The organism is Staphylococcus sp. HMSC13A10 (assembly GCF_001808005.1).
Classification (GTDB): Bacteria; Bacillota; Bacilli; order Staphylococcales; family Staphylococcaceae; genus Staphylococcus; species Staphylococcus pasteuri.
Genome location: NZ_KV791839.1, coordinates 1 through 41205 on the forward strand (window position 1 = coordinate 1; position 41205 = coordinate 41205).

34 protein-coding genes are annotated in these 41205 nt (G+C 32.7%); 15 read left to right on the forward strand and 19 right to left on the reverse strand.

Translation table 11 applies throughout. From position 1 onward, the window contains the following. Window positions 1-63 precede the first annotated feature (63 nt). A complete protein-coding gene (locus tag HMPREF3125_RS02085) occupies window positions 64-1149 on the reverse strand; it encodes an ABC transporter permease (protein ID WP_070451610.1) in 1086 nt (361 codons plus the stop codon). Beyond that, window positions 1149-1874: an ABC transporter ATP-binding protein gene (locus HMPREF3125_RS02090; RefSeq protein ID WP_070451612.1), complete on the reverse strand. Its 726-nt coding sequence runs from the start codon at window positions 1872-1874 to the stop codon at window positions 1149-1151. The genes HMPREF3125_RS02085 and HMPREF3125_RS02090 overlap by 1 nt, the downstream gene beginning before the upstream one ends. A gap of 141 nt (window positions 1875-2015) precedes the next feature. Between HMPREF3125_RS02090 and HMPREF3125_RS02095 the strand changes: the two genes are divergently transcribed. The 13 genes from HMPREF3125_RS02095 to HMPREF3125_RS02155 all read left to right on the forward strand — a co-directional run bounded on the left by HMPREF3125_RS02095 (window position 2016) and on the right by HMPREF3125_RS02155 (window position 15085). After that, window positions 2016-2576, forward strand: coding sequence for a TetR/AcrR family transcriptional regulator (locus HMPREF3125_RS02095; RefSeq protein WP_083279963.1), 561 nt, complete (start codon window positions 2016-2018; stop codon window positions 2574-2576). 410 nt (window positions 2577-2986) lie between these two features. Further along, window positions 2987-3826: a histidine racemase CntK gene (gene cntK / locus HMPREF3125_RS02100; protein WP_070451617.1), complete on the forward strand. Its 840-nt coding sequence runs from the start codon at window positions 2987-2989 to the stop codon at window positions 3824-3826. After that, window positions 3826-4641 carry a staphylopine biosynthesis enzyme CntL gene (gene cntL / locus HMPREF3125_RS02105; RefSeq protein WP_070451655.1) on the forward strand — a complete coding sequence of 272 codons (816 nt, stop codon included), beginning with the start codon at window positions 3826-3828 and terminating at the stop codon, window positions 4639-4641. Before cntK ends, cntL begins: the two co-directional genes overlap by 1 nt. Beyond that, window positions 4634-5923 (forward strand): staphylopine biosynthesis dehydrogenase, encoded by a 1290-nt coding sequence (gene cntM, locus HMPREF3125_RS02110; RefSeq protein ID WP_070451619.1) that lies wholly within the window; start codon window positions 4634-4636, stop codon window positions 5921-5923. Before cntL ends, cntM begins: the two co-directional genes overlap by 8 nt. A gap of 69 nt (window positions 5924-5992) precedes the next feature. Further along, a complete protein-coding gene (gene nikA / locus HMPREF3125_RS02115; RefSeq protein ID WP_070451620.1) occupies window positions 5993-7591 on the forward strand; it encodes a staphylopine-dependent metal ABC transporter substrate-binding lipoprotein in 1599 nt (532 codons plus the stop codon). Between the two features lie 12 nt (window positions 7592-7603). Beyond that, complete coding sequence (gene opp1B, locus HMPREF3125_RS02120) at window positions 7604-8539, forward strand: nickel/cobalt ABC transporter permease (RefSeq protein ID WP_070451623.1); 936 nt, start codon at window positions 7604-7606, stop codon at window positions 8537-8539. Continuing rightward, the gene (gene opp1C, locus HMPREF3125_RS02125; protein WP_070451625.1) at window positions 8536-9405 is read left to right on the forward strand and encodes a staphylopine uptake ABC transporter permease subunit CntC; all 870 of its coding nucleotides are present in this window, start codon (window positions 8536-8538) and stop codon (window positions 9403-9405) included. Before opp1B ends, opp1C begins: the two co-directional genes overlap by 4 nt. Further along, on the forward strand, window positions 9402-10217 hold the full coding sequence (locus HMPREF3125_RS02130; protein WP_070451627.1) for a staphylopine uptake ABC transporter ATP-binding protein CntD: 816 nt from the start codon (window positions 9402-9404) through the stop codon (window positions 10215-10217). The genes opp1C and HMPREF3125_RS02130 overlap by 4 nt, the downstream gene beginning before the upstream one ends. Continuing rightward, the gene (locus tag HMPREF3125_RS02135) at window positions 10210-10959 is read left to right on the forward strand and encodes an ABC transporter ATP-binding protein (protein ID WP_029056710.1); all 750 of its coding nucleotides are present in this window, start codon (window positions 10210-10212) and stop codon (window positions 10957-10959) included. Before HMPREF3125_RS02130 ends, HMPREF3125_RS02135 begins: the two co-directional genes overlap by 8 nt. A gap of 11 nt (window positions 10960-10970) precedes the next feature. Then, on the forward strand, window positions 10971-12152 hold the full coding sequence (locus HMPREF3125_RS02140; protein ID WP_070451629.1) for a staphylopine family metallophore export MFS transporter CntE: 1182 nt from the start codon (window positions 10971-10973) through the stop codon (window positions 12150-12152). 207 nt (window positions 12153-12359) lie between these two features. After that, complete coding sequence (locus HMPREF3125_RS02145) at window positions 12360-12998, forward strand: HD domain-containing protein (protein WP_029056712.1); 639 nt, start codon at window positions 12360-12362, stop codon at window positions 12996-12998. 236 nt (window positions 12999-13234) lie between these two features. Beyond that, window positions 13235-14035, forward strand: coding sequence for a CPBP family intramembrane glutamic endopeptidase (locus tag HMPREF3125_RS02150; protein ID WP_017637770.1), 801 nt, complete (start codon window positions 13235-13237; stop codon window positions 14033-14035). Window positions 14036-14248: 213 nt separating this feature from the next. Beyond that, window positions 14249-15085, forward strand: a complete 837-nt coding sequence (locus HMPREF3125_RS02155) for a tandem-type lipoprotein (RefSeq protein WP_070451631.1) — start codon at window positions 14249-14251, stop codon at window positions 15083-15085. A gap of 258 nt (window positions 15086-15343) precedes the next feature. Here the strand turns inward: HMPREF3125_RS02155 and ggt are convergent, their stop codons facing one another. The 4 genes from ggt to HMPREF3125_RS02175 are packed head-to-tail and all read right to left on the reverse strand — an operon-like array spanning window position 15344 to window position 21696. Further along, complete coding sequence (ggt, locus tag HMPREF3125_RS02160; RefSeq protein ID WP_070451633.1) at window positions 15344-17356, reverse strand: gamma-glutamyltransferase; 2013 nt, start codon at window positions 17354-17356, stop codon at window positions 15344-15346. Window positions 17357-17398: 42 nt separating this feature from the next. Beyond that, window positions 17399-19177, reverse strand: coding sequence for an ABC transporter substrate-binding protein (locus HMPREF3125_RS02165; RefSeq protein WP_070451635.1), 1779 nt, complete (start codon window positions 19175-19177; stop codon window positions 17399-17401). A 16-nt stretch (window positions 19178-19193) separates the two neighbouring features. After that, window positions 19194-20360 (reverse strand): ABC transporter permease, encoded by a 1167-nt coding sequence (locus HMPREF3125_RS02170; protein ID WP_070451637.1) that lies wholly within the window; start codon window positions 20358-20360, stop codon window positions 19194-19196. 4 nt (window positions 20361-20364) lie between these two features. Then, the gene (locus HMPREF3125_RS02175; RefSeq protein WP_096807711.1) at window positions 20365-21696 is read right to left on the reverse strand and encodes an ABC transporter permease; all 1332 of its coding nucleotides are present in this window, start codon (window positions 21694-21696) and stop codon (window positions 20365-20367) included. Window positions 21697-21797: 101 nt separating this feature from the next. Here HMPREF3125_RS02175 and HMPREF3125_RS02180 point away from each other — a divergent pair, with 101 nt between their 5' ends. Further along, on the forward strand, window positions 21798-23393 hold the full coding sequence (locus HMPREF3125_RS02180; RefSeq protein ID WP_070451641.1) for an ABC transporter ATP-binding protein: 1596 nt from the start codon (window positions 21798-21800) through the stop codon (window positions 23391-23393). Window positions 23394-23541: 148 nt separating this feature from the next. On the opposite strand, the gene HMPREF3125_RS02185 is transcribed toward HMPREF3125_RS02180, so the two are convergent. The 5 genes from HMPREF3125_RS02185 to arcA form a co-directional block, all read right to left on the reverse strand. Beyond that, complete coding sequence (locus HMPREF3125_RS02185) at window positions 23542-24258, reverse strand: Crp/Fnr family transcriptional regulator (protein ID WP_046467242.1); 717 nt, start codon at window positions 24256-24258, stop codon at window positions 23542-23544. A 19-nt stretch (window positions 24259-24277) separates the two neighbouring features. Next, window positions 24278-25219, reverse strand: coding sequence for a carbamate kinase (gene arcC / locus HMPREF3125_RS02190; protein WP_017637762.1), 942 nt, complete (start codon window positions 25217-25219; stop codon window positions 24278-24280). Between the two features lie 17 nt (window positions 25220-25236). Further along, the gene (arcD, locus tag HMPREF3125_RS02195) at window positions 25237-26667 is read right to left on the reverse strand and encodes an arginine-ornithine antiporter (protein ID WP_070451643.1); all 1431 of its coding nucleotides are present in this window, start codon (window positions 26665-26667) and stop codon (window positions 25237-25239) included. Between the two features lie 108 nt (window positions 26668-26775). Continuing rightward, window positions 26776-27783: an ornithine carbamoyltransferase gene (gene argF / locus HMPREF3125_RS02200; protein WP_017637760.1), complete on the reverse strand. Its 1008-nt coding sequence runs from the start codon at window positions 27781-27783 to the stop codon at window positions 26776-26778. Window positions 27784-27835: 52 nt separating this feature from the next. After that, entirely contained in the window at window positions 27836-29071 is a 1236-nt protein-coding gene (gene arcA, locus HMPREF3125_RS02205; protein ID WP_029056721.1) for an arginine deiminase, read from the reverse strand. A 418-nt stretch (window positions 29072-29489) separates the two neighbouring features. On the opposite strand from arcA, the gene HMPREF3125_RS02210 reads away from it, so the two are divergent. Then, window positions 29490-29963: an arginine repressor gene (locus HMPREF3125_RS02210; RefSeq protein ID WP_029056722.1), complete on the forward strand. Its 474-nt coding sequence runs from the start codon at window positions 29490-29492 to the stop codon at window positions 29961-29963. Window positions 29964-30037: 74 nt separating this feature from the next. Here HMPREF3125_RS02210 and gtfB read toward each other — a convergent pair whose 3' ends face one another. The 8 genes from gtfB to HMPREF3125_RS12955 all read right to left on the reverse strand — a co-directional run. Next, the gene (gene gtfB / locus HMPREF3125_RS02215; RefSeq protein WP_070451645.1) at window positions 30038-31378 is read right to left on the reverse strand and encodes an accessory Sec system glycosylation chaperone GtfB; all 1341 of its coding nucleotides are present in this window, start codon (window positions 31376-31378) and stop codon (window positions 30038-30040) included. Further along, window positions 31371-32888, reverse strand: coding sequence for an accessory Sec system glycosyltransferase GtfA (gtfA, locus tag HMPREF3125_RS02220; RefSeq protein ID WP_070451648.1), 1518 nt, complete (start codon window positions 32886-32888; stop codon window positions 31371-31373). Before gtfA ends, gtfB begins: the two co-directional genes overlap by 8 nt. Window positions 32889-32903: 15 nt before the next feature. Beyond that, on the reverse strand, window positions 32904-35294 hold the full coding sequence (gene secA2 / locus HMPREF3125_RS02225) for an accessory Sec system translocase SecA2 (protein WP_070451649.1): 2391 nt from the start codon (window positions 35292-35294) through the stop codon (window positions 32904-32906). Window positions 35295-35329: 35 nt separating this feature from the next. Next, window positions 35330-35911 carry an accessory Sec system protein Asp3 gene (asp3, locus tag HMPREF3125_RS02230; RefSeq protein WP_017637754.1) on the reverse strand — a complete coding sequence of 194 codons (582 nt, stop codon included), beginning with the start codon at window positions 35909-35911 and terminating at the stop codon, window positions 35330-35332. Next, window positions 35901-37469 (reverse strand): accessory Sec system protein Asp2, encoded by a 1569-nt coding sequence (gene asp2 / locus HMPREF3125_RS02235; protein ID WP_037555839.1) that lies wholly within the window; start codon window positions 37467-37469, stop codon window positions 35901-35903. The genes asp3 and asp2 overlap by 11 nt, the downstream gene beginning before the upstream one ends. After that, window positions 37469-39019 (reverse strand): accessory Sec system protein Asp1, encoded by a 1551-nt coding sequence (asp1, locus tag HMPREF3125_RS02240; protein ID WP_070451651.1) that lies wholly within the window; start codon window positions 39017-39019, stop codon window positions 37469-37471. Before asp1 ends, asp2 begins: the two co-directional genes overlap by 1 nt. 10 nt (window positions 39020-39029) lie before the next feature. Then, window positions 39030-40238 (reverse strand): accessory Sec system protein translocase subunit SecY2, encoded by a 1209-nt coding sequence (secY2, locus tag HMPREF3125_RS02245; protein WP_070451657.1) that lies wholly within the window; start codon window positions 40236-40238, stop codon window positions 39030-39032. A gap of 118 nt (window positions 40239-40356) precedes the next feature. Then, on the reverse strand, window positions 40357-41205 hold an 849-nt coding region (locus tag HMPREF3125_RS12955), incomplete at its 5' end, for an LPXTG cell wall anchor domain-containing protein (protein ID WP_256278052.1).

Here is a 41205-nt window from a genome sequence, read left to right on the forward strand (position 1 = left end):
CAGAGTCCAACTTTTGGGGTTCAGTACAAAATCAAGTACTTCTTTATTATGAAGATTAAATGATTAAACTTTTCGATAGCGTTTGAGTCCAATGATATTGAGTAGAATGAAAATAATGATAAATAAACAAAGTATCATTACATCAAACCAAATATGATACCAACCTTGCCCTTTAATCATAATATTTGTTAAAGCGTCACCAGCATATCGAAGTGGGAACAAGTAGCCAATATTACTTAACCAAGGTGTCATGTTTTCTAGTGGAAAGATACCAGAAAAGAACACTTGTGGGATGGCAACGATAGGTATGAATTGAACCATTTGAAATTCTGAATTAGCAAATGTAGAGATAAATATTCCCATTACTAACGCTGTAATAGCTAGTAAAATATTAATGAGCAAGACATACCCCAGACTACCTGCTAAGTTGATACTTAATAAATAGATTGAAAACAGGACAATGATAAGCGTTTGTATAATAGCGAAAATACCGTAGCCGAATAGATAACCAAAGACAATTTCACTACGTCTGATAGGAGTTGATAACACACGTTCTAAAGTACCTGTCGTACGTTCACGCAGTAGTGCAATTCCTGAAATAAGAAAGACGAAGAAAAATACAAAGAATCCCATTAAAATTGGGAACATTTTATCAAAATAGTTACTATCTTTGTCTCCATATAAATAGCTATTGTCTATTTTAGTATCTTCTGATTGTTTTCCTTTTGCAGCTTGAGGCATAGAATTGATTATCTTTTTAACGTCAGACATTTTATTTTTCTGAATTGACTGATGTAATAATTGTTTAATTGAACCTGATTTACTTGGATCTTCGTTTGTATATGTGACATGCAAAGTATGTTTATCTTGATAAATATAGGCATCTAAATCGTTGTTTTCTATTTTAGATTTAATATTTTTGTCTGAATCAAAGTGTTTAAAAGAAATATCATCATTTTTAATATTATCAGTAACATGGCTTGATACAGAATCGGCAACACCAATTTTCAAATCGGTATCTTCATCAGAATTAAATACAAAATACATGAGTGTGAGAACTAATAAAGGTGCTAAGAACATAAGTGCCAATGTGCGCTTATCTCTTAGTAATTCTATAATGACACGTTGAATGATAGCCATCAGTTTCATTAGTGTTTAACCTCCTCTGCTTTTATAAAGACTTCTTCAATTGTTTTGACTTTGAATTTTTGTTTTAATTCATTAGGTGTTCCTATAGCAAATAGTCGTCCTTCAACTATGAGACCTATTTTGTCACAACGTTCAGCTTCGTCCATTACATGTGTAGTGACAATGACACTTTTACCTTCATGAGTTAAATTTTTTAATTGAGACCAGACCTGTTGTCGCAGCTTAGGATCAATACCGACAGTCGGTTCATCTAGTATGATAAGGCTTGAATTAGCTAATAGTGTAATTGCCAGTGATAATCGACGTTTCATACCACCGGAGAATGTATTAACAGTCTTAGTTAGTGAATTTTCTAAATTGACTAATTGTAAATTTTTACCAATACTCTGTTTTAATTGTTCACCTTTTAATTCTGCTAAATGACCAAAAAAGGTTAAATTCTCTTTAGCTGATAATGATTCATATAGTGCATCAGTTTGTCCCATATAACCAATATGACTCAATACACGTCGATGGGGCATTTTTTTATTAAAAACTTGTGTTGAACCAGAATTTAATTTTTCCATACCTAATAAGCATTTAATTGTTGTTGTCTTACCTGAACCACTTGGACCAATTAGTCCTAATAGTTCTCCTTCATGAATTTCAAGGCTAATATGATCTAATACTTTATGTTTATCGTATATTTTTACTGCATCAGTTAATGCTGCGATTGGCTTTGTCATATTCATTTACCTCCTTATTTGACACTGTATCTAATTACTGTATATTCAATATAAATCAGATTTACATATAAAAGTATATTAATTGAAAAGTATTAGACAAATCATAAATAGATGTTCAATAAAGTTAGTGAGATGAAGAAAATGGATGAACAAGTGGTTGATAAACGTGTATATAAAACGTTAATGAGAATAGAAAAAGGCATAATTAAGTTATTAGAAAATAAATCATATAATGAAATTACTGTAAAAGACATTTGTCTTAAAAGTGGTATTAGTAGAGGGACTTTCTATCAACATTATAAAGATAAAGATGATTTTTTATTTAAATATCAGCAAGCAATGATGAAGAAAGGAAAGAAACGCTTAGCGAACATTCACTTTACACATCGTCTTCAATTTTTTGAATATGCTTTGAACTTTTGGCTTAATGAAGGGGAATTATTCCTATTATTGTTAAAAGATAATGGTGCTTATACTATTCATCAAGTAATGAAGCAGAATTTACAGCAAAATATTGAAGTACAGTTAATACCTATCTTCAATACTCAAACATTAACGACTAAAGAAAAATATTTTTTAATTATTTTTATGAGCAATGCAGTCTTTGGTGTTTTACAAGATTGGGTAAAGCGTGGCAGACAAGAATCACCTAAAGAATTAACCTTAATTATTGATAAAATTTTTAACACAGTATTTGCCTAATAAGAATTTAAAATACATCAGTATCAAGGAAATTATTTTTAGAATGGCACTATTTTTATTATGTTACACATATCTATAATAATAAAATAAATTATTAAAACGCGCATAAGATCACCTTACTAAGACACATAGTAAGGTGATTTTTTGTATATAGAATAGACATTTTTGATGGGTTTAATATATCAGTATCAATCCCATATTTAAAGGCACAAATTTAATAAATGTATGTAATTTTAATGAAAATTATTATCAGTTATATTGACAATAATATCTTAGTCATATATTATCTTCTTTAAATCGTAATAATTACGATTTGTTTCGTGCAACTGTTTTGCATTTTTGGATATATAGGTCAGAACTGGCTTATATCAATAAATGTAAAAAGAATTTACAACATAAAGGAGTATTATATGCAACGACAAGTTGTTGAATTTTCTAAGTATAATCCGTCTGGAAATATGACTATTCTTGTACATTCACAACATTGTCCAAGTGACTATGCAAGGATTGCCAATCAACTAATGGCATCTACACATGTATGTTGTGAACAAGTAGGTTTTATAGAATCTATGAAGCAAGACAGCGGTGAGACATTTCGTTTGGTCATGAGTGGAAATGAATTTTGTGGCAATGCAACAATGTCTTACATTCAATATTTAAAGGAACACAAACTACTGACATCAAAACAATGTTATGTCGATGTATCTGGATGTGAAAAGTTAGTACCTTGCACGATACATGATTATCAATTATATGAAGTTGGCATGCCCCAAGCACAGCAAGTATCACAGGAATATTTACATATTGGGCAACAGGTATGGCAAGCGATAAAGGTGACATATGACTCATATGTACATTATGTCATTCCAATAGAAGAGATTTCGCCGTCCATTAAACACCAAATAGAGCAATATGTTAAAAATCAGCAGTGGGACAATCAATACAAAACCATTGGCATCATGTTGTTTCATGTTCAAAACCAATTTCTCCATCCTTTAATTTATATACCAGAAGTGGAAAGTTTAATTTGGGAGAATAGCTGTGGCTCTGGGGCGGCTACTATAGGTGTATTTAATAATTATCAAAGTGAAAATCCGTGTGCTGATTACATTGTATATCAACCAGGTGGCAGTATTTCAGTAACATCTAAGTACTGCCCGACTCATGGATATCGTACTTCAATTAAAGGTAGCGTATCTACTGTTGCATCAGGAAAAGCTTATATAGAACAGGAGACGATAGTAAATTGATGAATTCAAAGATAGAGATAGATCATCTTTTACAACAATACTTAAATCAATTTGAAAAGGTGTATCAAGATGTGATTCAGAATCCAAATGACATTAATAAGTTAGAAACATTGGTTGATAGCTATAGTCAATTCATATTGGATTCAACACAGCAAGAACAATTTGTAGCTTGGCAAGATGAAGAGAGAAAACATCAACTCACGCAACAACTACAAGACATTACAGCACAGTGTGTAAAACAAGTTGAAATGATAAGAGCAAGACGATTGTTAGACGGTAAGACGTCTACCTCAGGATACTTTGACAACATTGAACATTGCATTGATGAAGAGTTTGGACAATGGCGTATATGTAAGGATGATAAATTGTTACTTGTTGGATCAGGCGCGTATCCAATGACATTAATACAAGTTGCTAAAGAAACTGGTGCTTCTGTTATTGGTATCGATGTTGATAGTGAAGCTATGTACTTAGGTCAACGTGTCGTTAATGTATTAGCACCTAACGAAAATATTGAAATATCAAACAAAACTGTAGATCAAATACCAGATATCAATGAAGTGACACATATTATTTTTAGTTCAACCATACCTGTTAAATATGACATCTTAGACCAACTATTTGAATTAACGAACGATAACGTGGTTGTAGCTATGCGTTATGGCGATGATCTGAAATCGATATTTAATTATCCCTCACAACCAACATTAACGCATCATTGGCAATGTGTTTATCGATTAGTACAAGAGAATCAAATTTTTGATATCGCATTATATCAAAAGCCTTTGTTGAAAGAGGATAAACCGTATGTCTAACGTATTAATTATTGGTAGTGGTCCTGTTGGCGTACAACTAGCACAAATTTGTCATCAATTATCAATTAAAGATATAGATATGGTTGGTCGTGCTACTACATCCGAGAAATCGTTAGCAGTCTATAACGGTTATCAACACGACGGTATGTTCAAAGTTACAACGCAAAATGAAGCTCATAGTCAATTTGCAGGGGAATTCCGAATTCGTCGTTTTTATAAAGACATTCAACATGTGAATCAAATATACGACACAATTATTTTGGCATGTACTGCTGATGCGTATTGTTCTATGCTGCGTCAATTAGATTCCAATACATTGCAAAAGATCAAAGATATTATATTAGTGTCGCCGACGTTCGGTTCGCATATGATGATAGAACAATTAATGAAAGACAAGAATGAGGATGTTGAGATCATTTCATTTTCAACATACCTAGGAGATACAAGAATCATAGACTCGTCCCAACCTCATCGTGTACTTACAACAGGAGTGAAATCGAAGTTATTTGTAGGTTCGAATAAACAATCATCAAAATTAATGAATCAATTACAGCTATTATTTAAGAGATTAAACATAAAGCTTTCAGTGATGAATACACCGTTACATGCGGAAATACGTAATAGTTCATTATATGTACATCCGCCATTGTTTATGAATGATTTTTCATTAAAAGCTATTTTCGAAGGTACAGATGTACCTGTTTATGTATATAAATTATTTCCAGAAGGACCAATTACAATGACGCTAATTAGTGAAATGCGTCAGATGTGGCAAGAGATGATGGCAATTTTACAGAAATTAAGTGTGCCCTCAGTCAATCTTTTGAAATTTATGGTTAAAGAAAATTATCCAGTGAGACCAGAAACGTTAAACGAGGCAGATATCAGTCAATTTGAATCTTTACCTAGCGTAAAACAAGAATATCTACTCTATGTGAGATATTCAGCTATATTAATTGATCCATTTTCACAACCAGATCAAGAGGGTCGCTATTTCGACTTTTCAGCGGTTCCGTTCAAACAGTTATATCAAAACGAAAAGGGTGTCGTACATATACCAAGAATGCCTAGTGAAGATTATTATCGTACAACGGTTATTCAGTCTATTGGTAAAGCTTTAGAAGTGCCTACACCTATGATAGATGAATTGTTGGAGAGATATAAAACGTATTGTCGACATTACCAAAGCCAACATCCACATCAATCACTATCTTCTCAATTTGAGCTTAACCATTTCCAACAGGATATTTCACTCATTACAACTTATTTAGCAATGCAATAGGGATTTTTTAAAGATTTGAGGTTTTAAGAAGAGACAACACACTTTTCAATATAGAAAGAGGAAAAATTAATGAAAACAAAAACTAAAATAAGCGCAATTTTATTAGCATCAGGAATTGTATTAGCAGGATGCGGTGGTGATAAGGCATTACAAGATAAAAAGGATCAAAAGACACTATCCTATACAACTGTAAAGGACATTGGTGATATGAATCCTCATGTTTATGGAGGATCAATGTCGGCGGAAAGTATGATATATGAACCATTAGTACGTAACACTAAAGATGGTATCAAGCCATTATTAGCTAAGAAATGGGACATCTCGAAAGACGGGAAGACATATACGTTTCATCTAAGAAAGGACGTCAAATTCCATGATGGTTCAAAATTTAATGCAGACGCTGTGAAGAAAAATATTGATGCCATACAACAAAACAAAAAGTTACATTCATGGTTAAAGATTTCGACATTAATTGATGATGTCAAAGTGAAAGATACATACACGGTACAAATTCATTTGAAAGAAGCATATCAACCTGCATTAGCAGAATTAGCAATGCCTCGTCCATATGTGTTTGTATCACCTAAAGACTTTAAACATGGAACGACTAAAGATGGCGTGAAATCGTTTGATGGTACAGGTCCGTTCAAAATGGGCGAACATAAGAAAGATGAATCTGCTACCTTTAATAAAAACCAACACTATTGGGGAGAATCTTCTAAATTAAATAAGGTAGAAGCAAAGGTTAAACCAGCAGGAGAAACAGCATTCTTATCTATGAAAAAAGGTGAGACTAACTTTGTATTTACTGATGATCGAGGTACAGATAGTTTAGATAATGATAGTTTAAAACAACTCAAAGAAACTGGAAATTACCAAGTCAAACGTAGCCAACCGATGAATACCAAAATGATTGTTGCTAACGCTGGTAAGAAAGATAGTGCGGTAAGTAACAAATCGGTTAGACAAGCCATTGGACACATGGTTGACCGCGATAAAATCGCAAAAGATATTCTTGATGGAGAAGAAAAACCAGCTACACAACTTTTTGCAAAGAACGTGACAGATATTAATTTTAATATGCCTACGCGTCAATTTGATAAGAAAAAGGCTGAAGCATTATTAGATAAAGCAGGCTGGAAGTTAAATAAAGATAAACACGTACGTCAAAAAGACGGTAAAGACTTAGCTATGTCAATGTACTATGACAAAGACTCAACAAGTCAGAAAGAACAGGCAGAATTTTTAGAAGCAGAATTTAAAAAGTTAGGCGTCAAATTAAATATAAATGGTGAAACATCAGATAAAATTGCTGAACGTCGTACATCTGGTGACTATGATTTAATGTTCAATCAGACATGGGGATTACTTTATGATCCACAAAGTACTATTGCTGCATTCAAATCAAAAACAGGTTATGAAACTGCTACATCAGGTATTAAAGACAAACAACAGTTATATAACAATATCGACAATGCATTCAAAATTAAAAATGCGAAAGAACGTTCAAAAGCTTATCAACACATTTTAAAACAAGTCGATGATGAGGGTGTCTTTATTCCAATTTCTCATGGCAGTATGACCGTAGTAGCACCTAAAGACTTAAAAAATGTATCCTTCACGCAATCACAATATGAATTACCATTTAATGAAATGCAATATAAATAAAGGAGCATCTAAATGTTCAAATTAATAATAAAACGTATTGCACTCATGTTTCCGTTATTGATTGTAGTGAGTTTTATGACATTTATGATGACGTACCTATCCAATGAAGATCCTGCTGTAACGATTCTACATGCACAAGGAACACCGAATGTTACAGAGCAATTAATTACTGAGACGAAAAAGAAGTATGGTCTTGATGCACCTATTCTTATTCAATATAAAGAATGGTTACAACAAGCAATACAATTTAAATTTGGGACAAGCTATATTACAGGAGACCCGGTTTCAGAACGTATAGGTCCTGCATTTATGAATACATTAAAATTAACATTAATTTCTAGTCTATCAGTTATGGTGACATCTATCTTTTTAGGTGTGGTGAGTGCACTAACTAGAGGTCGTAGTACAGATCGAGTAATACGATTGATAGCATTCTTTTTAACAGCTTTACCATCATATTGGGTAGCATCAATGCTCATTATTTTTGTATCAGTTAAGTTAAATTTATTACCAACATCAGGATTAACTGGACCAGAAAGTTATATTTTACCTGTTGTAGTTATTACAATGACGTATACTGGTATTTACTTTAGAAATGTACGACGAGCGATGATTGAACAACTTAATGAAGAGTATGTGATGTATTTAAAAGCGAGTGGTGTATATACTATAACCTTATTAAAACACGTATTACGCAATGCATTACAAGTCGCTGTATCTATTTTTTGTATGTCGATACCTATGATTATGGGTGGCTTAGTCGTTGTTGAAAATGTTTTTGCATGGCCAGGATTAGGACAATTGAGTATTAAAGCAATTGTCGAACATGATTTTCCAGTTATACAAGCTTACGTGTTAATTGTTGCAGTTTTATTTATTGTCTTTAACACACTGGCAGATATTATTAATGCCTTGTTGAATCCTAGGCTGAGGGAGGCGACAAGATGATGATTTTAAAACGATTATTACAAGATAAAGGTGCAGTAATTGCATTAATTGTTATAGCGACTTATATCATACTCGGGTTAACAGCACCGTTCATTACAGTCCATGAACCCAATCATATCGATACAGCGAATAAATTTGCTGGTATTAGCACATCACATTGGTTAGGCACAGACCATTTAGGAAGAGATATATTGACGAGGGTTATTTATGCTATTCGACCAAGCTTATTATATGTATTGATTGCATTATTTGTATCGGTCGCAATTGGAGCCATACTCGGATTTATATCTGGATATTTCCGGGGTTATATTGATGCATTGATTATGCGATGTTGTGATGTCATGTTGGCATTCCCAAGTTACGTTGTCACTTTAGCGTTAATTACATTATTCGGAATGGGTGTGGAAAATATTATTCTGGCATTTATACTTACACGTTGGGCATGGTTCTGCCGTGTAATACGTACTAGTGTCATGCAATATACCGCAGCCGATCATGTAAAATTTGCTAAAACGATTGGTATGAGTCATTTATTGATTATTCGTAAACATATTCTTCCATTAACATTAGGCGATATTGCCGTTATTTCTAGTAGTGCCATGTGTTCTATGATATTACAAATGTCAGGATTTTCATTTTTAGGTTTAGGAGTAAAAGCACCAACAGCGGAGTGGGGCATGATGTTAAATGAAGCACGTAAAGTGATGTTTACTCATCCTGAATTAATGGTGACTACTGGTATTGTTATTGTCATTATTGTTATGGCATTCAATTTTCTATCAGATGCGTTGCAAGTGGCAATAGATCCACGCATTTCTTCAAAAGAAAAATTACGTGCAGTTAAGAAAGGCGTGATGCATGAATGACGTTGTTAAAAGTAAATAATTTAACAATTATAGATTCTTGGACAGGTAATGTACTTGTTGATGATATTAACTTTCAAGTTGAACATGGTGAAACACTAGGTTTAATAGGTGAAAGTGGTAGTGGTAAATCCATTACTTGTAAATCATTAATTGGACTTAATCCTAATCGTCTTAAAGTTACTGGAGACATTTGTTTTGAAGGTCAACAACTATTGAATTTGTCAGAGCAACAATTACGACAATATAGAGGTAAAGATATTGCGATGGTCATGCAGCAAGGTGCAAGAGCTTTTGATCCGTCATCAAGAGTCGGCAAACAAATGATGGAAACAATGCAAGCACATACATCATTATCAACACAAGAAATTGAAGAAACGCTTATTAAATATATGACGTATATGAATTTAAAAGATCCTAAAACCATTTTGGCATCTTATCCATATATGTTGTCAGGTGGCATGCTGCAACGGTTAATGATTGCCTTAGCCTTAGCATTAAAACCAAAACTCATTATTGCAGACGAACCAACAACTGCATTGGATACGATTAATCAATTTGACGTGTTGGAAGCATTTGAAGATATTAAACAACATTTTGATTGTGCCATGATATTTATTTCGCATGATTTAACAGTTATTCATAAAGTTGCAGATCATGTACTCGTTATGAAAGAGGGACAATTGGTTGAAGAAGGAACTAAAGAAGCGGTCTTGCATGATCCTCAACATGAGTACACGAAATATTTATTATCCACAAAGCAAAAGGTGAATGATTATTTTCAACGTGTAATGAGAGGAGATTGTCATGCTTAAAATATCAAATGTTGAAAAGCATTATGACAAACGAACGCGATTTAGCTCTAAAACAGAACCTATCGTTAAAGATGTAAGCTTCGATTGTCCTGTAGGTCAATCTATCGCTATTATCGGTGAGAGTGGCAGTGGTAAGTCTACACTAAGTCGTATGATATTAGGCATTGAAAGACCAGACAAAGGTAACGTGACATTAAATGAGCAACCGATGTATATAAAAAAGGTAAGACGTCATCAAATTAGTGCAGTATTTCAAGACTATACATCGTCATTACATCCTTTTCAAACTGTAAGAGATATTTTATTCGAAGTCATGTGCCAGTGCGATAAACAAAGCTTGAAAGAAATGGAAACAACGGCAACTCAATTATTAGATGAGGTAGGATTATCCAGTAATTTTCTAGAAAAATATCCCAATATGCTATCGGGCGGAGAGGCACAACGTGTTGCTATTGCAAGAGCAATATGTATTAACCCAACATATATTTTATTTGATGAAGCCATAAGCGCGCTAGACATGTCGATACAAACTCAAATTCTAGATTTATTGAAACGGTTAAAAGAAGAACGGAACTTAAGCTATATATTTATTACGCATGATATTCAAGCGGCAACGTATTTATGTGATCAATTAGTTATTTTTAAAAATGGTCAAATTGTGGAAAGCCTTCCCACATGCCATTTAAATACAACACGTAATGCTTATACAAGAGCGTTAATAGAGAAACAATTATCATTCTAAGGAGTGAGTTAATGAAAGGTGCAATGGCTTGGCCATTTCTAAGATTATATATACTAACTCTCATGTTCTTTAGTGCGAATGCCATTTTGAATGTGTTCATTCCATTACGAGGTCATGATTTAGGTGCAACCAATACAATGATAGGTATCGTTATGGGTGCCTACATGTTGACTGCAATGGTCTTTCGTCCATGGGCAGGACAAATTATTGCACGTGTTGGTCCAATTAAAGTACTACATATTATTTTGATTATTAATGCTTGTGCACTGATATTATATGGATTTACTGGATTAGAGGGATATTTTTTAGCAAGAGTGATGCAGGGTGTATGTACGGCATTCTTTTCGATGTCGCTACAACTAGGTATTATAGATGCTTTACCTGAAGAACATCGCTCAGAAGGTGTCTCTTTATACTCTCTATTTTCAACGATACCTAATTTAGTAGGACCACTCATTGCTATAGGTATTTGGCATCTGGATCGAATGTCAGTATTTGCCGTAGTCATGATTGCTATAGCGTTAACGACAACATTCTTTGGTTATCGTGTCTCATTTGCAGGTAAGGAACCTGATACTAGTCACAAAGTTGAACCCTTACCCTTTAATGGTGTGACTGTGTTTGCCCAATTCTTTAAAAATAAGGAACTCTTAACGAGTGGGTTGATTATGATTATCGTGTCGATAGTCTTTGGCGCAGTGAGTACATTTGTTCCATTATATACTGTGAAATTCGGATTTGCAGACGCCGGTATATTCTTAACGATTCAAGCGATAGCGGTGGTATTAGCTAGAATTTATTTACGTAAATACATTCCATCTGATGGGTTATGGCACCCGTTGTATATGGTGAGTGTGCTGATGTTGCTTGCCGTTGCAGCGATGTTAGTTGCTATTGGACCTAACATACACGCACTCATATTTTATAGTAGTGCCATATTGATTGGTACGACACAAGCACTTGTTTATCCAACGCTAACATCATATCTAAGTTTTGTGTTACCGAAAGTTGGTCGTAATATGCTATTGGGTTTATTTATTGCATGTGCAGATTTAGGTGTGTCATTAGGTGGAAGTCTGATGGGCCCCTTGTCAGATTTAGTAGGATTTAGCTGGATGTACACCATTTGCGGATTGCTTGTTGTGTGTATGATTGTGATGAGTATGTTTAAAGGAGCACGATATGTTAAATAGAAAGATGTTATTAGTCATAGTCATTTAGTTGAAATATTAAGCGGTTGTCTTTGTAAACTAATTGCTTGTCTACTTTTTGATGTGAAAATATGTTCTGAAGTAGTACTTAGGTATCTCTATATTTGTGATTTTATATTATGTATAAAGATTACCAAGCCTTTATGAGTGGAATAGATGTAATATCACAATAAGAAGGGTCGTATAACCATGATTAGAGATATTAATGAAGTCACTGTTCCAGATAGTAAGATTGTTCAAGATGCACAAGGTATTGTTCACGAACATGGTAATGAATTAATTTGGAATCATTCAAATAGAGTATATTTATTTGGAGAAGTTAAAGGTATTCAAGATAAACTCAAATACGATAAAGAGTTACTATATATTACTGCTTTATTCCATGATTTAGGTCTAACTAATCAATATAGTAGCGATGATTTGCGTTTTGAAGTAGACGGCGCTAATGCGGTGAGACAATTTTTAGAAACGTATAACTATGATGAAAGAGATTTACAATTAGCATGGGATTCTATTGCATTGCATACGACACTTGGAGTAGCAGAGCATAAAGAGAATAACGTAGCATTGCTATATCATGGTGTTGGTATGGATGTTATGGGAGATAATTGGAATCAATATTCTGATGAAATTCGAAAAGCAGTTGTAGATAAATTTCCACGTGGCAATTTTAAACATGATGTGATTCGAGCATTTTATGATGGTTTCAAACATAAACCAGAAACAACATTTGGTAATATCAAATCTGACGTTATTAAATATTTTGAACCAGAATATCCTCAAAATAACTTCTGTTCATGCATTTTACGTTCAAATTGGGATCATTAGATTTGGAACTTAAGTTCGACGGAATATGAAAATTAAATAGGAATTTAAATTAAGGAGTTCTCGTACATAGTGTGCGAGGACTTTTTATTTTGTTTTGAAAAATCATTCTAATCAATTTTTAATGTTAATTATAAAAATAAAGAATACTAATAAACTATTTTTTATTTTGGAGTAATGTTATATTAATTATATAATTAATTAGTTTTAAATATTAAGATATATAAGGTGGTTTTGATATGGAAGAAAATAGATTTGATAACGATAATGTAGATGTAAATAGAAATCAATTTAATCAAGAACAAAGTAATGATATCAAACCTAAAGGAAATCTTGCGCTAAATATTTTAATATTTATAGGTTGGATGATATTAGCACAATTACCAGTTATTGCAATAATAACTCTTGTAAGTCTTTCTGTTAAAGCTGAGGTTTTAAGTATAACAATAGGTACTATTATATATCTTTTTGTTATTGCTATAGTGATTTGGTTAATAAGACGATACTACTTAAATCATACATATGAAAAAACAAAAGGTTTTAGTCTTAAAGACTTAGGTATAGCCATAGGTTGGGCAATTATATTAAGACTAGTTGTATATGGATTCACATACTTACTAAAATTAACCACTGGTTCAATGCAAACAGATAATGATAAATTGCTTTTTGGTGACGTCAATGCTCAAGCACAAGACGCTAGTCAACTTGGACAAGTATTTCCCGTAATTATATTTGTGATTACACTTACTTTTTTAGTTCCATATCTAGAGGAATTGATTTATAGAGGCATTTTTAAAGAAACACTATTTAGAAAATCAGTATTCTGGTTGCCTTTCATACTTTCATCGATTGTCTTCGCCTCACAACATGGCATTAATAATATTATTGCATTTTTAATGTATATGATAATGGGTATGATTTTTTATCTTGCTTACTCAAGAAGAGGTAACATTAAAGACAGTATGACAGTACATATGATTCATAATGGCCTTATTGGTGTTATGATACTCATCAATTATTTTTATATATTGTTTAAATAATAAAGTGATAGTTGAGATAAATGGAGGTTACAGTAGATAACATATTCCTTTCGAAAAAGCAGTCGACGAGAAAAAATATTATAAGAAAATATTAATGTTTCGCTAAAACAGGTCTAGTACTTACATGAAAAGATTTTATTAAAAATTGAAAATGTAAATCACAAAGAACAAGGTGGATTGACTCATTAAAATACAGAAAGAAGTGACTTATAGTTGATTTCTAAAAAATTGTTGAGTGTTATATTACTACCAATCATTGCAATAATCATCATTATAAGTGGTTATTATGGATTTAAAATTACTAAAGAAAACGCAATTAAAGGTAGTCTTTCACATATATTTAAGCCACTTCCTATGAAAAATCTTGATGTTTTATTTGATAAACAAGGGATAAGAGCTGAAGAAAAAGGTGGCAGGGGATTAGAAGCCGACGACAAAGGTGTATGGGAACTCAAATCCTTTACAACGAAACGTAAAGGTGAAGAAGGGGACACTGTAACTGAAGGTGTTGAGATGAAATTTAATAGACAGACTCATGATGCTAGTGGTTATTACTTTGTAGATAAAGATAATTATAACAGTGAGACTTATGAACATGATAAAGAGGAAAAACATTATCCCGTTGAATATAAAAACAAAAAGCTTAAATTAACTAAAGAAGCAAAAGAAAAGGGGATTAGTAAATCATTAGAACAGAAGATAAATAATTTTAAATTTTTAGTAGAATTTGCTGATTATAGTGATATTAAAGATTATAAAAATGGAACCATAACTTATAGTTATGGTGATAGACCGTCTTATACCGCAGAATATCAACTTGATAATAAAGATAAAAATGTAAAAGAGATTAAAAACCGTTTTGATATTAATACGAATAAAGCGCCAAAAGTTTTATTTGATGAATCAGGAAACATAGGTGCTCGTAAAATAGGTGACCAACATATAGAATATAATTTTGTAGATAATGACAAAGAAACCATAACTTATACAGATATCATCGAATTTACACCATCAGAAGACGAAGAGGATAATGAAGTGAGTATTGAATAAAATAATATGGTGAAATTAATAAAAGTAACTATTTTTTATAGTATGTCGGGTATAAACTAATTGAATATGTAGACAAAAGAAATATTTATTAGATGCAGAACAAAATATGTTTGCTTATGATGTTTATGGTTACGATGGAAACACAATTGTCTTATAATCAATATGAGGCAATAGTTATTACATAATATCTCAAAATGATATATAAATAAAAAAACAAAAATCAAGCTGAGCGCCCAATTCGGTTGCTCAGCTTGTTTGTTATCTTGTGATACTGTCTCTATCGTATCGATAGTATTTGGCTTGTGTTTCGGTAATGCGTTGTTGTGTATCTTTATAAATAGAAATACCATTTTCAGTTTTATGAAATTGATAATTTAATTGATGAGCAAGTTGTTCAATATTGATAAAACGACTATCCTGACCTTGTTTTTCAATAAAATACTCGACTTCATAGTCTTTTCCATTAATATCAAATAGCAATTCGACAACATCATTTCTTAACCAAAAATCACCATGTTCCTTAATAATCTGGTTCTTAAATAAAGGTAGTCTCACGTGATTGTATTCAATATGATACTGCGTAAAATCATCGATATTTAAATCATTCTCTTTCTCTCTGACATCATAGATAGGGCCACCTGCAACTGTCCCTTCTCTTGTATTATCAGCGCCACCGATAACACCATTTTCCAAAAATTGTAAACCATGTACATCACCAATATAAGGGTCTGGTCGATGTTCAAAAGCGTGTCCCTTGGCAATAAGTTTCAAAATAAGTGTTTGATCAAATTGTGGTTCCCATTCTATACGAGAAGGGTTACTTGTGTATATTCTTGGCTCATCAATTGCTTCCTGGATAGACATCCCGAAGTCTAAAACGTTAATAATGGTTTGTACAACACTAGCGATGATACTAATTGCACCTGGTGCGCCAACTTCCATGATAGGTTTCCCATTTTCAGTAATGATTGTTGGGGCCATATTACTCAACGGACGTTTATGTGGTTCGATTTCATTAATACCACCTGAGATGACATCAAAGCCGTCCATTGTGGTATTAAGTAAAACACCGTAACCTGGAACTGTAATACCAGAACCATAAATCATTCCTATAGATGTAGTGAAAGAGGCTACGTTACCAAATCGGTCTGTTACAGAAAAATGTGTCGTTTCGGTATGGTTTTCATCTATATGAGTATGACTTTCTACACGAGAACTATTACTTAACTCACCATGTTCAATATTAAAATTAGCAATATGTTGATTAATGATTTCGCTACGTTGCTTTAAATAACCCTCATCAATAAGCTCGCTGACTGGTACATCATAAAAGTCCTCATCAGCAATATATTTGGCACGGTCACTGTAGGCAATCTGCATTGCTTGAACAAGATGATGTAAGTAATCGGTGGATCGTGCTCCCATACTTTTTAAATCAAATGATTCTAGTATTTTCAAAATTTGTATCAAAGTAATACCGCCTGAACTAGAAGGTCCCATAGAATGTATTTGATAACCTCGATATTGGGCAGTTATAGGTTGTTTGATACGAATATTATAATGCTTTAAATCTTCTTCATTAATTGTCCCACCATATTTGTTTACAACATTTACCAATTGTTTCGCGATATTGCCAGTATAAAATGCGCCAAACCCTTTATCTCTTAGTAAGCGTAATGTACGAGCTATTTCTGGAGATTTAATCCAATCCCCGTCATGGATATAATCATCATCTTCTTTAGTAAATGCACGACGTGTTTCAGCGTACTTGTTAATTCTTTTAAGTTGTTGTTGTGAATATTTTTCAATCGCCCAATTAGCACGATGACCGTGTTCGGCTAATTCAATCGCCGGGTTAATCAAGTCAGCTAAATTCAATTTGCAATAATGTTTGTGTAAATATTCAAAGAGCTTTGCAATTCCTGGAACCCCCACGATAGAGCCATGTGTCGTTAATTCTAAAAAACTTTTATAGTGTCCTTTTTCATCTAAATAAAAGTGCTTGTCTACATTGCTAGGGGCAGTTTCACGTGCATCGAATATAGTTAAATCGCCTGACGTATTGTCATAATATAATAAGTAACCACCGCCACCTAATCCAGAGGTAAAAGGTTCCACAACATTAAGTACTAGTTGAATGGCGATTACTGCATCTATGGCAGTTCCACCTTTATCAAGTATATCTTTTCCCACTTTAGCTGCGAGTGGATGTGACACTGAAACCAAGCCTTCTTGTGAAGTTAATTGATATTTGAAATGCGTGTCCGACATCGAATAGTGCCTTCTTTCTAAAATAGAAATCTTTGATATGAGTTATTTTCTTTGATTAATCTCAGATTCAACTTTATCTAAATCTTGTTTTTGCTCATTACCTGTATCAAGTAATGGTGTAACAGGTGAACTTATTTTGAATTTATCTCCACGGTAAAACTTAATGAATTGATCTTGGTCTATAGCATTAACCACAGCTCGTCTTAAATGTGGATTGTCTTTAAATACACCACTCTTACTATTTAAAATTAAGAATACCGATTTACGTCCATGTTTACTAATCATACTTAAATCTTTATCAGATTTTATTAATTCAAAATGTTTTTGATCTATGTCAGCAAGTATATCGATTGCATGGTTTCTTAATTCGGACAGTGCACTTGCTGGGTCACCATTGAATTTCAAAATAATATTCTTAATTTTAGCTAGACCGTAGCTGTTTTTTTCATCGATATTAAAACCTGGATTACGTTGGAAAGTAGCTTGATAATTGTCTTTTTTAGTCATAATGTACGCACCACTAGTAACGAGTTCATTTTGACCGTCATCAGATTTAGGTACAGTATTAGGTGCTCCAAAATCTTTGCCTTCTTCTTTCAGCTTTTCAACGTAATGTTTTGATAAAATACCAGCTGATGAGTGTGTTAAATAGTTAACTTCTTTAGGCATTGGTTGATCAGTTGTAATTTTAATAATTTGATATTTACCTTCAGCATTATTAACTTCACTATCTTGATTTGTTATATCTTTAACTTTATAACCTTTAGTTAATGTATCCCATACCGATTTGCCAGATGCTGTTTTAGTCTTCTTAAGTTCTTTCTTATCATCATTTGTTAACTCAGTAATATCTTTAATATGTTTATGCATATTATAAGTCACATGGTTAGGAACAGCATTTTTATCTCTAGCACGGTTGAGACTGAATAGGACATCGTCTGCTAATACTTTTTCATGTGTATTTTCTGCTTTGCCATTTTTTACTTTTACAAAATAGTTATCGTCTCTTAATAAGAAATAAAATGCATTGTTATCTTTGTTAGATGTATAGCTACGACTAAGTGATCCATCAGTTGTGATTTTGTCATTATCATTAAGTGTTAATAAACGTGTATACATGTTCATATTGATATTGTAGACATTAGGCGCAATAGAACGAATAGGGTCTAGAGATTGGAATTCACCATCAGGTTGTGTCATCACTAAAGGTCGTGTATTACGTAATTTTTTATCATTATAATCAAATTGTTGCCAAATAAGCGCGCGAGAATTAGGTAAACCAACACTATTTTTATTTAAAATTTTATTGTCATAAACGAGATTTTTCTTCGAACCATATAAAGGTGCCATGAATCCTTCGTCGAATATCACTTTATCTTCTAACTTTTTATATGTATTTTTAGCTTCAGAAGTATTTTCTTTAGATGCTTTATTGATTAATGCATCGATTTTAGGGTCTTTAATCAAACTATTTGAGCCTGTAGAGCTAAATATTGCATTCATTGCATAGTTAGGATCGCCAAATACTGTTGTCCAGTCATCGATTTGAATATCATAATTACCAGCTTGACGTTGTGTACGATAACTACCGTAATCAGGTTGAACATTCATCTTTACGTTAAAACCAGCTCGCTCTAATTGTTGTTTAACAATGTTCATATCATTTTGATAACTCGCTTGACCTAAAAAGCGAATCGTCGGTTTAGTACCTTTAACGTTGACTTGTTTGTTTTTATCTTTCGTATCATCCTTGCCAGGTACACCACAACCACTTAGTATCAAAGTTAAACTTACTGTTAATGTTAATAAAATTCTTTTCATATAAAATCATCCTATCTTATTGAATCTTCGGATCTAGTGCATCACGGACAGCATCCCCGATAAAATTAAATGCGAGGACAAGTAATATAATGCATAACCCAGGAAATATGGCTAAATTGCTGTGCGTTTCTAAAAAGTTGCTTCCAGTTCTGAGTATGTTTCCCCATTCAGGAACATTTGGTGCTACACCTAATCCCAAGAAACTCAAGCCACTTGTAGTTAGTACAACGACACCTATATTTAATGAAAATCTGACAATCATAGGTGCGAGAGTATTAGGTAAGATGTAACTCCATAAAATACGACGATGACTTTCTCCGGTAATTTGAGCTGCTTGTATATATTCCTGTCGTTTGATTTCGAGTACATTTGCTCTCATAGTTCGAGCAAAGGAAGGTATATTACCAATACTTAAAGCAATGATTAATGTTAATGTACTAGCGCCAAACGATGCGATAATCGCAACTGCTAATAATAATGTTGGTATCGCAAAAATAATATCAAGTATGCGCATCACCGTATTGTCCACTTTAGTAAAGTAGCCTGCAATCATACCAAAAAGGACACCGAACAGAACTGAAATTACTACTGATGTGATTGAAATAAAATAAGTTAATTTAGTACCCACCACGAGTCTAGTAAATAAATCACGACCAAAATCATCAGTTCCAAAAGGGTGAGCTAAGCTTGGACCTTTTAATAATTCATTGAATTGGTTTTGGGTTGCTAAAGAAGTATTAAATGTGTAAATACCAGTAATTGACAATGTTAGAAGATAAGTTAATAAAGCAAAACTCACTAAAGCGACTTTATGTTGTTTAATCTTGCTTATAAACGCTTCCCAACTATTGTATATATTGTATTTTGATGTATGTTCGTAACGGAATAGACTCACGAACATTAACAATGTGAATAGATTACCGGTAATTGTCGTTAATATGAGAACGACATAGGTAAGCCAACGATATACTTTATGAGATTGTATTTTACTTTCTGAAAATCCAATAGTAGCCACTACGAGTGTCAAAATAATTAATATCAACTGTGCAATGTAAAATGTATTTGAAACATTACCTTTGAATAAATTGAGCAAAGTAGTGACAAAAGTTAATACAAATACAGATACTGCAGAAATGGTAAACAGTTGTAGTGAACTGAGTTTTGTTATTGAAATTTGTGGCATATAATTACACCCTTTCCTTAATTTCTTCACGAAGTTGAGGGTCAATCATGACATAGAAAATATCTATAACTAAGTTGATGAGTGAAATGACAATTGAAATGTAAATAACACCACCCATAACTGCTGGTATATCAGGTACAAATTGCTTTTGAACAATGTATCGGCCTATTCCATTAATATTGAATACTTGTTCAGTTACTGCTGATCCGCCTAACAATTCTACAAATAATATTCCAATAAGTGTCACAATAGGGATGAGTGCATTTTTTAAAATATGCTTTATGACAACTTGAGATTTAGAAATACCTTTAGCATATGCAGTCATCACATAATCATTGCGCATCACTTCTAATACAGATGAACGTGTCATTCTCGTAATAGATGCAGCAATTGCAGTACCAATGACTAGTACAGGTAATATTAGTGATAAAGGATCATTAGGAATATACGATGGTGGTAAAATATCTAACTTAAGTGAAAAGGCTAAAATAAACAGTAACCCTTGCCAAAAGTTAGGAATAGATAATCCAATTAAAGCGATAATCATCAATGTAATATCAATCCAACTATTGCGTTTAAATGCACTAATAATCCCAATAGGTATAGCAATGACTAGCGCTACAATTAATGCCAACACAGATATTGTTAATGTAATAGGTATTCTAGATCCTACAGCATCAGAAACAACTTCATTACCTTTAAAGGTAGTACCTAAATCAAATGTAAATACACCTTCCATCGTTTCCCATAACTGAATAAGATATGGATCGTTTAAATGGTGTAGTTGATTAAATTTTGCAAATTGTTCTTTTGTCGCATTAGGTCCTAAAATACTATATGCCGCATCTAAAGGTGATAAATATAGTATTGTAAAAACAACAATGACTACACCAATAATGACAACTAGCGTCATAATTATGCGTTCGAAAATATAACGTACGATTGGATTGAGATAAAAAGACAACACAACAAACAATGGTAAAGCTAAAATTATTTTTATAATGGGAAATTTTCCGAATAAGATGTTTGTATATAAAGTGGGAAAATCAGTTGTAGTATATTGATTATCACGGCGATGATGACTGTGATAAATATTTCTAGCTTCTTTCTGGAGTTGCGATCGAGATTTACGCCGATTTAGAAATTGATATTTTTTCTTTAGTGCTTGTTCTAATTTATATTCGTCTTGGATTTGCACTAATGTTGTTTTTTGATGGTGTTTTAACAAATAAACTAAACTAGCATACAAAAATATCGGAAGACTAAGAATTGAAAAAATCATTTTATAAAGTCCTTTATTATAAAGAACTAAAAAGACTTTTCGATAATTTGACATGGGTATCACTCCTTGAAAAATAATCTTGATTAAATTACTATGATATATAATAAAAGTATTATAGAATAAAAATTGTAATTTGTGAATAGGGAGGAATGATTATGTCATCTTTTTTAGAAGTTAAACACCTTGGAGTATCATTCGAATATGAACAACATTCCGTTAAAGCAGTTCAAGACGTAAGTTTTAAATTAGATAAAAAGAAAGTGTTAGCTATTGTGGGTGAATCAGGCTCTGGAAAGAGTATTACAGCTAAATCGATTATGGGATTATTACCTGATTATCCTCAGCACACTTTAACCGGGGAAATTAAATTTAATGGGAAAAATTTATTAAATCTTTCTAATAAAGCATTTCAAGGTATACGAGGAAAAGATATTGCCATGATATTTCAAGATCCTTTATCCTCACTCAATCCCAGAATGACAATAGGTAGTCAAATTATGGAAGTGATTTTAAAGCATCGTAATATTGATAGAAAACGCGCGAAAGCAATGACAATTGATATTTTAGAAAGTGTAGGCATTAGAAATGCTCAAGATAAATTACATGCTTATCCATATGAATTTTCTGGTGGGATGCGCCAACGTGTCATGATTGCAATGGCATTAGTATTAGAGCCACAAATCTTAATTGCAGATGAACCAACAACAGCACTTGATGTTAGCACACAAAATCAACTTTTAGAATTAATGAAGCGATTATATAAACATATCGAAACGTCTATTTTATTTATTACGCATGATTTAGGTATTGTATATCAATTTTGCGATGAAATGATTGTTATGAAAGAGGGCAGAGTTGTTGAGAGTGGTGATGTCAAAACTATTTTCAAAAATCCAAAATCTGACTATACGCGACGTCTTATTAATGCCATTCCGGATTTGCACGCACCTAAACAACCTAGAACTATAAGTGATCAAACATTATTGAAAATCGAAAATGTAAGTATCGATTATACTAAGAGTAATGGCAATGAATTTAGAGCAGTAAAAAATATTAATCTTGAAATTAAAGAAGGGGAATCATTAGGAATTGTAGGTGAGTCTGGCTCAGGGAAGTCTAGTTTAGCTAAAGCATTAGTTGGTTTAAACAACGTTTCTGAAGGAATGATTTGGTTTCAAGATTTACCGTTAAATTTATTTTCTGCTAAAGAAATGAAGTCTTTGCGTAAGGATATACAAATGATTTTTCAAGATCCTTATTCCTCTATTAACCCTAAATTTAAAGTTATAGATATTATCGGTCGTCCTTTAAAATTATATCGATTTGTCACAACACATGAAGCATTAGTTAAAGAAGTGAAACGTTTATTAACACGTGTAGGGTTAGATGAAAGTTTCTTATATCGATATCCACATGAATTATCGGGTGGTCAACGTCAGCGTGTTAGTATTGCACGTGCCATTGCCATTAAACCTAAATTATTAATCTGCGATGAAGCGGTGTCTGCATTAGATGTTTCAATACAAAAGGATATCATTCAATTACTGAAACAACTTCAAGATGATTTAGGAATGACATATATATTTATTACACATGATATGGGTGTAATTAAAGACATGTGTGATCGTGTTGCAGTTATGCAATATGGAACAATTGTAGAAGTAAATGATGTTGAAAGTATTATTGAAAGACCACAAGAGACATATACTAGAAATTTAATATCACACGTTCCAGTGATACCTCATCGATAAGTTAACATAAAAATTAAAGGCACGACTCGGTTCAGCTAATTCTGACCGGGTCGTGCTTTACTTATAACAATCATTTAATTGAACAGGAGGTCATATTGAATCATTGTTACGTATAAATGGGATAAAGTATAAATTCATGGGAATAAAATTACAACTCTGAAATTTGTTTGCTTATAATCCAATTTTTATGATGCTTAAGTAAAATATTGTGTTCTTTTAATTCTTGAATAATATGTCCAGTTGTTTCACGTGAAATGCTAGCAAGATCACTAATCATTTGAATTGTTAAAAATGATTTGATTTCGTAAAATTCATCGTTATCATAACCAATCATGTGACATAAGTAGATTAATAGCTTAGTCACGCGTGCTTTTGCACTTTTAGAACTTAAAGCCATATGATATTCAATTTGTTGTCTTTGGTTGTCACATAACAATTGATAGATTCTAATAAACACTTTATCGTTATTTCTACAAAGGTATTCGATTAATTCAATAGGAATGGCAATCATAATACAGTCTGTGATAGCAGTACACATTTCATTAGTTGTTTTGTCTTGAAATAAATTGTGCATGGGGAACAATTGATCATCTTTATTTAAGAGTCTGTATACATCACCATTCATATTAAAATGTTCTCTTAGTATATAACCGTCGATGAGATAATATACATGAGTTAATTCGTCAGAAGAATAGTAAATAACTTGTCCTTTATTGTATTGCCTAACAATGCATTCATTTTTATACGGTTGTAGAGCTACGGCAGGGATGTTTATAAATGCGGCTAAACGCTCAAGACACTGCTCACTACGATTTGTGATTAATGAATTGTCGATTGTTGTGTTTCTAGATTGGTTGATTGTCATAAACGCACCACCTTAGTGATTAATGCTTGATTTGTGTGCCAACTTGTCCTTTGAAAGCGTCATAAGCATGTTCTAAATTAGTAATAATCGCACGTCGACCTTCACCGCTTTCAACAAAATCAATTGCTGCTTCAATTTTAGGGAGCATAGAGCCTTCAGCAAATTTACCTGCTTTAGCATAGTCTTTTAAAGTTTCTACATTAACTTGTGTTAATGCCTCTTGGTTAGGTTGATTATAGTTGATATAAACATTTTCTACGTTCGTTAATATCATTAGCGTATTAGCATCGATGAGTTGTGCTAAGCGTTCGCTGGCAAAATCTTTATCTATTACAGCTTCCACACCTTCATATGTGTCATTTCGCTTAATAACTGGAATGCCGCCGCCACCACATGCAATGATGATGTTTTGATTTTCTACTAATGTACTAATGAGTTGATGCTCTAAAATAGACACTGGCAAAGGTGAAGGTACCACTTTACGGTAGCCACGTCCAGCATCTTCTTTATATGTTGATTCTGGATTGTCTTTTTGTAGTTGGTCAGCTTCTTCTTTAGTGTAAAATGGTCCTATTGGTTTAGTAGGATTAGACATACGAGGATCATGTTCATCAATTTCTACACGCGTAATGACAGTACCTGCGCGTCTAGGACTATTAATCTCTGAAAGCACTCTGTTTACTTCAGTTTCTATCCAAAAACCAATCATACCTTGTGTCATAGATCCACAAACATCAAGTGGCATGGCAGGTGTTTGCGGACTATCAGCTTTAGCCTGTTGAATTAACATACTACCAATTTGTGGTCCATTACCATGTGATATAACAATATCAGCGTCTGTATTGAATAAAGGTTTGAGCGCTTGCATTGTTGAACGTATTGCTTTTCTTTGTGCGTCAGCGGAACCATCGTCAGTTTGAATGGCATTTCCGCCTAAAGCAATGACAATTTTGTTGTCCATAAAGTTTCACTCCTTACTTAGAATACATCTACGGCACCAGTTATTAATCTGATAATACCGATGATTGCTAGAATTGTGATTAATACAAAGAATATATAATCTAATTTTGTTAAAGGTTTTTTATTATTTTTTTGAACGGTTTGGTAAACGAACAGTCCAGGAATATAGAGCAACATGGTTAATAATAAGTAGTCTATTCCCGCAGCATAAATCAACCAAATCGCATAAATAGAAGATATAATACCGATTACCCATTGTTTTGTTGTAGCACGATCCTTAGTTAAGTATGTGTATTTAACTTGATAGAAAGCACTAAACATATATGGTATAAGAATGGCACTAGATGCCAATGAAAAGGCAAATTGATATGCACTTTCTGTAAACAACATACTGATTAAGAAAATTTGTACTAGTATATTTGTGATTAATAAAGAGTTAACAGGTGCTTTATTTTTGTTTTCCTTAGCAAACCATTTAGGAAATAGTCCATCTTTGGCAACTACAAATGATAACTCTCCAGCTAATAACGTCCATCCTAGCCATGCACCTAGAACTGAAATAATTAATCCTATATTGACTAACACAGATCCCCAATGTCCGACAATATGTTCTAATACTGCTGCCATTGATGGGTTAGATAACTCAGAAATGTGGTTTTGTTGTATAACACCTTGTGCTAGTACTGTCATTAAGAAATAGATGACTAATACTGAAATTAAGCCAATAACGGTAGCAGTACCAACGTCTTTTTTACTTTTAGCACGACTTGAAAAGACAACCGCACCTTCTATACCTGTGAAGACCCATACAGTTACAAGCATGGTACTTTTCACTTGACCTAAAGTATCACCCCAACTGAACATACCAGTATCTCCAGATGTCATACCGAATAAACCTGCTTTAAATGTGTCAAAGTTGAAGACTGCTATCATACATACAATGACAAGTAAGATAGGGATTAATTTAGCTACAGTAACAATACTATTGATAAAGGCAGCTGTTTCTACTCCTTTTAAAATAAGGTAATGAACACCCCATAATAAGACAGAAGCTACGATAATACTTGGGAGTGTATTTCCACCTTTGAAAATAGGGAAGAAGTTACCGACTGCTGACATTAATAATGTGGCATAAGCAACGTTACCTAGAAATGCTGCAAACCAATAGCCCCAAGCACTTGAAAATCCAATAAAATCACCGAACCCAGCTTGTGCATAACTATAAATACCGCCATCTAAATCTTGTCTTTCATTTGTTAGATTTTGAAAGACAAAGGCTAGTGAAATCATACCAATTGCAGTAATGATCCAGCCGATAATAATAGCTAAACCACCTGCTTGGTTACCCATGTCAGAGATAATGTTAAATGCACCGCCACCAATCATTGAACCAATGACGAGGCCAATCAAGGAGGTTTTACTTAGTTTATTTGTATCTGATTCGCTCATGTGTCATTTCTCCTTTGAATAATTAAGCAGGTTCAGTTAGTGATACGTATTTGGATGTATAGTGATATGAGGATATCTTAACTAAACCTGCATGTACTTTTTTGCTAACTATCCAAGCGTAGCAGCCATTACAGCTTTAATGGTATGCATACGGTTTTCAGCTTGATCAAATACTTTAGAATGTTTACTTCTAAAGATTTCATCAGTGACTTCCATTTCAGATAAACCATAGTCATCTTTAATTTGTTGACCGTAAGTTGTATTTGTATCATGGAAAGCTGGTAAACAATGTAAGAATATAGTACTGTCTTTACCAGTTTTATCGAACATTGCTTTATTGACTTGATAATCTTTTAATAAGTTAATACGTGATTCAAATTCACTTTCTTCACCCATAGATACCCATACATCTGTATAGATAACGTCTGCATCTTTAACGCCTTCATCAATATTATCTGTAATTGTTACAGAACCTCCGTCTTGTTTAGCACGTCTCTCAGCAATATCAACGTAGTCTTGAGAAGGGAAGAGTTCTTTTGGTGAGCAAATAGTTACATCTACACCTAGCATTGGACCTGCTACTAATAGTGAGTTTGCTACATTATTACGTCCGTCACCGACATATGTTAATTTAATTCCATCTAAATGACCGAAGTTTTCTTTAACTGTCATATAGTCTGCTAACATTTGAGTTGGATGCCATGCGTCAGTTAAACCATTCCAAACAGGGACGCCAGAATATTTTGCTAAATCTTCTACCATATCTTGTGAGAAACCACGGAATTCAATACCGTCGAACATTCTACCTAATACTTTGGCAGTATCTTCAACTGATTCTTTTTTACCTAATTGAATATCATTTTTTCCTAAAAATTCTGGATGTGCACCTAGGTCGATTGATGCTACAGTGAATGCTGCACGAGTACGTGTAGAATTTTTTTCAAATAGAAGTGCAATATTTTTGCCGTCTAAATATCGATGTTGAATACCTTGTTTCTTATAATCTTTTAAAGTAATTGCAAAGTCGATTAAATCGCTAAATTCTTTCTTAGTAAAATCGTCTTCTTTTAATAAATGTCTACCTTTTAAGTTAAGTGGTTGTTGAATTTCTGACATGATTCATTCCTCATTTCTTTAAAAGTTTAGTAAGTCGTTTATATTGGTTTGGTTAAATGTCTTCTCTATAAAGTGGTTGGCTCATACATCTTGGGCCTCCACGTCCTCGAACTAGTTCACTACCAGTAATTTCGATTACTTTAATACCTTTGTCTCGTAATAATTGATTAGATACATAGTTTCTGTCATATGTGACAACTACACCTGGGCGAATAGTTAACGTATTAGAACCATCGTTCCATTGCTCACGTGCGCCATCAATAACATCTCCATTACCAGTTGGAATAAATTCAATATTATCGATGTTTAATGCATTTTCTAATGTTTCTTTTAATTTGCTAGAATGTGAGATTTTAATATCTTTGCCTTGTTCATCTTTTTCAATTGTAAAGATGTTCATATTATCTTCTTCTTTGAAAATAGCGGCATGCATTGTAAATTTGTCATAATCAATCATTGTAAATACAGTGTCTAAGTGCATGAATGTACGACTATTTGGAATTTCGATAGCAAGTACTTTTGTAAATGTAGATTTGTCATCAAACAAAATTTGTCTAGATAATCGTTCAATAGCTTGTGCAGAAGTACGTTCTGAAATACCTATTGCAAGGACATCTTTAGACAAGATTAATTCATCGCCACCTTCAATGTTGAAAGGAGAGTTTCTATCTAACCAGACAGGTACATCATCGTTTTTGAATCGAGGATGATATTTCAAGATGTATGTCATAAAGATAGATTCACGACGACGTGCTCGCCAGTACATACGGTTAATTGTCATTCCTCTACCAACAGAAGCTTGAGGGTCTCTTGTGAAGTAAAGGTTTGGCATTGGATCTAGATAGAAAGGATAACGATCATCCATGTATTCTACTAGGTGGTTTGTTTCAAGTTGAATTTCTTCTTTACGTACACCAGCCATTACCTTTTCTACGAGTTCTTTATCATTCAAGCTAGCGAATAATTCTTTGATTTCATTCTCATGGCCAAGTACCGTCTTTTGAGATTCTTTTAAAATATCGTCAATGAATTGTTCACGTACAGATTTATCTGCGATTGCTTCAGCAGCTAAATCTTCTAAATAGACAACTTCAACACCTTCGTCTTTTAATACTTGTGCAAAACGGTCGTGTTCTTCTTGAGCAACTTTCAAATAAGGAATATCGTCAAATAACAATCCACTTAGATGATCAGGTACTAAATTCTCAAGTTCTTTACCTGGTCGTTTAAGTAATACCGTTTTTAATTTGCCGATTTCACTGTTTACGTGGATAGGTCCTGTTTCCATTGTTATTTCCTCCTTTGATTTAATACACCTAGAGTATAAAGCGCTTTCAAGTAATAGTTTGAGAAAAAATTCACAAATTTAATGTCTAAAACTTCATATAAAATATTTATTCAATGCAATATGATGATAAATTATGCATTATTTACGCATAAAACCTATATGTACATGTATATTCGATTAATATTATATAGAGTAATTAATATAATATTATTTTTTATTCGTTTGAATGTATTTATAGTCATGAGAGAGTAATTAATTATGCATTTTAATAAACATTTTCAATATTGTTATAAAAAAGTTTATAATAAATGTTAATTATGAGAAAAACTTCACATATCATTGAAGGGAAATTTGTTATGGTAATTGTGACGTATTTTGTCTGTATTTTATAAAATATGCAGATAAAGGAGTATAAAATATGAAAAAAAGTAAACGATTAGATTTAATATCAACAATCGTTAAAGACAATGACATTCATTCGAAAGCTGAAATTGTAGATTATATCGATAAACATTTTGGTATTAAATATAGTGTGGCAACGATTGGAAGAGATTTAAATGAGTTGAAAATCTATAAAATGCCTTCTGCCAATAATGAGCGTTATTATCGTAAATTTAATGATAATGCTCAAAATGAAGCAAAAACAAAACTTATTAACTTATATAAAGAAGAAATTGAGAAGGTAACGATTAAAGATAATTATCTTATCATTAAAACGTCTCCCGGATTTGCACAAAGTGTGAATTTTTATATTGATCAAATGAAATTAAATGAAGTGTTAGGAACAGTGGGAGGCAATGATACAATACTCATCTTAGTTGAATCAACAGAACTTGCAGCGTTTGTTCATTATCAATTATTTGGAGAGACGTATAATAATGATATTATTTAAAATGAATAAGTATACAAAAAGCCATTTCTATTTTTAATTCAAATAGAAGTGGCTTTTCGCATATTTATTAGAATTTATTCATGTAATGCAAGATGCATTGTGTTGGTAAAATCTTTTACTGTTGATTGGTTTGCATGTCTCGCTTGATATGCAAGATGCTGATCAAAGTGTTGTTTATTCGAAGTGATATCAGTTAATACATGGTTTAATGTTTCCACATCAGTCAAAGTGAATATATTTTCTGGTGCAATAAATGTATGTTGATGTATCACTTCGTCCCAAGCAAAGATGACATGTTGATGATGGAAAGCACGAGTAACAGCATTTTCAATTTCATTTCCTTGATTAATATCAAGATAAATATCACATCGTTGATATAGTGCTTCAAAAATATCTTTTGTAGCTGCCGGATATAGATGTACGTGATGATATCGGTCGAATCCCATTAATTTGGAAGACATCTCAGTTACAGCAGCAATGTGAAATTGTATATTTGGATGTGTAATAATTAAAGTCTCAAGTTGTGGAATATCATCAGAATTTGTCAGAATTAACGCATGATTTGAATATTGATTAGTTTTATTAAAATCATACAAATAACCAGATTGAAATACGCTTAAAGCTTGTTCTTGATTAAGTTGCGAAACGATAGTGTCATATTCTTTATAGTCAGGAATTATGACTGAGAATGCACGTTGCAATGTATTATCAAGTAAGGACAACATATTTCCTGGGACATGGCCTTGACTATTTTCTTGCCAGAACAAAATACCTCTACCAGCTGTATTCATATGATGTAATACTAAGAAAGGTGTAGATAGTGAATTAATAATAATATCTGATAAATCGACTTGAATTTGTTGTAGATAGTATGTGATAAATTCGACTTTTGAAGCGAAGAAATGAGATTGACCTTGCCAATCTAAAACATAATCTCCAGTAACAAAGTTCTCATAAATCACTTCTTTACCTTCTCTTGTTAAATATTTCTTTAAGATTGCTTTTCCTGCTAAGTCATAGATTGTCTCAGCAAATTTAAAGCCATTCTTTGTATAATGATCTTCTGAACGTAGACGCCCTTTATCATCTAGCCATCTTACCCGACTAACAATCCTTGTCTTAAAGTGTGGACGATAAACGATTTCACCTCTAATATGACTCATATCTTTAATTTGAGCTGATTGACCATCACCGTTAATTTCCCAAAATGGGGGGACACTCACTTCGTTAAAGAATTTAGGACGATCATTATCATGAAGTTGATTAGCCGCAAAGAATTGATATGGGGATGTGACTTCATCAGGTAAGAATCCATCATCTTCGATACAAATAGTAAAATGTTGATTACCCGATAATTCTAATGTTTGGTGTAATAATTGTGTTGGTTGATTATAGTATTCAAATAAATTAATCATATAGCACCTCGTCGACTAAATGTTGCCATCTTTTAATCATTTCATTGGTCTCAAATGGCGTAGCAATATCATATGATTTCTGATGAGGGTCTTTGGGACCATTTTTAAAGTATTGAACTATTTTAGCAGCCATACGATCAGTAATCTCCTCAATGGACTCGTCTTTAGACGGTTTGTCTAGTAAGTAACCATTTTGACCATCTGCAATGAAAGTTGGATTTCCATAATTAACATTAAATCCAATCATACCTAATCCAGAACCAACAGCTTCCATAAGTGTTAATCCAAATCCTTCACTTTGTGAAGCAGATACAAATAATTCATATTGTGAATAAATGTCATCAAGATTAACGTGACCTCGTAAGTGAATAAAATCTTGAGCATGATAATCATGTATGATTTGTTGAATTTTATTATTTTCAGGACCATGTCCATATATATCAAATTCCAATTGTGGTAAAGATTGTTTCGCTTTAATAACTGCGAGTGCGATCCAATCCACATGCTTTTCAGATGCTAATCGGGAAGCGGTTAGTATTGAGTATGGTTTACGATGTTCGTTCGGTAAACTTAATTGATTGAGACTTCCGACAGGTATTGTTCTGATACGAGGGCGGTCTGCAGTATAGTGACGAAACTGTTCAGACAATATTTGATTTTGTAGGTCTGTAGCAACGACATAGAAATCAATGTACTTTGCATTGGTAAATTGATATTCATAATAGTTATTCCATAATATATTAGTATCATCTGTGATATTATCACTGAAATGTTCAGCGTGTATGACGACACCTACATGACTTTCTCCTTTATTTTGTAGAACAGCTTGTCCAATGTCAGTGGCTCGGTCTAATATTACTATATCTTGATTAGTTAAATTTAATTGTTGAATAAAATAAGCAACAAAAGATTCTTTACTATAAAAACGTGCATCTTTAAATATATAAGAACGCGCATCGCCATCTATGATTTCTTGATAAGCAATAGTGCCATTTTCATTATAGAATTGTCGCATATATAGTTTCGCATAGTTGTCATAAGGTGCGTAGTATTCAGAAAAGACACGCACATAGCTATAGAAATCTTTGCGAATAAGCATACCATTAACTACAAATTCAGCACGATCAACATAAGGTTTATTTGCATTTTTCATATAACAAGTCACAAAAGTTTGTGATTGATGATCTAAATAAAGACGTTGGATTTTACCTTGAGCATCTACTTCAATTCGTGTAATGGTATTTCCAATATCATGTTTGAGCTGTTCTAAAGTATACGTCGTAGGGGCGATTGGAATATCTGTAAAATATTGATACATCCAAATAACTTCGCTATCTTTAAATCCTAAATTTTGTGTTAACGTTTGTATGTTTTCTGATGAAATAAAGTCTAAAAATATGAATTTTGCATCATCTTTTAAGTGGCGAAGCATTTTGGCACGATAACTTTGGGCATATTCAACACCACTACTCGCCCAACCTATACCAAAGTTGATATTATATATTGTCATCAATAGACCTCCTTTCTATGGGAAATGAATTGTTAAGTCATTATTTTTTTGTTGATCAATAATACTTAAACATAAATTTCTAATGATTCTATGTTTAATGATATCTTCCATTTGTTTGAATGAATCTAGGGATACTTTGTGATATTCGAAAATGGAATTTCGCTGACCTTTTTGACGTTGATTTACGTTTGATTTTAATTGTTGTAAGTAGTCTACTTGCTCTATCCACGCAGAATCTATCGCTTTGAGTACTGATTTTCTAAGAAATTGTTGGAATAACTCCTCATCATTTATCTTATTTTTATTTAGCATTAGTTGGTTGTTAAATTGAGAAATTAGTAAGGTGATAATGGCTTCATAATCATGGTTATGAATTTCAAAATCATCTTTATTAAAGCTAAAACTTAAGTTTTTATAAATATATTTGGTGATGTCGTTTTCAGTTATATTTTTATAATTTTTAAAGTGATGATTGAATACGTCTCGTGCAATACTATCATAGTCTAATGTATCTAAATGTTCACTTTCTAATATGCGATTACGTTCGCTATAAATTAACTGACGTTGTGTACTAATACTTTTTTCAAATTCATTTGCAGCTTCACGTGCTTTCATTCCTTCTTCTTCAGAAATGCGTTGAGCCTTTTTAACGATGCGCTTGATTTTGTTATTAAAAGTAGGGCTATCGGATAGATAATCAGTATCTTGTTTCATTAATGTTGGATTGTCTTTTAATTTTGAATCACTCCAACGTTGTACTAGGTAATCATCTAAAGAGATAAAAATTTGTGATTGTCCTGGGTCACCTTGTCGTCCAGCACGTCCTCTTAATTGTCTATCTACACGACTATTTTCCATATGTTCATTAATTAATACGGTTAGACCACCAAGAGCATGTACGTCTTTTGAAAGTTTGATATCAGTCCCTCTACCAGCCATACTTGTTGCAACGGTTACCGCACTTAATTGACCTGCTTCAGCAATCATTTGTGCTTCACGAGCAACGTTTTGTGCAATTAATAGGTTATTTGGAATATGACGACTAAATAATTCAGTTGAAAAGTATTCTGCTGCCTCTGCAGTTCGTGTAATCAGAAGGACAGGTCGTTGTTCTTTATGATAATTAATCACTTCTTCTAATATGGCATCATTTTTAATGTCTTCATTAACAAATACTCTATCAGCCAAGTCTTCTCTTATAACTGGTCTGGAAGTTGGAATTTGGATAACAATTTTTGAATATAAATCGAAAAATTCTTTTTCAGCTAGTTTCCCAGTTGCTGTCATCCCTGAAAATCGTTGAAACTGCATAAACAGATTTTGGAAGGTGATAGTTGCCATGACACTCATATCATCTGAAATATCTAAGTTTTCTTTTGCTTCTAATGCTTGATTGAGTCCGGCTTGCATTTTTGTACCTGGTAGCATACGACCTGTTATACGGTCGATCAGCATAATTTCGCCATCCATAACAATATAATCTAGATTAATATCAAACAGGTATTTAGCACGTAAGGAAAGGTTAATATTCCTTACTAAATCTAAATATGGACCTCCATATATATTTGGTACATTAAAGTAAGTATTTGCTTTTTCAATGCCTTCTTCAGTTAACCAAATTTCACGTTTGGTCTTTTTCATTTTAAAGTCTTTATCTTCTTCAAGTGTTGCGACGAATGCTTTAACTATTTCGAATAGGTTAGATTGAACTCTTGGTGCACCAGAGATGACTAGTGGTGTTTGAGCTGCATCTAATATGATTGAATCTACTTCATCAATGATGCCAAAGTATAATTCAGGTAAAAATTTACTTTCTTTAGTATCTGCTAAGTTATCGATTAAATAATCAAACCCTAAATTTCCGTTGGTAGTATAAATAATATCATGGTTATATAACGCTTGTTTCTCTTGGTTAGATATAGGACCTTGAGGATTCTCTATAAATCCCAATGATGCAGTGAGACCTAACCATTCATACAACGGTTTCATTTCTAAATAGTCACGTTTTGCTAAGTAATCATTAGTTGTAATAAGAAAAACAGAATTGCCTGATAAGGCGTTTAAGTATAAAGGCATGGTAGCCGTTAATGTTTTACCTTCACCAGTTTGCATTTCAGAAATATTGCCCTGGTGCATCACAATGGCACCTAATACTTGGACGTCTTTATGATACATACCTAATACACGTTGTGAAGCTTCACGTATAACGGCATAGGCTTCTGGTAATAAATCATCGAGTGTATTCTGTTTACTATTTAAACGCTGTTTAAAATCTAGTGTTTTTTGTTGTAATTGGCTGTCAGTGAGTTGCTTCATTTCTTCACTATAGTTATTGATTTGATTCAACAATTTGTATAGTTTTTTTAGTCTAATATGGTTAATGGCGGTATTTACATTGAGATTCATAGTTATCCTCCTTTCATTTAGTGATATTGCGAAGATTAATTATAATCACTATTCATACGAGTATGTCGCATAATTTGATTGACCAATGTCACGTTTTGATGTGATTGTGAAGTCTGATTGTCATTGTTATTATCATTAATATTTTCTTGAGGTTCCTTTGGAGAATCACTCATCTCGGTTGCATGGTCTAATTCGGTTAATATAATATTTTTAAATTTAAGATGATGACATGCTGCGTTCATAAGTCGAATGTCATAACTATATGCTTCATTAGGATATTTAAATTCACTTTCATCTTCTTTGATAATGACTTGTTCAAGTTGAGTGCCATTCTTTAAATAAAAAGTCACAATAACATACACACTATGCTCAGGAACTGCTGCGATATTTAACGAAATATGATAATGATAGCCCCTTTTTAACATGGGAAGTTTAGGCGGATGTCCATCTTTATCAAATAACGTTGAAGGTTCCCATAAATTGATTTGCAATCCTGAGGGCATCAATTGGTTCTCATAATATGTGTAATTATCATGGAATTGTATTATAGCGCCGTGTTGATAAGTATGACGTGTTACTTTTCGCCATCTTACTTCTAATCTTTGATTATTCTGCATGACTGTCTCTCCCAAAATGATCTTTAAGTAATATATGGTAAAAGTTCATAAACCAATTAACTACGGTAGGTGTGTCATCATTATGTCGTCCTGGCACAGCTTTATTCATTAAATGAACATTCTGTTGACTGAATATAGGTAACAAGTCTTCAAACGCAGATTGATCATAGTCATCGTTTTCCATATAGGTGATTGCAATAGTTGTATCACTAATATGACTATTGGAAAAAACGTTCCAAAATTTATTATCTAATTGTTTTATATGATTTATTTCATTTGAGTCAGACAATTGATAGTTAGATGATAGGGCGATATCTAAAGAAGTTTCGAAATCATTAGGTCGCAATAACTTCATATTTTCCGCAATTGTACCAACATTGACTAATGGTTTTCCGACATTAATACCTTTAGGATTTAACTGTGCACCATAATATAAAGCGCCAAAAGAACCCATGGATAATCCTGATAAGATTAAATCACTTTTATTGAAACCGAGTTGATTTAATGTATCGTTAATGACTTGTTTTATACCATTTTCATAAGTTTCAGATCCTAAATAGAATGCGCCACCTTGAATACGTGGATCACTGACTAATAAGAAGGGTGCACCTAGTTGTTGCATTAGGTAGAAAGCTTCAAACCCCTCTGCTTCACGATAACCACTAAAATAAACATTAAGCGGTGGCTTAAAATCACCAGGATTAAAGTAATAAAAGAATTCTTCTCGCTTTTCATCAACAAAACGTTCGCTACCTAGAAGGAGATGACCAAATTCAATATGTGACAGACGTTTATGAACTGCACCAATATGAATAGTGCCATTGCCTTTCGCTTTGACGGACGTTGAAATATATGCAGAGTACGGTCGACGTCTTAAATAAAGTGGTTCCTTAAGTTCCTCTTCACTCAGCACAAATGTTTCAAGTATACCTTCTTCTGGATTAAATGATACTAGTCTGAAAGTATACTCTAATGTTACGTCGCCTTCAGTATGAAATTCTGGCCATACTTCTATGACTTTATCTTTATCATAAATAAGATTTTGTTGCCAATTAAGAATAGGTATGAAATGGTCACCAAAATCACCTTGGAATTGTATTTCTTTATTTCCAAAGTAAGTCACATTTATATGTTTGGGCGAAAACACATGGGTAAGAGCAGGACTAACCTTATCCCCATATTGTCCAGGAAATGAAATCGACAATAGTTTATCGTGTAATTCATCAGTTGTATTGTAATGAATAGGGCGGATAAGATATTTTTGTACTAAATCTAATTCTTCATATCCACTTGGCCAATAAATTTCATCTACAAGCGTATTATAAGGACGACTAACAATGTTAATTAAGTTAGCTAAATGATCAGTTAAATTGGTTTGGATAAAGACTAGATCGAATTGTCCATTCTCTTCAACAATTTCCTCAATACTTTCAATATAGTTACTTTCAAATTCGAACAACTTCGGATCAAAGTAATCCCAAGATACTTCTGGACTATGGTTAAATAAATGTTCTAAATCAGAACCACCAATTTGTAATGCTTTAAATTTTCGTGGCATTATTTCTCACCTTCTAAAAATCGATCAAGTTGTTGGATAATATGACCAGATCCTAAGTCATTAATCATATTAGTGTTATAAGTGTAAGCGTGATTCCAATGCTTTAATGTACTTAAAAAGTAATCTAATGCAAATGGAACATCATCATATTGATGAATGATATAGCCATTTTCAAGATGTATGACATAACTACCTTGATGAATATTGATTTGAGGAATTCTAACACTGATACTTGAAATTTGTAAGTATAAATTAGGTTCATCACTTAAATCTATCACAATTCTTAGACGTGATAATAGTTTAATCAAATCCTCTTCAAATGGGACTGATTGAATTTGAATCAGTTCTTCAAATTCCTCAGGTTCTTTTGCTTGTACTAATTCTGATTTGGCAAGGTCATTGTCATCAGATTCATTATAGCTTTCGTTAACATCATTAATTAAATTCAATAACCATTGCTCAAGTTGCGTAGCATCCTTTTTAGTTAAAATGATTAATCTGTATGATGTATGGCGTTTAAGATACGTAATTATATGATGTAATACGTTTTGTAAATCATTATCATTCATGTCATCTATCCAAAGACCAATGTAAGTTTCATTTAGTTGACTACTAAGATTGGATAATGTTTGAGTATCGAAAGGGGTGAGTCTTAATATTTCAGGACTTAATGATTGATTCGTAATTAGATTTTTCAATGCTTTTTCATTTTCTTTAGTATCAACAATCCATTTATTACTGTGAGCCATAGTTTGAATAAAGGATTCATCAATTGTATGATTTCGTTTATTAAAAACGGAATAACATACACGAACGTCAGGTCTGATAGTGTTGAATATTTTATTATGCAAAGTATTTGATGCGACAATAAGTTGATCGTTCGAATTCATTTCATCATTACAGTATGCATTAAAACGTTCTTCGATTAACTCAACCATTGATGGATAGGAATTTGAATTGAACTTATATTGGTGGTTGGACATAACTTCAACATGGTTTGTTTCGAGATTCTCGCGTAGAATCACGTCACCAGAAGCGGTTAGATAATCTTGAAATGCCTCTTTACCTTCTGAGTAATAACGTATAGCACTTAAATAACCACGTTCATCGAATATATATCTGCGTACACGTATACTGTTTTCATAATCATCTACTACTATTAGATAGCCATCTTGATTGAAATAAATGCGAGATTCATAGTTATCTTTCATAGCTTGTATTAAATAAGGTGAATAAAAGAATTCTGTATTCTCAGGCCACTCTAAATCTTCAAATTGAAATGATCGAGATGGTAGTTGATCGAAATCTTGAATCTCATCAAATAGTGACCAAACATTCGCTTCATATAAATCATATTTATGCAAAAATAAACGCAAATTTGGGTTAAAACTTAAATGTAAAAGTTTGAAAGGTTCGTCGTTTTTTTCGTGCATAGACATTAAACTAATAGAATCATCAAATTCAATCATTGCACTTTTTAAGTAAAATGGCTGGTTAAGATTACGCCACCATTTATCTCCGTTGTACCAAGCTGGAACAAAATATTTCATACCTTACTCCTTACCAATATTTGTTTAAAAATGATTTGTATTTATCAAAATATAAATATGTTCGTATTGTTTCTACAATATTAATCGTAATGTAAATCAAAATAATAAATTGAGTGAATATCGAAATTTGTGCTGAAATACCAGATATAAAAATCGAACTAATTAAAGGTAAACTAATAATGAATCCAATGACAAATGCACCAATTGCACTAATTCGCTTAGCTCTATGATTTAAATAATGTTGGGTCATTTTACCAGGATAAATACCTTCAAAATAGTTACCACTTTTCTGGAAATCTTTAGCTATACGTTTCACATTTAACATCATTCTTGATAAACAATAATTTAAAACAATGAGCATCACAATGAAAATAATAACGCCTAATGGATTATCCAATTCCAAAAATGAAGGACGATATTTAGCATTACCCGTTATCCATCTACCAGCTAAATGGACTAATACGCCTACTAAGAAAAATAATGAAAAGTTAAACATGATTGAGATACTTCCAGCGGGATTTAACTTCCAAGAAACGTAAGTATCTTTTTGAGAAGTACTAATATTCATAATATCTTTATAAATCATGTGATATTCAATTAACTCTATAAATAATAAAAGTACAAGTACGACAAAAAGCATAATGCCACCTATGATTATAGTTATTCCATCAATATGCTCGAATTGTTTATTTTGAAAAATAGATTTAATAATACTTGCTAGTACAATAGGCGTCGGCCCAGCAATTCCATAAACTGTATTTTGATCAGCTAACCATACAAGTAACATTGTTCCTGTTAATAGGATAAGTAACAATAAAGCAAAGTTTGCATGATATATCATACCTTTATTAATATACTCGCTTAAAATGAAATAGCCTTGGATAATGGCTAATAAAATAGTGAAAAAGCGTTCTTTGTAACTACGTTCTAGTCGAGTTTGTTTTTGACCTTTTTCAATATCTCTATAAGAGAGTAAAGTCATGATAATCATTGTAGTTAACCATGGACTTAAACCTAATGAGAATAGATTTAGAGTTGTAATATCGCCACCAACATTTGAAATGGCTAGATTCAGAAAACCTTGTGAATGTGGTGATGATTTCATGTCAGCAATTTTAATATTACTGCCCAATATGTATATGAAAATAATCATTAGGGTGAAAAGAATCCGTTTATATAAAATTTTATATTCAATATTTTTAATGTTTTTGAAGTTCATCTTATTTCCCATAATAATCCTCTTCTTAAAATGATTATAAAGAGGCAAAAGCGCTCATTATTTAGTAGTCATTAAAGTACTTTGAAATAATAATGCTTTCGCCTCTATTTTATTTTACTTAGTTATTTTTATCTTCTTTACGATCTTTTTTATCTTTTCTAGATTTTCTAAATATAGCAAGACCAAAAATCAATGACAATAGTCCAGATAATAATCCTTTAGATTGGTTATCATTTTCACCAGTATCAGGTAATGCTTCTGAATCATCTTTAGTATTGTGATGTTGTGTTTCAGATGATTGGTGTGTTGGATCAATGATATTTGCCTCACTAGATGATGTACTCATGCTTGATGAGTTAGATTGAGATGTACTGTCTGATGTTGATGTACTCATACTTTGACTTTGAGATGTAGATGCACTTTCACTTGGTCTAATAGACGAAGATGTTGATGTGCTACTACTAGTTGAGTTACTACCACTCATTGAATGACTGAATGAGTCACTATGACTTGGTGTTTCAGACGTACTATGGCTATTGCTTGCTGATCTACTATCGCTAGTTGAATCACTATGACTTGTTGGTTCAGACGTAGACGTACTAGCACTTGTTGAATCACTGAATGAAGTACTATTTGTATGGCTTTGTGACTGACTTATAGATGTTGATGTTGAAGTACTATCAGACGTTGAAGTGCTTGCACTATCGCTTATAGACGTGCTCGTACTATCACTCGTAGATGTACTGTCAGAGATCGAAGTACTTGTACTAGCAGAGTCGCTTATGGAAGTACTCATACTATTAGATGTGGAAGTACTATCTGAAACAGAAGTGCTTGTACTGTCGCTATTAGACGTACTTGTGCTGATAGATGAGCTTTCACTTATAGACATACTAGTTGAAGTACTAGAACTATCAGAAAGTGACGTACTTGTGCTAGTTGAGCCACTTAGAGAAGTGCTCGTGCT

Coding starts and splice junctions, on each gene's coding strand:
- HMPREF3125_RS02085 (WP_070451610.1), bottom strand. CDS start 1,149: ATGAAACTGATGGCTATCATTCAACGTGTCATTATAGAATTACTAAGA.
- HMPREF3125_RS02090 (WP_070451612.1), bottom strand. CDS start 1,874: ATGACAAAGCCAATCGCAGCATTAACTGATGCAGTAAAAATATACGAT.
- HMPREF3125_RS02095 (WP_083279963.1), top strand. CDS start 2,016: ATGGATGAACAAGTGGTTGATAAACGTGTATATAAAACGTTAATGAGA.
- cntK (WP_070451617.1), top strand. CDS start 2,987: ATGCAACGACAAGTTGTTGAATTTTCTAAGTATAATCCGTCTGGAAAT.
- cntL (WP_070451655.1), top strand. CDS start 3,826: ATGAATTCAAAGATAGAGATAGATCATCTTTTACAACAATACTTAAAT.
- cntM (WP_070451619.1), top strand. CDS start 4,634: ATGTCTAACGTATTAATTATTGGTAGTGGTCCTGTTGGCGTACAACTA.
- nikA (WP_070451620.1), top strand. CDS start 5,993: ATGAAAACAAAAACTAAAATAAGCGCAATTTTATTAGCATCAGGAATT.
- opp1B (WP_070451623.1), top strand. CDS start 7,604: ATGTTCAAATTAATAATAAAACGTATTGCACTCATGTTTCCGTTATTG.
- opp1C (WP_070451625.1), top strand. CDS start 8,536: ATGATGATTTTAAAACGATTATTACAAGATAAAGGTGCAGTAATTGCA.
- HMPREF3125_RS02130 (WP_070451627.1), top strand. CDS start 9,402: ATGACGTTGTTAAAAGTAAATAATTTAACAATTATAGATTCTTGGACA.
- HMPREF3125_RS02135 (WP_029056710.1), top strand. CDS start 10,210: ATGCTTAAAATATCAAATGTTGAAAAGCATTATGACAAACGAACGCGA.
- HMPREF3125_RS02140 (WP_070451629.1), top strand. CDS start 10,971: ATGAAAGGTGCAATGGCTTGGCCATTTCTAAGATTATATATACTAACT.
- HMPREF3125_RS02145 (WP_029056712.1), top strand. CDS start 12,360: ATGATTAGAGATATTAATGAAGTCACTGTTCCAGATAGTAAGATTGTT.
- HMPREF3125_RS02150 (WP_017637770.1), top strand. CDS start 13,235: ATGGAAGAAAATAGATTTGATAACGATAATGTAGATGTAAATAGAAAT.
- ggt (WP_070451633.1), bottom strand. CDS start 17,356: ATGTCGGACACGCATTTCAAATATCAATTAACTTCACAAGAAGGCTTG.
- HMPREF3125_RS02165 (WP_070451635.1), bottom strand. CDS start 19,177: ATGAAAAGAATTTTATTAACATTAACAGTAAGTTTAACTTTGATACTA.
- HMPREF3125_RS02170 (WP_070451637.1), bottom strand. CDS start 20,360: ATGCCACAAATTTCAATAACAAAACTCAGTTCACTACAACTGTTTACC.
- HMPREF3125_RS02175 (WP_096807711.1), bottom strand. CDS start 21,696: ATGTCAAATTATCGAAAAGTCTTTTTAGTTCTTTATAATAAAGGACTT.
- HMPREF3125_RS02180 (WP_070451641.1), top strand. CDS start 21,798: ATGTCATCTTTTTTAGAAGTTAAACACCTTGGAGTATCATTCGAATAT.
- HMPREF3125_RS02185 (WP_046467242.1), bottom strand. CDS start 24,258: ATGACAATCAACCAATCTAGAAACACAACAATCGACAATTCATTAATC.
- arcC (WP_017637762.1), bottom strand. CDS start 25,219: ATGGACAACAAAATTGTCATTGCTTTAGGCGGAAATGCCATTCAAACT.
- arcD (WP_070451643.1), bottom strand. CDS start 26,667: ATGAGCGAATCAGATACAAATAAACTAAGTAAAACCTCCTTGATTGGC.
- argF (WP_017637760.1), bottom strand. CDS start 27,783: ATGTCAGAAATTCAACAACCACTTAACTTAAAAGGTAGACATTTATTA.
- arcA (WP_029056721.1), bottom strand. CDS start 29,071: ATGGAAACAGGACCTATCCACGTAAACAGTGAAATCGGCAAATTAAAA.
- HMPREF3125_RS02210 (WP_029056722.1), top strand. CDS start 29,490: ATGAAAAAAAGTAAACGATTAGATTTAATATCAACAATCGTTAAAGAC.
- gtfB (WP_070451645.1), bottom strand. CDS start 31,378: ATGATTAATTTATTTGAATACTATAATCAACCAACACAATTATTACAC.
- gtfA (WP_070451648.1), bottom strand. CDS start 32,888: ATGACAATATATAATATCAACTTTGGTATAGGTTGGGCGAGTAGTGGT.
- secA2 (WP_070451649.1), bottom strand. CDS start 35,294: ATGAATCTCAATGTAAATACCGCCATTAACCATATTAGACTAAAAAAA.
- asp3 (WP_017637754.1), bottom strand. CDS start 35,911: ATGCAGAATAATCAAAGATTAGAAGTAAGATGGCGAAAAGTAACACGT.
- asp2 (WP_037555839.1), bottom strand. CDS start 37,469: ATGCCACGAAAATTTAAAGCATTACAAATTGGTGGTTCTGATTTAGAA.
- asp1 (WP_070451651.1), bottom strand. CDS start 39,019: ATGAAATATTTTGTTCCAGCTTGGTACAACGGAGATAAATGGTGGCGT.
- secY2 (WP_070451657.1), bottom strand. CDS start 40,238: ATGAACTTCAAAAACATTAAAAATATTGAATATAAAATTTTATATAAA.